Below are 57,671 nucleotides of genomic sequence, written 5' to 3'. Positions count from 1 at the left end.
ATCATACGGATTAGATTTAGATGGGAATGTTAATTTAGTTACTTTACTTGAAGAAATAGAAAAGATTGATGGAATAGAAAGAGTTAGAATAGGATCTATAGAACCAGGATTTTTCACAGATGAAGTTATAGAAAAGATTAAAAACATGAAAAAGCTTTGTCCACAATTCCATTTATCATTACAAAGTGGATGTAATGCTACATTAAAGAGAATGAATAGAAGATATACAGCAGAAGAATACGAAAGAACTGTAAATCTATTAAGAAGCACTTTAAAAGATGCATCTATAACAACTGATGTTATTGTTGGATTCCCAGGAGAAACAGATGAAGAATTCAACGAAACATATGAATTCTTAAAGAGAAATAAATTAACTAAGACTCATGTATTTAAGTTTAGTCCAAGAACTGGAACAAAAGCAGCAGACATGAAGGATCAAGTTGATGGAAATAAAAAAGATGAAAGAAGTAAAAAATTAATAGAGCTTAATGAAAAAAATGAAGCTGAATTTACTGAAAGCTTAGTAGGCAGAGAAATGGGCGTATTAATTGAGCAAGAAGTAAAGGGTCAAGAAGATATATTTGAAGGATATACTAGAAACTTTGTAAAGGTTCATGTAAGTGGATCATCTAAAGAAGATGTAGGAAATATAATAAAAGTAAAAATTTTATCATCAAAAGGTGACTACGCTGAAGGAAAAGTGGTAAAATAATAAGGTGAATATTTTCTAAAGGGGGTGAATTTATGTCAGATTGTATTTTTTGTAAAATAGTTAATGGAGAAATTCCATCAAATAAGATATATGAAGATGAGTATGTCTATGCTTTTTACGACATAAGTCCAGAAGCTCCAGTTCATTTTTTAGTTATACCTAAGGAACATATAAAAAGTGCTAATTATATAACAAAAGAAAATTCACATATAATTGCACACATATTTGAAGTTATAAATAAAATAACAAGTGAACTAGGTATTTCAGAAGATGGATATAGAATTATAAATAATTGTGGGAAATTAGGCGGTCAAACTGTAGATCATCTACATTTTCATGTTTTAGGTGGAAGAGAATTAAAATGGCCACCAGGTTAAAAAATCTTTCAGAAATTATTGACACAATCGACGCAAAAATGTATAATATAGCTTGTGTTATTAAGCCCGTAGCTGATTGAATTGATAATTTAAGCTAGCGGAGGGAGGGATAATTATGTCAGAAATAAAAGTTGGAGAAAACGAAACACTTGAAAGTGCGTTAAGAAGATTTAAAAGAAAATGTGCTAGAGCTGGAGTTCTTTCAGAAGTTAGAAAGAGAGAACATTACGAAAAGCCAAGCGTAAAGAAGAAAAAGAAATCAGAAGCTGCTAGAAAGAGAAAGTTCAAGTAGTATTTTGAAAGAAGGTATAGATATGCCAACAATTAAAGAAAGACTTCAAGAAGATTGGAAAACTGCTTTAAAGGCAAAAGACAAGTTTAAAGCTAATGTATTAAGTACAGCTAAGTCTGCTATTTTATTAATTGAAAAAACAAATAATAAGCCTGTAGATGATAGTCAAGTAATTGAAATATTAGCAAAAGAAGTCAAGCAAAGAAGAGAAGCTGTGCTTGAGTTTGAAAAAGGTAATAGACAAGATTTAGTTGATGAAGCTAATGCCGAAATTAATATCTTGCTAAGTTACCTTCCTCAGCAATTAAGCGAAGAAGAAATCTTACAAATAGTTAAGGAATCAGCTATAGAAGCGGGTGCAAGTAGCATAAAAGACATGGGAAAAGTTATGGCGTTAGTTAGACCAAAAACAGTTGGGAAGGCTGATGGCAAACTTGTAAGTCAAATAGTGAAAGATTATTTAAATAATAAATAGCAGAAGGACTCTTTATAAGAGTCCTTTTTGTTATTTTAATTTAAAAAAGAAGGTAAGCTTTATAAAGCTTACCTTCTTTTTTGGTATTAAAGCAGTTTAGGAAACATAAATTAATATGATAGAAATTATAAGGGAGAGGGGTTTATGAGAGAAAGTATAATTAATAGAAGAAATAAAGTTTTAGAAAGGATTGATCTTCCTAAAGATGTAATCTTAAATTTGCCTAAAATAACGATTGTAGGAGATAATGAAATAACAATTGAAAATCATGAGGGAATAGAGAGTTTTGAAGATGAATGTATAAGGATAAAAACTAATAATGGAATTATAAAAATAGAAGGGGAAAATTTCGAAATTTTATATATAGCTTCTGAAACAATAGTTTTAAGTGGAAAATTTAAATCAGTAGATTATGGAGAATTTATGCAATGAATTTTGAAACAAAGAAATTAACTATAATAACGGTTGAAATTACTCTTATAAATACAGAACAATTATTAAATACACTATGGAAAAATAATGTAAGAATAGATAATATAAAAAGAATTAATGCAGCCACCTTTACTATGGATATATATGGTGAAGACTATGAAGATGTAAAAACTATTGTAAGAAGATATAATGGTAAGATAAAAATACTTAAAAGAAGAGGAGTTATGGCAAGACTTTCTAGAATTAAAAAGAGAATTTCTTTTATTTTAGGGGGAATTATATTTTTACTTATACTATTTATGTTTTCAACTCGTATATGGGCAATTGATATAGAAACAGAGAAAAATGTATCACCTTTTGAAGTTAGAAAAATGCTAAGTGATTTAGGAATTAAACAAGGATTAAGTAAAGATGATATAAATGTATATGATATTGAAAAAAAGCTAGAGGATCTTAATTCTGAAATACTTTGGGTTAGAGCTAGAATGGAAGGTTCAAGTTTAAAACTTAAGATTGAAGAAAAGATTAACCCTCCACAGGTGTTAGAAGGAAAAGAAGGGGAGGTTTTAGCTAAAAAAGATGGAGAAGTAAAGAGGATATATACTGAATTTGGAACAGCAGCTGTAAATCCAGGAGATATGGTTAAAAAAGGTGATACATTAATATTACCTTACTATGGGCTTTTAGAAGAAAAATATGAAACAAGTGCATCAGGTGTAGTAATAGCTAATGTATTTTATGAAAGAAGTTTAGAAGTTCAAATAAATGGTGAAAAATTAGAAAGAACGGGAAATAAGGATAGAGATATTTATCTAGATTTATATGGAAAGAAAATTTATCTAAAAAAGTCTACAAATTCTTTTAAAAACTATGATAAAATAGAAGATAATAATGGTATATTTAAATCTATAACTTATTATGAAGTAGAAAATCAAGAAATTAATTTAAATAAAGATAAAGTTATAGAAGAATCAGTTAATAAGCTTGAAAAATTTCTCATAAAAGATTTAACCAATGAAGCAAAGGTAGTAAAGAGAAATTATGATGTAGAAGATATTGGAGATGGAAAAATAAAAATTATTGCAAGTTTTATAGTCGAAGAGGATATTGCATCATAAATATAATTGTATATTGGGTGATAAGAAGGTGATAAACTTGATAAGAAAAAATAAAGTTGAAATTAAGCCTAAAGATAAATATATAAGGTTTTTAATAAGTGGAATTTCTATTATTATAACTTATATATTACTTGTATCTGTAATTGCCCCAAAACAATATGACTTAAAAGAAGGAGATATTGCAAGGGTAGATATAAAAGCATCGAGAGATACAGTAAATGAATTAGCAACTCAAGAAAAAATAAAAGAAGCAACAGAAAAAATAGATAAAGCATACACCTTAAAAGGTGAGGTTCAAAGTGAAGTTCAAAAAAATATTAATAGGGTATTAAATAAAGTTTCAAATCTAAATACTACGCTTGAAGATGAAAAAGATAAATTAAAAGAACTTTCTAGTTTAGATAGTAATTTATCAGAAAGTGATTATAAGATTTTACTTTCTTTATCACAAGAATCATTAAATGAGATAAAATTTGATATTAATGAAATAATAAAAGAAGTATATCAAGAAAATATACAAAATGATAATGAACAAAGCTTTAAAAAGGCAACTGATTTGGTAGAGAAAAGAATTGATGAAATGGATTTTTCTCTAAGTATAAAAAAAGTTCTTAAAAAATTAGTTGTACAATATATAAAGCCAAATTTTATTTATGACAAAGAAAAGACAGATGAAGTTATAAAAGAGGTTCAAAAAAATACTCCTAAGGTTATTATTAAGAAAAATCAAACAATAGTAAGTGAAGGAGAACCAGTAACGGCAGAACAGATATCCATTTTAAAAGATTTAGGTTTATTAGATAAAAGTGGAGGAAATTCATTTTTTGCTTTATACACTGTTCTTGCTATATTTACAGTGACAGTTTTTTATATACAACATATGTATATTTTAAAAAAACATAAGAAAATTTATAAAAATACTAAGCTTATTATACTTATAAATATAATAAATGTATCTAGCTTTATTCTAGCAAGGATAATAGGAGAATTGTCACCATTTGCAATTCCACTTGCTTGTGCACCTATACTTATATCATTATTAGTAAATTATGAATTATCACTTGTTGTATGTAGCATAAATGTAATCATAATTGGAGCATTAGTTAATTTTAATCCACAGATTATGATACTTGGAATTTTAAATGCAATTTTAGGATCTACTGGTCTTAGAAAGATACAACAAAGAAATGATATATTTTATTCATCAATTTTTTTAATGATAATGAGCATGTTACTTACGTTTACAACTGGTTTATTGCTTACAAATAATTTTAAAGAAATATTTATAAATAGTGGTATTGCAGCGATAGGTGTGGTATTTTCAGCAGTTTTAGCTATTGGTATCTTACCATTTTTAGAATCAAGCTTTGATATAGTTACAACTCTAAAATTACTTGAACTTGCAAATCCAAATAATCCACTGCTTAAAAAGTTATTGATGGAGGCACCAGGAACTTATCATCATAGCATGTTAGTTGCAAATCTTGCAGAAATGGCAGCAGAGGAAATTGATGCAAATCCAGTAATAGCAAGAGTAGGGGCTTATTTTCATGATGTAGGAAAATTAAAAAGACCATTTTTCTTTGGTGAAAATCAGATAGGAAAAGAAAATCCTCATGATAAAATAAATCCTAACTTAAGTACGCTAATAATAATATCTCATGTTAAAGATGGGGTAGAACTTGCAAAAGAATATAATTTACCTGATGTTATTAAAGATATAATACAGCAACATCATGGAACAACACTTGTAAAATACTTCTATTATATTATGAAAAACAATGCAGAAAATCCAGATGAAATAAAGGAAGAAGATTTTAAGTATCAAGGTCCTATTCCAAGTAGCAAAGAGGCTGGAATAATAATGTTAGCAGATAGTGTAGAGGCTGCAGTTAGATCTATTAATGATCCAACAAAAGGCAAGATAGAAGAGATGGTAAATAATATTATTAAAGATAAGCTTCATTCAGGACAATTAGATAATTGTGATTTAACATTAAAGGATTTAGAAAAGATACGTAAATGCTTTTTAAAAGCATTATATGGAATTTATCATCAAAGAGTAGAGTATCCAACAGAGAAGAAAATTACAAGTAAATAGATTATGGGGAGATTAATACTCCCCATAATTTAATTTATAATCAAATTAAGTATTAAGGAGAATATATATATGATTTATGTAGATAATAGACAAGAAAAAATAAAAGTAACAGATGAATTTGTAGAAAAACTTGAAAATGTTATAAATTTTGCATTAAAAGAGGAAGAGGTATCTGTTGATTGTGAAATATCTATGCTTTTTGTAGATAATGAAGAGATAAGAGAAATAAATAATGAAACAAGGGGAATAGATAGAGCAACAGATGTGCTTTCATTTCCTATGTTAGATTATCAAGATAAAAAAGTATTTAAAGAAATGTATAAAGATAATAATTTTGATATAACATTTATGGATGGGGAAGAATTAGTTTTAGGAGATATAGTTTTATCACTAGAGAGAGCTTTAGAACAAAGCAGAGAATATAGTCATTCTTTTGAAAGAGAATCATGTTATTTAGTGGTTCATTCAGTATTACATTTATTAGGATATGACCATATGGAAGAAGATGATAAAAAGATAATGAGAAAAAGAGAAGAAGATATATTAGGAAAGTTATATATTACTAGATAAAAATAAGGGTTATTTTTAATAAGGGGGTTTTTATGAGATTAAAAAAAATCATTGATAGTTTTAATAATGCTATAGATGGGATAATTTATACTGTTAGAACTCAGAGAAATATGAAAATACATCTTAGTATAACTTTAGTGGTTTTGTTGTTGTGTCTTTTTTTTGATGTTTCAAAAGTTGAATTTTTAATACTTGCCATAACAATAACTATGGTAATTGCAGCAGAACTTTTAAATACTTCAATAGAAGCTGTGGTTGATATGAAAACAAATCATTATCATCCACTTGCAAAGGTTTCTAAAAATGTAGCAGCAGGTGCTGTGCTTTTAACAGCTATAAATGCTGTTGTAGTTGGATACATTATATTTTGGGATAAATTATCTAATATATCTCTTATAGTGCTTAATAAGATAAAAGAATCACAGCCATATACTATATTTATAGTATTAGTTATTGTTTGCATAGTAACTATAATAATAAAATCTATTTTTGGAGAAGGTACACCACTAAAGGGTGGAATGCCAAGTGGACATAGTGCTTTAGCTTTTTCGTTATCTACAGCTATATCTTTAATAACAGAAGAACCAATATGTATAATGCTTAGTTTTATTATGGCATTTATAACAGCACAAAGTAGAGTAGACTCTGATGTTCACTCTGCGTTTGAAGTTGTTGTGGGGTCTTTAATTGGTGTTTTGATAACACTACTTATATTTACGGTTTTCAAAATATAAACCTTTGTTTATAAAACTTTTTTTAATTAACTATTAGTGATATAATAAATAGCACACAATAAAATTGGGGTTTATATTTAGAAACGAGGGATGTAGTATTATGAACAAAGAAATAATAAAAAAAGCAATTTCAGCAAGAGAGGAAGCATATTGTCCATATTCAAACTTTAAAGTTGGTGCAGCAGCACTTTTTGAAGATGGAGAAATATATACTGGATGTAATATTGAAAATGCATCATTTGGAGCTACAAATTGTGCAGAACGTACAGCTATATTTAATGGTGTATCAAAGGGAAATAGAGTATTAAAAGAACTTGCGCTTATTGGAGATACTAATAATTACACTTATCCATGTGGTATATGTAGGCAAGTTATTACAGAATTTGCAGAAAACAAAGACATAAAGATTTATATTATAAAAAATGAAAATGATTATATAGAGAAAACTTTAGAGGAAATAATGCCTGGATCATTTACCAAAAAAGATCTAGAGTAGTAGGAGGAAAAATGTTTAAATCAGGATTTGTATCAATAGTAGGAAGACCTAATGTAGGTAAGTCTACTTTAATGAATTATATAATGGGAGAGAAGCTTTCAATAGTTTCAAATAAGCCACAGACAACAAGAAATAATATACAAACTATATTAACTACAGATGATTATCAAATGATATTTGTTGATACACCAGGAATTCACAAACCTAAACATAAATTAGGTGAATACATGGTTAATTCAGCAAAAGATTCAACAAATGATGTAGATTTAATTTTATTTTTAACTAATCCAGGAGAAGAAATAGGAAGAGGAGATAAATTTATCTTAGAATCTTTAAAGAGTAAAAAAGCTCCAGTTTTCTTAGTTTTAAATAAGATTGATGAGTTTACTCAAGATGTAGTTGCAAAGTCTTTAGCAGATTTTTCAAAAGAATTTGATTTTGATGAAATAATACCTATATCAGCTATGAAGGGTAAAAATGTAGATAAATTATTAGAATTAATGGTTGAAAAATTACCACAAGGACCAAAATATTATCCAGAAGACATGATTACAGATGTTCAAGAAAGATTTGTAGTATCAGAAATAGTAAGAGAAAAGGCACTTAGAACATTAAGAGATGAAGTTCCACATGGAATTGCAGTGGATGTAATACAAATGAAGCAAAAAGAAAATGGAACTTATCATATTGAAGTAGATTTAATCTGTGAAAAAGATTCACATAAGGGAATAATAATTGGAAAGAATGGACAGTGCTTAAAGAAGATTGGTGAAGCTTCAAGATATGAATTAGAAAGATTTTTAAGAAGTAAGGTAAATATAAAGATATGGGTAAAAGTAAGAAAAGAATGGAGAGACAATAAAATATTACTTAAAGAATTAGGATATAAAAAGCTTAAGTAGTATTTGGAGGTTGATTTAATTGTCCTTATTAAAAACTAGAGGAGTAATAATTAAAACTCAAGATTATAAGGAAAATGATAAGTTAGTCTGGTTATATACTGAAAATTTTGGGAAAGTTTCAGCTATAGCAAGAGGAGCAAAGAGAAGTAAGAGCAAATTATTTGCTGTTACTCTTCCTCTTTGTTATGCTGATTATATGTTTTTTAAAGGTAAAAATTTATCTAATTTACAAGAAGGAAAGATAATTAATTCATTTCAAGGACTTATGAGTAATTTAGATAAACTTACATATTCATCATATCTTTGTGAACTTATTGATATAGCACTTATAGATGGTGAAAGTAATAGGTTGTTATATAAGGAATTTATAACAACCTTATATCTTTTAGACACTGATGCTATAGATTATGAGCTTCTTATAAGAGCTTTTGAGTTAAAACTTTTAAAAGCCACAGGATATGGGCTTATTTTAGATAAGTGTGTAAACTGTGGGAAAAAATTAAATGTTGCAAATTATATAAGTTTATCAAATTTTGGTGGAGTTTGTGAAGAATGTAATAAAACACATGGACTTTATCTATCTAAAGGAGCATATAATGCATTAAGATTCTTAACAAATACGAATTTAGATAAGATATTTAGACTTAATTTATCAGAAGACATTAAAAAAGAAATAGAAAGAGTTACAACATTTATAATTTCATCAAACTATGCAAAAAAGCCAAAGAGCTTAGAAATGTTAAATTATTTAAAGGAGTGATAACCTATGAAAGAAATTACTTTAGAAAAAGTAGATGAAATAAGAAGAAGAACTGGTGTTAGCTATAAGATAGCAAAAGAAGCTTTAGAACTTAATGGCGGTGATGTATTAGAAGCTTTAATATATATAGAAAATAATGTGGTTGTTCCATTTGCAGAAGAAAATAATTTTAAAGATGATAATTCTAAAAAAAGCGAAAATATAGAAGAATTTAAAGCATGGTTAAAAAATATAATAGAAAAAGGAAATGTAAGTAGAATAAAAGTTAAAAAAGATGATACTACTTTAGTTGATGTTCCTGTAAATGCTGGAATTGCAGCTGCTGTTATAGGAGTTATTGTTCCACCAATACTAGCATTTGGTGTAATAGCTACAGTTGCAACTAAGCTTACTATAGAAATAACAAAATGCGATGGAAGCGTTGAAGTAGTAAATAAATATGTTGAAAAGGCAGCTGGAGAAGTAAAAGATAAGGCATATGAGTTTGCTGGAATAGTAAAAGATAAATTTAAAAATACAAAAGATAATATTAAAAATGAACAAATAAATAAAAATAAGTCATATAAGACAGATGATACTGTATATACATATACAGTAAACTTTGATGATGAAAAATAGTTTAGGGAAATTTCAAGAAAACACATGCATGATAAAGATAAAATGAACATATAAGAAATATTCATTATATTTATTAGATTTTCTAAGAAATTCGAGATAGGCAAACGAAAAACAAATGGTATAATTAGTATATAATTCAATAAATTTAAAATAATGGATATTTCTTATTTTAAGAAAGAGGGATTCGTTTGAAATTGTCAGATAGACAAGAGGAAATAATTAGACTAGTTAAGGAAGGTGAACCTATAACTAGTGAGTGTTTAGCAGAAAAGCTAGGTGTAACTAGAGCAGCACTTAGAGCAGACTTAGCAATTTTAACAATGATAGGAACACTAGATGCAAGACCTAAGGTTGGTTACGTTTATTCAAATAAGCCAAAAAGTAACCTAGTTCATGAATATATAAGTGAAATTAAGGTTAAAGATATTATGTCAAAGCCATCAATAGTCAATGAATCAATGACGGTATATGATGCAATCGTATACCTATTTTTAAATGATGTAGGTACTTTATTTGTTGAAAATTCAGGGTTTTTAATAGGTGCAGTGTCAAGAAAAGATTTCTTAAAAATTGCTATAGGAGGAACTGATATTCATAAGGTTCCAGTTGGCGTTATAATGACTAGAATGCCAAATATAGTATGTGGAGATGTAAATGATCCTGCATATGATATTGCAAAAAAGATAATAGAACATGAGATTGATAGTATTCCAATAGTAGAAAAAATTATGGTAGATGAGAAAGAACAATACAAAATAGTGGGTAAAGTATCAAAAACTAACGTTACAAAGTTATTTGTTAGGCTTGGACAAAATAAATAATTTTTTATGGGTTAACTACGGAATAAAAAATAAGTTTCCGATAGTATAGATAACATTAGTATTGAACGGAGGAGTATTGAGAATGGAGAAAAAGTACGTTTACCTTTTTAGAGAGGGAAATGCATCAATGAGAAATCTTTTAGGAGGAAAAGGAGCTAACTTAGCTGAAATGTCTAATTTAGGCGTTCCAGTTCCTCAAGGGTTTACTGTTACAACAGAAGCTTGCAATAAGTATTATGAAGATGGAAAGGTTATAGAAGATTCTATAATTAGAGAAATCGAAAATGCTATGAAAGAACTTGAAAAAGAAACAGGAAAAGAATTTGGAAGCACAACAAATCCACTACTTGTATCTGTAAGATCAGGAGCTAGGGTTTCAATGCCTGGTATGATGGATACAATTTTAAATTTAGGATTAAATGATATATCTGTTGAAGCTATGGCAAAGCTTACTAATAATCCAAGATTTGCTTATGATTCTTATAGAAGATTTATTCAAATGTTCTCAGATGTTGTTATGGGTATAGAAAAGAGATTATTTGAAGATAAAATTGATGAAATAAAAGAAGAAAAAGGTGTTTCTTTTGATACAGATTTAAATACTGAAGATTTAAAGAAGCTTGTTAGTCAATACAAAGAAATCTATAGAAAAGAAAAGGGTGAAGAATTCCCACAAAACCCAAAAGATCAATTAATCGAAGCAATTACTGCTGTATTTAGATCATGGAATAATCCAAGAGCTATAGTTTATAGAAGATTAAATGATATTCCAGGAGAATGGGGAACAGCCGTAAACGTTCAACAAATGGTATTTGGTAATAAAGGAGAAACTTCAGGAACAGGAGTAGTATTTTCAAGAAATCCTGCAAATGGAACTAGAGAGATATATGGTGAATATCTAATGAATGCACAAGGTGAAGACGTTGTTGCAGGAATAAGAACGCCACTTCCTATTAAAAAATTAGAAGAACAAAATCCTAAGATATATAAAGAATTTACTGACATCGTAAATAAATTAGAAAATCATTATAAAGATATGCAAGATATGGAAATAACTATTGAAGAAGGTAAGCTATATTTCCTTCAAACTAGAAATGGAAAAAGAACAGCTCAAGCTGCACTTAAGATAGCAGTTGATTTAGTTGAAGAAGGAATGCTTACTAAGGAAGAGGCAATACTTAAAGTTGAGCCTAAACAATTAGATACATTACTTCATCCAGCTTTCTATAATGAAGATTTAAAACGTGCAAAGGCAATAGCAAAAGGATTACCAGCTTCACCAGGAGCAGCATGTGGAAAAATTGCATTCACTGCTGAAGAAGCTAAAGAAAGAGCAGCACAAGGAGAACAAGTTGTATTAGTAAGACTTGAAACTTCACCAGAAGATATAGAAGGAATGATAGCATCACAAGGTATATTAACTGTTAGAGGTGGTATGACTTCTCATGCAGCTGTTGTTGCTAGAGGAATGGGAACTTGCTGCGTTGCTGGATGTGGAGAGCTTAAAGTAAATGAAGAAGCAAAAACAGTAGAAGTTAATGGAAAAATCTATACAGATAATGATTTTATCTCTATAGATGGAACAACAGGAAATATATATGGAGAAAAGATAAAGACTGTAACTCCAGAGATAACTGGACATTTTGCAACATTTATGGGATGGGTAGATGAAATAAGAAAATTAAAGGTTAGAACTAATGCAGATACTCCAAGAGATGCAAAACAAGCAGTTGAGTTTGGTGCAGAAGGTATAGGACTTTGCAGAACTGAACATATGTTCTTTGCAGAAGACAGAATATTAGCAGTTAGAGAAATGATAATAGCTAAGACAGAAGAAGAAAGAAGAAAAGCATTAAATAAGATTTTACCAATGCAAAGAGCAGATTTTATAGAAATATATAAAGCTCTTAAGGGAATGCCAGCAACTATAAGACTTCTAGATCCACCTCTACATGAATTCTTACCTAATGCAGAAGAAGATATGATATCTTTAGCTAAGGAATTAGATGTAGATGTAGAAGATATTAAATTAGCAGTTGATAGTAAACATGAATTTAATCCAATGATGGGTCATAGAGGATGTCGTCTTGCTGTAACTTATCCTGAAATTGCTGAAATGCAAACAAGAGCAATAATAGAAGCTGCAATAGCTGTAAATATTGAAATGGGATACCATATAGTTCCAGAAATAATGATACCTCTTGTTGGAGAAATTAAAGAATTAAAATTTGTTAAAGATATAGTTGTATCTACTGCAGAAAAGGTTATGGAAGAAAAGGGAACTAAGATTGAGTATAGTGTAGGTACTATGATTGAAATTCCAAGAGCTGCACTTACTGCAGATGAAATAGCAAAAGAAGCTGAGTTCTTCTCATTTGGTACAAATGATTTAACTCAAATGACTTTTGGATTCTCAAGAGATGATGCTGCTAAATTCTTATCATCTTATTATGATAAAGGAATTTACGAACAAGACCCATTTGCTAAGTTAGATAGAACTGGGGTAGGTCAATTAGTAAAAATGGCAGCAGAAAAAGGAAGACAAACAAGAAAAGATATTAAGCTTGGCATATGTGGAGAACATGGTGGAGATCCATCATCAGTTGAATTCTGTCATGATATAGGATTAAACTATGTTTCATGCTCACCTTTTAGAGTGCCACTTGCAAGACTTGCAGCAGCACAAGCACAAGTTAAAAATAAAAGATAATTAATAAAAAACAGTCTAGAGAAAAATCTAGGCTGTTTTTTAAAACTATAAAAAGACTATAATTTAAAGTTATATTCTAATTCTATTCTTTTTGAAATTTCTTTTATAAATTTAAGTTGAAAATATGTTTTTTTATTTGATTTTCTAAGAAGATTTATAAATAAAGATTTATCTTGTTTTTCTATATTTTTATAATAATCTCTTGATAGTTTCCAAAACTTTTGAGGGAAACATATATATGATAATATATACCTTATATCAGAAGGCGTAAGATTAGCTATATTATTGTATTCTCTTAAAATAGTAAGGGTAAGTTCTACATCAAATTTTGTGTTGTCTCGTCTTAGTAATCGTCTTAGAAAATATCCTACGTCTCTAGCAGAATAATCAAGTTTGCATTTATCTAAGTCAATAACCCATATACGTGAATTTTTATCAAAAATAATATTTTTATTTACATAATCTTCATGACATAATGATTTTGAAAGATTATCATTATTTATATGAGAAGATAAATTTAATGACCATTTAGCAAGTTCTAAATTATCCTCAAAATTTTCTAAAAACTCAATAGAATAATCATCTAATGTTTCGCATGCCAAGTTATAAAATGTCAAAATTTGATTAAAATGTTTTAAAGTTGATATGTAGTAATCAGAGAAGCCTTTTCTTTTTTTACTTCCTTCTATTGGAACAAAATTTCTTGAACATGAATGTATACCGGCTAATTGTTTTGAGGAGATTATAAGATGATCTAAATTATCAAAGTCGCATTTTATTCCATCTATCCATATTGTGAGGATAAAATACATATCATTAAACTTAACAAATTTATTTCCAGATAGAGTATTTAAAAATGTTGGAGTTTTAATTCCACTTTTAAAAAGCCATTCTAATGATGAATAAACAAATAAAAGGTTAGGTTCATCAAAATAAACTTTTTTTAGGCAATAACAATGCTTTTCATAGCATACTTTATATACAGCTCTTTGTTTTTCTGTATTTTTAAATTTCACCATACTTACCTTAGCATTTTCTAGCCCATAGTGAACTAATACATTTTTCTTCATGCTTTTTTCAGAAAAAATATTCATAAGTTTATTTTGTTTTTTTCTATCCATAAATAATAATCTCCTCCATTAATTGCTTATTACTATATTATTAGTAATAACTTTAAAATAGAATAATATAATTTTAAATAATAAATTTTAAATTTTTGCAAATAATAAGTTGAATTAATAATTAAAGGATTTTAAAGAGAATTATAGAATACTTGAGGTGAGGTGAAGTTATATGGTTATAAGAGAGAAAATTGAGAAGTTTGAAAGGTTGATATTAAGAAAAGAAGCACAAGCATCTTTTAAAAGTATGGGCAGAAATAAAAAAGAAGATAGTGATCTTGTTAGAACATGTTATATGGTTGATAGAGATAGAATAATACATTCAAAAGCATTTAGAAGATTAAAAGATAAAACTCAAGTTTATATTAGAACAAAAGGTGATCATTATAGAAATAGGCTAACGCATACACTAGAAGTTACTCAAATTGCAAGAACAATAGGTGTTGGAATTGGACTTAATGAGCATCTAATTGAAGCTATCTCTTTAGGACATGATTTAGGTCATGCTGCATTTGCACATAATGGAGAAGAGGTATTAAATAGCTTTCTTAAAGAGGGATTTAGGCATAATGAACAGAGTATAAGGGTTATAAATAGGCTTGAGAAAAATGGAGAGGGATTAAACTTAACGAAAGAAGTTATTGATGGTATTTTAAAACATAGTGGCCTTTCTAAAAATCAGAAAAATGAAGCTATGACTTTAGAAGGAAGAGTGGTTAAGTATTCAGATAAAATAGCATATATAAATCATGATATAGATGATTCTATAAGGGCTAATTTATTAGCTGAAGATGAACTTCCAAAAGAAGTTATAAAGGTTCTTGGAAATACACATTCTAAAAGAATAAAGGTATTAGTTACAGATTTTATAAATGAATCAAATAAAAACTTAGATGAAGGTGTGCTTAAAGTTGGACTTAGCAAAGAAAAAGATGAAGCTATGAGAGAACTTAGAGAATTTATGTTTAAAAATATTTACTTAGGAGAAATTTTAAAAGCAGAGAGAGAAAAAGCAAAATTTATTTTAGAATCAGTAATAGAATTTTATACTAAAAAACCAGAAAAAATGCCAAGGTTATACAGAGAGATAGTTGAGGAAGAAGGGATATATAGAGGGGTAGCGGACTATGTTTCAGGTATGAGTGATGATTATTGTCTAAATAAGTTTAATGAAATATATGTACCTAAATTAGTTGTATATTAATTTTGTGAATAAAAAATACAAAATTAGGAAATATAAAATTATCGAAAAAAAAGAAGGAATTTCATTCTTTAAGCAGAATAGATAATAATGGGTAAAAAAATATAATATTCTATAATTATATAGAAATAAAAGAAGGAATACCAAAAAAAATGTCGAATATAATATAAGTTGCATAAAGACAGCAAAGGAGGGAGAGAAGCTCCTTGCGTATTACAGAAGAAACTATTGAAAGAATTAAACAAGAAAATGATATTGTTGATGTTATTTCAGAAACAGTAAGACTAAAAAGATCAGGTCGTAATTATATGGGCCTTTGTCCATTTCATGGTGAAAAATCACCTTCTTTTAGTGTTTCTCAAGATAAGCAGATTTATAAATGCTTTGGATGTGGAGAAGCTGGTAATGTATTGACATTTGTAATGAAGCAAAAAAATCTAAACTTTATAGAAAGCTGTAAGCTTTTAGCTGAACGTGCAAATATTCCTTTAAATCTTGGAAATGGGGAAGAAAGTAAAGTAGTTAAAAAGAAAGAACTTTTGTATAAGATAAATGTAGAGGCTGCAAGATACTTTTTTTCAAATCTCCAAGAAAATGAAAATGCAAAAGAGTATTTTTTAAACAGAGGAATAAAAGAAATAACTATAAAAAGATTTGGATTAGGTTATGCTAAAGATGGATGGCAAAATCTTCGTATGTATCTTAAGAAAAAAGGATTTAGTGATTCTTTAATGCTTGAAGCAGGGCTTGTAATTAAAAGCCAAAAGGGAACAATATATGATAGATTTAGAAATAGAGTTATGTTTCCGGTATTTGATATTAAGGGAAATGTTATAGGATTTGGGGGAAGAGTTTTAGATGACTCAAAACCTAAATATTTAAATTCTCCAGAAACTTTAGTATTTCAAAAGGGAACAAATCTTTATGGATTAAATTTTGCTATTAAAAATAGAATAGAAAAAAGATATTTCATTATAGTTGAAGGATATATGGATTTAATTTCACTTCATCAGTATGGTATAACAAATGTTGTAGCATCACTAGGTACTGCACTTACAGTTAACCAAGCAAGACTTCTTAAAAGATATGCAGATAAAGTTATAATTTCTTATGATGCAGATGTTGCAGGTCAAACTGCGACCTTAAGAGGACTTGAAATTTTAAAAGAGGCAGGTTTTGATGTTAGAGTACTTAAAATTCCTCAAGGTAAAGATCCAGATGAATTTGTAAGAAGTAATGGAAAAGATGCTTTTTTAAAGTTGGTGGATAAGGCTGAAAATTTAATATCTTATAGGCTTGAAAAAGCAAAAGAAGGTATAAATTTTAAAGATAAATCTTCTCTTGTAGAGTATGGTAATAGAGTCGCTGATATATTAGCAAATCTTAATCCTGTTGAAAAAGATATTTATGTAAAGAGTATATCTGAAGACATAGGAATTAAAGAACAGTCATTATATGACTTAATAGCTATGACTAGAAATACGAAAAGTGATGATTTCATGAATAAAAAGGAAGAATATGGAACAAAATTATATGTAGAACCTGGTTATGTAAAAGCTGAAAAATCATTGATAAAATTAATGTTAGAAGATGATTATTATGAAGAGATAGTATCAAATATTTCTTCGGATGATTTTATTTCTAAACCATATGCGAAGATATTTAATTTAATCAAGGAAGCTAAGAAAAAAGAATTAAAAGATATTAATTTACATGTTGAAGCAGGTTGTGATGATGTAGATTCTTCTAAAGAATGGGTAAAAGTAAAAGAATTTGAAGTTTTAAAAGGCAAAGATGTAAATAAGTTAATATTAGATTACATAAAACAGATAAAGAACTTTAAGCTTACAAAAAAAGCTGAAGATCTTAAAGTAAAATTAAGACAATTAGAAAAAGATGGATTAATAGAAGAATCTATAAAAATTGCTTTAGAACTAAAAAAGATAAATGATGTGTTAAAAAAGGGAGAGAAGAGTTAGTTTGGTCATGACGGAAGGAGGTCACCAAAATATGGTAGTAAAAGCAAAGGCAAAAGATGAAAAGAAAGACAGAAATCAGAGGATGACTGTAGTTAAAAGCCTTATAGATAAAGGAAAGAAGAATGGTTCATTAACTTATAAAGAAATCATGGATGAGATTGATAATATTGAGTTAAGTCCAGAACAAATAGAAAAGATATATGAAGTTTTAGAGTCAATGGGTATCGAAGTTATAGGTGAACCACATGAGGCTGAAGTAGAAGAAGAGGAATTAGATTTAAGTGTACCTGAAGGTATTGCAATAGATGACCCAGTTAGAATGTATTTAAAGGAAATAGGTAAGGTTCCACTATTATCTTCAGAAGAAGAAGTAGAACTTGCAAAGAAGATAGAAGAAGGAAGCCAATATGCTAAAAAGAAATTAGCAGAAGCAAACTTAAGATTAGTTGTAAGTATAGCTAAAAGATATGTTGGAAGAGGTATGCTGTTTTTAGATCTTATTCAAGAAGGAAACTTAGGATTAATAAAAGCTGTAGAAAAATTTGATTACAGAAAAGGATATAAGTTCTCAACATATGCTACATGGTGGATTAGACAGGCAATTACAAGAGCTATAGCCGATCAAGCAAGAACTATAAGAATTCCTGTTCATATGGTTGAAACTATTAATAAATTAATAAGAGTTCAAAGACAATTATTACAAGAACTTGGAAGAGATCCTTTCCCAGAAGAAATTTCAAAGGTTATGGATTTACCAGTTGAAAAGGTAAGAGAAATTCAAAAGATTGCCCAAGAACCAGTTTCACTTGAAACTCCAATTGGAGAAGAAGAAGATAGTCATTTAGGTGATTTTATTCCAGATGATGATGCATTAGCTCCAGCAGAAGCTGCAGCATTTACAATGCTTAAAGAACAGCTTATAAATGTTTTAGATACATTAACTCCAAGAGAAGAAAAAGTATTAAGACTAAGATTTGGATTAGATGATGGAAGAGCTAGAACTCTTGAAGAAGTTGGAAAAGAGTTTAATGTAACTAGAGAAAGAATTAGACAAATAGAAGCAAAAGCTTTAAGAAAGTTAAGACATCCATCAAGAAGTAAAAAGCTTAAAGATTATTTAGATTAAGCTTAAAATAGCACCAATTAAGGTGCTATTTTATTTTTGATAGTGTGTGTTATAATTAATCTTAAAAACAAAAGAATTTAATAAAAATAATTATTAAAACAGGAGAGAACAAATGGAATTAAGTAAAAGACTAAATTTAATAGTAAATCATATAGAAAATTGCAATACATTAGTTGATATAGGAACAGATCATGGATATATTCCTATATATGCAGTTAAGAATGGAATATGTAAAAATGCTATTGCATCAGATATAAATAAAGATCCTCTTGATAAGGCTAAATTAAATTCAATATTTGAATCTGTTGATGAAAATATTGATACAAGATTAGGATCAGGACTAGAAACTATAAAAAATGGAGAAGCTCAAGTAGCTGTTATAGCTGGTATGGGTGGAAATTTAATAAAAGATATATTAGAAGCTGATAAAGATAAGGTAAAGGAATTAGATTATTTAATCCTTCAACCAGCACAAAACCCAGAAGTTTTAAGAGAATATCTTTATACTAATGGATATGAGGTTATAGCTGAAGATTTATGTATAGATGAAGATAAATATTATGAATTATTTAAAGTTAGAGCTAAAGATGGAGAAGAAACGGAATTAGATTTAATTTATTATGAAATAAGTCCAAAATTATTAAGAGATAAGCATCCTTTAATGGGAGAATATATAAAATCTAAAAAACAAAAGTACGAAAAAATATTAAATCTTATAGAAGATGATACAGAAAGTGCTTTAAAGAGAAAAAAAGAACTTGAAGAAAAGATAAGTATATTAACTAATTTAGAAAATTACTGCAATTAGTTTGGAGATGAAATTTTATGGGTATAAAGGTTAAAGATATAAGATATGCTATGAATAAAATAGCACCAGAGATTTTAAAAGAAGGTTTTGATAATGTTGGCCTTATGGTTGGAGATGAAGAACAAGATGTAAATAAGGTATTACTAGCCTTAGATTGTACAAATAAGGTCATAGAAGAAGCTAAAGAAAATAAATGTGATATGATAATAACTCATCATCCACTTATATTTAGAAAGCCTAATAGAATTGTAAAAAATGATTTATTAGGAAATAAAATAATTGAACTTATCAAAAATGATATTTCATTATACTCAAGCCACACTAATTTAGATTCAGTAGAAAATGGTATAAATCATACTATTGTTAAAATATTAGGCTTTAACTTTAGTGAAATAATTGAAAAAAATAATACTCAAGGATTTAAAGATGCAGGACTTGGTAGAATAGTTAGATTAGAAAAAGAACTTAGTATTAAAGAAGTTGTAGATTTAGTTAAGAAAAAGCTAAATATAGAGCATTTAAGAATTGTAGAGGGAAAAGATAATATCAAAAATATAGCAATAATAAATGGTAGTGGTCAGGATTTTATAAAAGAAGCAGTAAAAAGAGGTGCCAACTGTATAATAACAGGTGATACAACTTACCATTTTGCATCAGATTATAAAGAATTAGGTATAACTATAATTGATGCAGGACACTTTAATACAGAATGGCTAGTATTTTTAGAAACTATGAAGACATTAAAAGAAAGTTTTAAAGATATAGAATTTATAGATTCTAAAGTAAGTAGTGATCCATATACATTTATTTAAGTAGTAACAAAAAGAAAACTATCACATATATTAAATAATAATAATATTTTATGGATGGTTTTATGAGTAGAAGAAGAGGAAAAGGCGGATTATTTGGTTGTTTTCCGTGGTTACAGAATATAAGAAATTTTGCATGTATAAGATGGTTTACACCCGCTAAATGTTGTGTATGTTTAGCAATGTTTTTTACATTATTATTTCTAGGAGTGGGGTTTACTGGCATAGTAATAATGACGTTATTAGTTATAATATTCATATTAGTTTGCTAAATAAAAAAGTATTTGTATTCTATTAAATTATATGGTATCATAGGTATTGCGAGTAAGACGTGCAATCGCTGCTAGCCTTAGAGCTAGGAGAGGAAAGTCGGAGCTCCACAGGGCAGGGTGCTGGCTAACGGCCAGTCGAGGCGACTCGAAGGATAGTGCAACAGAAATATACCGCCTAAGTTTTTAGGTAAGGATGGAAAGGCGAGGTAAGAGCTCACCAGCATAATGGAGACATTATGGCTATGTAAACCCCACCTGGAGCAAGACCGAGAAAGAAGCATAATGGGGCTGCCCGTCCCGCTTCGTGGTGTGTCGCTTGAGTTTGCTAGCAATAGTAAACCTAGATAGATGATTGCTTAATACAGAACTCCGCTTATGTCTTGTCTCGTATATGTTTGAATACTAAGGTTGAATAAGATAAAAACAATTATCTTATTCAACCTTTTTTGTTTTATATAAAAATAAAATTTTAAAAATATTCTCTAAAAATAATTTTTATAATCACATTTAATTACAAAATATATGTAAATTGAATATTTATATAATAGTAGATAATTTACTAAAGCTAATAAAAAGGAGAGGATATAGATGAAAATAGCAATAAGGGCTGGACATAATTTTAGTGTTCCAGGGGCAAAGGGCATAATAGAAGAAACTAAAGAAGCTAGATATATAAAGAATTCTGTTATAAAATATTTAAAACTAGGTGGAGCACAAGTTATTGATGTTACTCCAGATGATTCTTATAATTCAGTAAGTAGTGATTTAATATATGGAGTTAATGAGGCTAATAGAGTTAAAGTAGACTTATTTGTAAGTTGCCATGATTATAGAAGTTTGCTTTGTTGAAGCTACAAAAGATGTTGAATTATATAAAAAACTTGGTGCTGATAAAATAGGGAAAGCTATAGCAGAAGGTATATTAAATAAGAATATAGATATAAATATAGAAGATGAAAATACAAGTAATGAATCAGATGATGGAGTTAAAGAGCATGAAAATAATAAACAAGAATTATGGGAAAAAAGCATTAGTGGTTACGAAGTAGAGTGTTTGCAAAGAGAATTAAATAAACAATTTGATGCTAGATTGAAAGTTGATGGTTATTTTGGTGAGAAGACTTTAAATGCATGCGTTATCATAAAAAATGGAGCAAGAGGAAATTTGACAAAATTAATTCAAGAAAGATTAATTAATAAAGGGTATAATTTATCACCATATGGAGCTGATGGAGTTTTTGGGATAGTTACAGTCAATGAAATTAAAAAATTACAAGAGGATGTAGGAGTAACCGTAGATGGAATAGTTACAAAAAATACGTGGAAGGCATTATATGCTAAATAAATACTAATCGTTTAAAAGGATATTCATATATTTTGAATATCCTTTTTTAAAATATGTAAAGAAAATATTAAAAACGTGATAATTATCACAGAAATATATAACATATTGTTATATATTTAACAATATAAGAGAGATAAAAAAGGAGAGAGAACGATATGTTTAAAGAAGAATTAAAAGCTGTATCAAATGCTGGTAAAAGTAAGGTTAGCTTATTAAAAGAAAATAAATTAGGGTATATGATTAGTGCTATTTTAGCTGGATTATATGTAGGTTTTGGAATCATGTTAATATTTTCAATTGGAGGAATTTTAACAAGTGCTGGATCACCTATGACTAAAATTGTTATGGGAGCTGCATTTGGTGTTGCACTTAGCTTAGTAATTTTTGCGGGAGCTGAATTATTTACAGGGAATAATTTTGTGATGACAGTTGCCTCATTAAGTGGGGAAATATCTTGGATAGATACAATAAAGGTCTGGATAGCAGCATTTATAGGAAATTTAATGGGTTCAGCAATTGGTGCTTTTGCATTTGTTATTGCAGGTCTTGCAACAGGACCAATTGGAGAATTTATTGCTAAGACAAGCCTTACTAAAATGACAATGGGAGCTCCACAATTATTTGTTAGGGGAATATTATGTAATATATTAGTATGTTTAGCTATATGGTGTTCAATTAAGCTTAAAAGTGAATCAGGAAAACTTATAATGGTATTTTGGTGCTTATTTGTATTTATAACAGCAGGATTTGAACATAGTATTGCAAATATGACACTTTTAACTATAGGATTATTATCACCACAAGGTATGGCAATTACAATTGGAGGATTTGTTTATAATATAGTAATTGTAACTTTAGGTAATTTAGTTGGAGGGGTATTATTAGCACTTTGCTATAATATAATTTCAAAAAATAAGAACAAATAATAAGAACAAATAATAAGAATAAATAATTTTAAAGTTAAAAAGAGAAATTCAAAATATTTTGAATTTCTCTTTTTTATTACCATTCTCCTGGATAAGCTAAAATTGTAACTGTAACTGGTCTTCTACCAAATTGAAGACATTCTGATTCAGAGTTCATAAATAAGTCTATTTTATTTCCTTTAATAGCACCACCTGTATCAGATGCTATTGCAACGCCATATCCTTCTACATAAACCTTACTACCTAGTGGAATTACACTACTATCTACAGCAACTGTACTTATTCCATTAGGTTCTCTAACTGGTCTAAGTCCCATTGCAGTTGTATTATGTCCAGAATATGCAGTAGCTTCCATAGTAAATGTTTTTTTACCTGAAGTATTACTGTTTGAACTATTTGTGTTATTTGAACTACTACTATTACTGCTTGAGCTATTATTGCTGCTATTTGAGTTACTATTTGAACTATTGCTGTTGTTATTTTTGTTAGAATTATTTTGAGCTTCTCTTTCAGCCTTTTCTCTAGCTTCTCTTTCAGCCTTTTCTTTAGCAACTCTTTCTTCATCTTTCTTTTTATTAATTAAGTCATTTCCTTTTGAAATATAGGAATTAGCCTTGTCCTTAACAGATGAAGTAGAAATTTGAGGTAATAATTCTTTTAATGTTGTTACAGCATTTTGTAAATCATTGATTGATGATGAAGAAGAACTAATAACATTTACAGGATAATTAATAAGTTTTTCTTCATTTTCTTTTATAACTGCTTGAACTTTTGATTTTTCTTTATCAAATTTAGCTTTAGATTTTTTTAAATCATTTTGTTTTGCGACAACGGTTTTTAAATTTTCGTTGTTTTCATCATTAAGTTTAACAATTTCTTCTTTTTTAGCAACTAAGTTTTTAGCATCATTTTTTAATGACGCTGAATTATCTTTTAATTGAGTTATCATAATATTATCTGCATCTACTATTTTGCTTATAGTATTGATTCTTTCAATTAAGTCTCCAAGACCTTCTGATTCAAATATAAAAGCAACATAAGAAGATAAAGAGTAATTACCACTTTTATAAACAGCTCTTAGTCTGTTTGATAACACAGCTTGTCCTTCATCTATTTGCTTTTCAGTTGATTTTATTTTAAGTTGAGTAGTATCAATTTCTTTTTCAACTGAGCTTATTCTATCTTTATTAGTTTTTATTTTATTATTAAGTGCATTAATTTCTGAATCTAGTTCTGATATTTTATCATCTAAATTTTTAATTTGATCACTTATTTGGTTATATTTAACCTTACTGTCAGATAGAGTATCTGCAAAAGATGGTAATGTCGTACTAGACATTAACGTAAAAGCAGTTAAAAAACATATCAAAATTTTTTTCATATAAAGACCTCCTTTTTTAGAAGAAAATATTGATAGTGGTCATTTAGCGTTTATTATAGTATATCATAACAAACAGAATACAGGAAAGAAAAGTGTGGATTTATAAAAAAATATCAATAAATTATTAAAAAAAGTTATAAATTATAAATAAATCATAGAAAAAATTAATAGGGTTACACAAATGTAAGGAAAAGGAAAAATAAATTTTAAGAATAATTCCATAAAAATATAAAAACAATTATATAATTTTAATAAAAAAATAATATAAATATGTAGATTAACAAAAATATATATTTAGAAATATATTTTAGATTTTAATGATAAAAATTTAACAAATATTAGGTAAAATAAATATTTTACTAAAAAGTATGAAAATTCAAATAATATATATTTTTAATGAATATATAAACATTTTGTGATTTTCTGGATGAAAATATTAAAAATTAAAGCTAGATAAAATATAGAAAAAAGTTGCAATAAATATAAATTCATTATAAAAAGTTCATAAAATATTAAAATTTATGAAAAATCTCCTAAACTCAAGAAGTGTGATTTTTATCACAGTAATTACTATATTACTATGATAAAAATCAAAAACTGACAAAAAATTAACGAAACAAAGAAAATGGAGTGAAGTTTATGGAGAAAAAGCAAACAACTTGTAATTTCTGTGGTCTTGCTTGTAATATGGATTTTTATGTTGAAGATAATAAAATTATAAAAGTAATGCCTACAGCTGATTATCCAGTTAATAAAGGATTCTCATGTATAAAAGGGGTAAATTTAGATAAACAAAATACAAAATTTAAAAGACCTAACCTTCCATTATTAAGAGATAAAAATGGAGAGATGAAGCAAATAAAGTGGGATGAAGCTTTTAAAACATTTGCTGATAAAATAAAAGAATCTCAAGAAAAGTATGGAAAAGAAAGTGTAGCTTTCATAAGTACAGGACAATTAGTTACAGAAGAAATGGCACTTTTAGCACATATAGTAAGAGATTACTTGCAAGCTAATGGGGATGGAAATACAAGACTTTGCATGGCAAGTGCAGTAGTTGCTCATAAGCAAGCTTTTGGTTTTGATGCGCCACCATATACATTAAAGGATGCAGAACTTTCAGATACAATAATTTTGATTGGTTCAAATGCAGTAGTAGCTCATCCTATTTTCTGGGGAAAAGTAAAAGAAAATAAAAATGCTAAAAAGATAGTAATAGATCCAAAAAGAACAGAAACTGCATTAAATGCTGATGAGTGGATAGATATAAAGCCTAAATCTGATTTAACACTTCTTTATACATTAGCAAATGTTCTTATAGAGAAAAATTGGATAAATCAAGAATATATAGATAATTACACTGATAATTTCGATGAATTTAAAGAACATGTTAAAAAGTTTACTTTAGAAGATGTTGAAGAAAAGACAGGAATATCAAAACAAAGAGTGATAGACCTTGCAACTACAATCCATAGTGGAAAGAGAGTATCTTTCTGGTGGACAATGGGAGTTAACCAAGGTTATGAAGCAGTTAGAACAGCTCAAGCTATCATAAACTTAGCTCTTATGACAGGAAATATAGGAAGACCAGGTACAGGTGCTAATTCATTAACAGGACAATGTAATGCTATGGGTTCTAGAGTATTTAGTAATCAAACAGCACTTTATGGTGGTGCAGATTATGCTGATATGGATCAAAGAGAAAGAGTTGCTAAGATTATGGGAATGGATCAGTCAATGCTTCCTCAAAAACCAACTATTCCATATAATGAAATAATAGAAAAATGTATATCAGGAGAAATAAAGGTTTTATGGATTCTTTGCACTAACCCAAGACATTCATGGGTAAACAATGAACAATTTAAAAAAGCTGCTGAATGTGTTGATTTTCTAGTAGTTCAAGATATATATAGCGATACAGATACTGCACAAATTTGTGATTTAATGTTACCAGCAGTTCCTGCAATTAAAAAAGAAGGATTTATAATAAATACAGAAAGAAGAATATCAGCTGTTAAGCCAATACTACAAAAAGAAGAAAATGAATTAACTGATTTTGAAATTCTTTTAGGAATTGGTGAAGCTTTAGGCATGGGAAGTCAACTTGACAATTGGAGAACTCCAAGACAAGTCTTTGAAATGCTTAAACAATGTACAGAAGGAATGCCTTGTGATATAACAGGAGTAGATTTTGAAATGTTAGAATCTTCAAAAGGAGTTCAATGGCCATTAAAGAAAGGCGAAAGATTAGTTGAAGATGAAAGAAGACTATATGAAGATGGAAAATATTTTACTAAAAATGGAAGAGCTAAGTTTGTGTTTGCAGATATAAGTAAAAATGAAAATGAACCTACTGAAGAATTCCCTTACATATTTAATAGTGGTAGAGGAACAGTTGGACAATGGCATACTCAAACAAGAACAAGAGAATTTAGTGTATCAACTTCAATATATCCAAAAGAATCTTATGTTGAAATAAATTCTAAGTTAGCTAAAAAGCTTAATATAAAAAATGGTGAAAGAATTTTAATTACAAATCAATATGGAAAATCAAGCGAATTTAATGCTGTTATAACAGATAATGTTAAGGAAAATCAATTATATGCTCCAATACATTATATAGAAACAAATGCTTTAACACCATCAATATATGATCCATATTCAAAAGAGCCTTCATTTAAAACTGTAATTGTAAAAATAGATAAGCTAAATTAAGAGGTGTAGAATTAAATGAAAAGAATAAAAATTGATAGAGAAAAATGTGTTGGTTGTCTAACATGTACTACAGCTTGTATAGTAAGTCATGATGGGGAAGAAACTAGAAGCAGAATAACTGTAACAAGTGAAGGAAAGTATACTCCTATTTTCTGTAGGCATTGTACACAACCTGAATGTGTATATACATGTATGACAGGTGCTATGCATAAAGATGAAGAGACTGGCTATGTACTTTATGATAAGGACAGATGTGCTAGCTGTTATATGTGCGTAATGGCATGCCCTTATGGAGTCTTAAAAGAGGATTCAAGAAAACACAAAGAAATAATGAAATGTGATATGTGTGTATCTACTAAAGAAGGTACACCTCAATGTGTTGCTAAATGTCCAATGGGTGCAATTACATTAGAGGAGGTAGATGAGTAATGAGATATATAGTAATAGGTGCTTCAGCGGCTGGGATAAGTGGAGCAAAAACTTTAAGAGAATTAGATAAAGATGCTGAAATAATATTAGTTTCAAAAGATACTCATGTTTATTCAAGATGTATATTACATCACTATATAAGTGGACATAGAACAGTAGAAAAGTTAGACTTTACTACAGAAAATTTCTTTGAAACAAATAATATAAAGTGGCTTAAAGGATTAGAAGTTGTAGAAGTTAATTCTAGAGAACATACAATAAAATTATCAAATGAAGAAACTTTAAATTATGATAAACTTTTAATCTGTAGTGGAGCATCATCATTTATACCACCAGTAGAAAATTTAAGAGCAGCTAATAATGTAATAGGTCTTAGAAACTTAGATGATGCGGAAAAGATAAAAGAACTTTCTAAAACTATAAAAAGTGCTGTAGTTTTAGGTGCTGGTTTAGTTGGAATTGATGCTATATCAGGACTTTTAGGTAAAGGAATAGATGTAAGTTTAGTTGAAATGGGAACTAGAGTTTTACCAATTCAATTAGATGAATATGCATCAGATGTTTATAAGAAAAAATTTAGCGAACATGGTGTTAACTTAAAGCTAGGAGTTGCTGCACAAAAGATAATAGTTGATGAAAATAATAATCCAAAATCTCTAGTTTTAAATACAGGAGAAGAGGTTCCATGTGAACTTGTAATTGTAGCAACAGGTGTTAGATCAAATGTTTCATTCTTAAAAGATAGTGGAGTTGAAACTGATAGATTTGGCCTTATAATAAACGAAAAAGGCGAAACTAATGCTAGAGATGTATATGGTGCTGGAGATGTAACAGGAAGAAATCCTATATGGCCAACTGCTGTAAAAGAAGGTATTATAGCAGCAAATAATATGACTGGCAATGAAATATTTATGGAAGATTTCTTTGCAAGTAAAAACACTATGAACTTTGTTGGAGTTCCAACTATGTCATTAGGAAATGCAAATCTTTCAGGTGATGATTATATAGTAGAAGTCCAAAAAGATGAAAATAATTATAAAAAGATAATCCATAAAAACGGAAAAATATATGGTGCAATAATACAAGGTGATTTATCTTATGTAGGAGTTTTAACTCAACTTATAAAAGAAAAGATAGATGTATCAAGAGTTAAAAAGCCATTATTTGATATAGATTATGCAGACTTCTTTAATATAAAAGAAAATTTAGAGTTTACTTATTAAATTTAAAGTAAAAAGAAAAGAGGATTTTTAAAATCCTCTTTTTTATTAATTAAATATAGCAGTGCACCATTCATTTGTTTGATGTTTTTCAATCATTTTAAAACCATAAGATTCAACCATATTTTTTACAGAATCAAAACTCCATTCAACTAAACCAGATATTAAAAGTTTACCATCTTTTTTTAGATGTTTTTTGATAAGTGGCATAAACATTTCTGTTTCTTCTCCACCTATATTTATATATATCCAGTCAAATTCTCCACTTATACTAACATCATTAGATAAAGCATCACCAACTAAAACATCGATATTATTAATATTATTTAATGATGCATTAAGTAATACTTCATCTTTAACATCTCTAATATCAAGTGCTATGACGTTAGATGCATTTTTAATAGAAGTAGCTAAAGATAAAATACCAGAACCAGTTCCAATATCTAATACTCTCTTATTGGTGAAATCTTTTGAAAGTATTATTGATAACAAATCTTTAGTTGTTTCATGTAGTCCAGTACCAAAGGCCCCTTGAGATATAAAGTTTATTTTTTTCTTTCCTTCTACTTCTTCATCAGGAGATGCTAATACCCATTCATCATTTATATGTATAGCTGGAATTGAAAATTCTTCATATTCATAATTTACTTCTTCAATATTATCCTCTTTTTTACCTACTATGTCTGAAACTAATTTCTTAAAGTCTTCAAAATTATTAAGATCTTCATCATAAGTAACTTTAAGGATTATTTCTTCATCTTCTTTTTCAATATAACCATAACCAAATTCATCAGTGGTTATTTCAAGTGGATTTTCATAGAAGACATTAAATATATCGTTTATTTGCAAATTAGTTATTATGTTATCAACTTCTTTATAATCAACTTTATATGATAAAATATACATTTTTTCACCTCTTTATATTATATATTTAGATATTATTACAAAAGGCTTTTAATGTAAAGTTTAAAGAGGTATAATTTATTAATATAAAAGTTAGAACTAAGGAGGAATAATGGATAGATTTAAATTAAAAATATTAATGATTTTATTTATGCTACTTGATCACATTGCTGTATTTTTTAATGGCGCACCATTTTGGTTTCATTATGTTGGTAGAGTAGTAATGCCTGTATTTTTTTATCTTTTAGTTGAGGGATATTTTAAAACATCATCAAAGGCTAATTATTTAAAGAGATTATTAGTTGCATCAGAGATTATGTTTTTAGGAAATATAATTATTTCTCTAGCATTGTTAAGAGGGGTAGATGGAAGTCATTTAGCTTATAGTGATTTTAAATTTACATCTTATCTATGTGTTATAGGAATAATAATAGTTGGAATAATAATCATGTATTTATCACTTAAAGATAAGTTTATATCAGATAAGAAAGCATGTATATATATTTTCCTTATGATAGCATCAAGGGGGATATTAATGCATGTATTTGATTCAAAGCTAAATATGCTACAAAATAATATATTTATATCATTAGTAGCTGGATTTATAATGTTAAATGGAATGAGTAAGTTTAGAACAAAAGATTATAAGTCAGCTTTTGTTAAAACTATAGTAGCTGTTTCCTTAGGGATAGCAAGTGAATCTTTAATAATAGGTCCTGTATTTGTGTTTATATTTTATAAGTGCTTTAACAATAGAAGAGATATGTATATTGCAATCATTGTTTTTTCAGCATTATTTTTACCAGGATTTAATATACATGCGATGTTAACTTATCCTTTATGGATGATGGTATTTTCAATACCGTTTATTTATATATATAATGGAAAAAAAGGCAGGGATTTAAGATGGTTATTTTATGTCTTCTATCCTGTGCACTTATGGATAATTTTCATTGTTTCTAATTATATAAGATAAATTTATAAAATAAAAAATCCAGTAATAAAAGCGTAGCTCTTTTATACTGGATTTTTTTGTGATAAATCTTAGATTATTAGAAGTGAATCTTCTATCTCTAGAGAGGTATTGTTATTACATTATACGTTTGTAGTAAGAAAAGTATTACAAAAATTTATATATTTTTTGAAAAAATTTTATGATGAAACTTCTACGCTTTTAGTTGCTATTATATTGATGCCTGTATTACATATATTTTCTTTTATTATGTCACCTGTATTAATTGGTGCATTTACTCTTAAGTCTTTAAGCTCCTTTAATATATTGCAAATGAGTGATTTCGGAACGTCAATTTCGCTTTTTACAGGCACTGTTTTACTAGTTCCATTATCAACACATATTACAGTTGTAATTACTCTAGATGGGACTATACATTCTTTTTTAGCATAATAGATACCGTTTTTGCATTTATTTCCGCTTACTGATACGATTTTAGAATTGTCAATATTTATAGTAAGGTTACAAGAATGATCACAAGCTAAACATACTAAATTCATGTCATTCATATATAAAACTCCTTTCATTTTTAGTATCTATTATTATTTTTGTCAAATATTTTAAATAATACACATTGTTATCATAAAATACAAAAAATTATTAGATATATATGATAAAATAAATTTAGGTAAATATGAAGGAGTGATACTATTATGAAAAAACTAGTTGTTTTAGATGGCAAAACATTAGGTGATGTAAATTATGATTTATTAAAAGAATTTGGAGAATGCATAGTTTATGATATGACTAACAAAGAAGAGGTAGTAGATAGAATAAAAGATGCTAATATAGTTTTAACTAATAAAGTTATATTAAATGAAGATAATTTAAAACATGCTAAAAACTTAGAATTAATATGTGAAATGGCAACAGGATTTAATAATATTGATATCGAATATGCAAAGAAAAATGGTATAGCAGTTACAAATGTTGCAGGATATTCAACTAACACTGTAGTTCAACATACTTTTGCTACGTTATTACACTTATATGATAAGATAAGTTATTATGATAATTTTGTTAAATCAGGAGAATATTCAAATTCTCATATGTTTACTAATTTAGATAGACCATTTAATGAGCTTATGGGTAAAACTTGGGGTATTGTAGGTCTTGGATCTATAGGAAGAGGAGTTGCAAAGGTATGTGAAGCATTTGGTGTAAATGTAATCTACTATTCAACTTCAGGAAAAAACAATAATTCAGATTATAGAAGAGTTAATCTAGAAGAATTATTAAAAGAATCAGATATAATATCAATACATGCACCATTAAATGATAATACAAAAGGCTTAATTAATTATGAAACTTTATGCCAAATGAAAAAAGAAGCTGTAATAGTAAATATGGGAAGAGGTCCAATTATTGTAGACGAAGATTTAGCAAAGGCAATAGATGAAGAAAAAATATCAGGTGCAGCACTTGATGTATTTTCAGTAGAGCCTATACAAAAGGAAAACCCATTATTATCAGTTAAAAATAAAGATAGATTAGTTTTAACACCACATATAGCTTGGGCAAGTATTGAAGCTAGAAATAGATTGTTTAATGATTTATTAGAAAACATAAGAGCATATAATAAAGGCGAAAAAAGAAATAGAGTAGAATAATTACAAAGAAAAGCTTAATACTATTTTAAAATAGTATTAAGCTTTTTTTAATCAAAAACTATTCTACCAAGACCAAATCTACTTATTTTAAAATTGACATTAACATTAATAGTTGATTTTAAAATTTCTTCATCCCAATCTGTTATTTTATGACGTCCATATTTAGAAGCTGCTATATACCCAAGATTTAAAAGGTCCATTTTATAATCTGTTTTCATGATATTTATAAAATCTATAAGGCTAGATTGCATATAGCTTGCGATTTTTTCTTCTAACTCTTTTTTTCTATATGGAAAATCACCTATTTTAATAGTTGAAGTATTATTATTTGATAAAGAGCCTTTAACATCTAAATCTATATCAAAGTTAAATGTGTTATTTTCATTTTTAGTGCATTTAACCTTCCTTTTTGAAGTTACATTAAATGTTAGTAAATTATTATCATCTAAAGAAAATGTAGCAATTCCAGAGCCACTAGGATTTCTAAGTATATTTACATATTTCATTAGTGTTATAGGTATAGAAGAAACCATCTTACCTTTATCAAATACAGATAGAGAGGTAAAATATATTTTATCATTTACTATATCTAAATTTGGTGCTAAGAATTTACAACCTTCTGTACTATTTTGAATATATGCAGTAGAGAGGGTTTGTTTATTTAAAAAATATGAATATGATTGCAAAGATTTTATTAACCCTAGCATATAATCTGGTGCTGTTGGATAGCCAGGTATCTTAAGAGTAAGTATATCTCTTGGATCATTAGATGTTGTAACAACTACAGCAGAGTTTGAAACTTGATTTATTTTCATAAGTCCATCTAAGACAAAGCTTATACCTTCTTCTGCAAATTTTTTAGAAAAAACATATACTTTCTCTGTACCTAAAGAGAACTTTTTACCAGTATGTAATTGACGGTTTACTCTAGCTTCAACAGGGGTTGAACCTTTAGTTTCTATTAATATACTACTAGGTTGATTAATATCACTAAAATCATAGGTTAGTACAGGGATTGAATATATTTTTTTCTCCATACTTGTATCTATATCGCAACCTAAACCAGCAACAAAATCTATATCTTCAATTTGAGAAAATTGATAACTTTGAAATAGTTGCGTTGATATAAGAAGAAATAAAATTATTGAAATTGGAGGGGCATATCTTTTAAGGGTTTTTAATGGTATTATTTTTTTTTCTTTCATATGTTTTCCTCCTTAAAACAACAATAAATAATATAAATATATTAAAAAGTACTAATAACATTATGTTTATAAGAATTTTATTTATAAAGAAAATTATGTTACTTATATTAATTAATGAACTTACTGAAAAATATAGAAATGGAAGTATAATAATTAGCCAAAGTTTTTTGTAATTTGAATCTTTATTTGGAGGTAATATATATAATAAATTACTTATTGATAAAGTTGAGTTTTTAAATTCATGTATTGACCATAGTGTAACAAAAATTATAATAAAGTTATTTACAACTGGTATATTTATAAAAGCAGTTAAATTAAGCAATGGAAAATAAAAAAGATTTAGTGTATCTGGACCAAAATAAAAAATAGCAAGGAATACCAACCAAGAAACTATTAGTATTAATAATAAGCAAGTTGAAATTGCTATCTTTTTATAATCTCTTTTATTTTTAAGGTAAGGAAAGTATAAAAGCATTATTTCAAAGCCAGAGTATGCATAAATTCCATGGTAAGTTGATTTAATAATATCTTTAGGTTCTATAGAAAAGATAGGCATGATATTTAGTATGCTACCATCTTTTAATGTAATCCCTAAAATTAGAATAAGTAATACAGTAAGATAAAGAGATAATTGACTAAGTTTAAGTGCAGATCTAAAAGAAAAAAATGTTGCAATAGATGATACAATTAAAATAATAAGTGTTATTTGGGCATTAGTATAATAAGCAAGGAGTGTATTCATAAGTAGTATTACAAATCCAGAAAATTCAATTATTGAGTATCCAAGTAGTGAAATAGCAAATATTATATTAAATATAGTTCCAATAAATTTTCCAAGTAAAGTCTTATTTACTTCTATAATATTTTTATCAGGATATTCTTTATAAACTACGCTATATAAATAAAAAAATAAAATTGGATAAATACCAGATAGTATTGTTATTATCCATCCATCTTGTGCTGCATAGCTATTCATTACAGATGGATATTTAAGTTGCGAAGCAACTATTGAATAACCAACTATCATACATATAAATTGATTGGTTGTTATTTCAAGATTTCTTTTAATCATAATTTTCACCATTCTTTTTGGAAAGATTATCATTATAACGAATTTTATCAAGTGTTTTTAGTATTATTGGCCTTTTCTTTAACCTTTTTAAGTTTCCTCTTATGAATTGGTCTTTCATATCATCAGAATAAAAGCAAACATAGTCTATTCCATATATATTTAAATTAAATAAATACATTAAAGTTAAGTAAACACAAATAACATATCCTATAAGTCCAAATGCATTTGAAAAAATAAGAAATGGGAATTTAATAAATCTTACACATAAAGCCATTCTATAATTTGGAATTAAAAATGTACCAACTACACTTATGCCAACTACAAAAAGAGCTGGAGGAGAAACTATCTTTGATTGAAGAGCAGCATCTCCAATTATGATACCACTTACTATGCTAAGTGTTTGCCCGACCTTACTTGGCAAACTTACGCCACCTTCTCTTAAAAGTTCTACTATAAACTCCATAATAAAGACCTCTAAAAATGGTGAAAGAGCTATACCTTGTCTAGAGTAAACTATTGGTTGAACAAATTTATTAACAAGTATTTCAACATTAAATTTAGTTAAGATAATATAAAATGAAGGCAAAGTTAAAACAATAATTGTAGATATAAATCTAATAAGTCTTGCAAAAGATGCAACTATAGTTCTATGGCTATAATCATCAGGACTATGAAAAAATTCAATCAGTAAAGCAGGAAGACAAAGAGCAAATGGACTTCCTTCCATAAGAACAATAACCTTACCTTCAGCTAATTTATTTACTGCATTTTCAGCAGAATCAGTTATATATCCTTGAGGTGCTATAGAATAATTAAATTCTTCTATATATTGTTGAAGTTCACCTAAAGATTGTATATTATCTATATCTATTTCGGATATTTTTTTAGTTACGTTTTTTACGACATTTGGGTTAGCTATATCTTTTACGTAAAGAATATCTATATTAGTTTTACTTCTTCTACCTAGCGTGTTTGTTTTTATAACTAAATTTTTATCTTTAAATCTACGTTTAAAAATAGATATATTAGTTTCTAAAGACTCATTTAAATCCTCTTTAGCTGATGAAATAGATGAAGTTAATGTAGGCTCAGATACGCTTCTATATATAAAAGATGTAGTATCTATAATTATACTTTTTCTATATCCATCAAAAATTATAAGGGTTTTTCCTAAAGATAAAGCATTAGATATATCAGAAATTGAAGTTTCAATTTTAGCATTACATACTGGCAAAGCAACTTTAATTAAAAATTCGTATTTATCCATATTTTCTGGAAATAAGACATTAAAATTATTCATAATAGGATTTAATATATCTCTATTTATTATATCTTTATCAACAGTTGATTCTAAATACATAAGAATTATAGGTGTTGATTTATCTTTATCTATAAGAATTTCCTTTTTTATAATGTTTGAGGATACGGAAGTAGTAGATTGTAAAATTTCATCAACAAAATTATTATCCATAAGTTTTCCTCCAATTTATAAATATTAATAAAAATATTTTTCTCATAAAAATTAGATTTATTCTTATATATTGTTTTTTTACTATTCTCATTAAAGTAAAATTGTTTAAATTTATTGAAAAATTAATACAGTAAATTTATATAATTTAAAAACATATATTATATAAATTATAAAAACTTGACTTATATTAATTTTATATAATATAATACAATCACAATTTGATATGTTCGGATGAAGGTAGTGGGAGAGAGATTAATTTTAATTAATCCACCGAAGAGGGAAATCTTTCAGGTATTAGGACCGCTACTGGACGAGCCTCTGGAGAGCCTCAATATGTATATTTTGAGCACCGAAGGAGCAAGGTAGATAATATATTTTTTCTACTCAAACTCTCAGGTAAAAGGACAGGGGATTTTTAAAGCTAAATAATTTAGCTTTATTTAATCTCCTCCATAATTTTAAATTTAGGAGGATTTTTTATGCAAAAAATTTTAACACAAATCGATTCTTTTTTATGGGGTCCACCACTTCTAATTTTATTAGTAGGAACTGGTATTTATTTAACTATTAAGCTTAAATTCTTACAAATAACAAAACTAAAAATGGCTTTAAAATTTATATTTGAAAAGGAAGATGGGGCTAAAGGTGATGTATCAAGTTTTGGAGCTTTATGTACAGCACTTTCAGCTACTATAGGTACAGGAAATATAGTTGGGGTTGCAACAGCAATTAAAGCAGGTGGCCCAGGAGCTTTATTTTGGATGTGGATTGCAGCATTTTTTGGAATGGCTACTAAATATGCAGAAGGTGTCCTTGCTATAAAGTATAGGGAATTTGATGAAAATGGAGTTGTAAAAGGAGGGCCAATGTATTACATACAAAATGGTATGGGTACAAAATGGCTTGCTAAGTTATTTGCATTATTTGGAGTTTTAGTTGCGTTATTTGGAATTGGAACATTTGCACAAGTTAATTCTATTTCAGAAGCATTAAACACAAGCTTTAATTTTCCTGTAATTATAACTGCAATTGTTATTACTATATTAGTTGCATTAGTAACTTTAGGTGGCATACAAAGAATATCTAAAGTGTCAGAAGCTATAGTTCCATTTATGGCAGCAATTTATATAATTGGAGTAATAATTGTAATAGTTTTTAATATAAAGCATATACCAGAAGCTATTAAAATAATAATATATAGTGCTTTTAATCCTAAGGCAGCATTTGGAGGTGTAACTGGTGTTTCTATAATAGCAGTTATACAAAAGGGAGTAAGTAGGGGAGTATTTTCAAATGAAGCTGGACTTGGTAGTGCACCAATAGCAGCAGCTGCTGCAAAGACTAATTCACCAGCAAGACAAGGTTTAATTTCTATGACTGGTACTTTCTTTGATACAATAATAATTTGTACAATGACAGGGATAGTAATAGTTATTACAGGTATGTTTAATTCACCATTAGATGGCTCAAACTTAACAACAGCAGCTTTTGAAGCAGGTTTTCCTATTATGATAGTTGGAAAATATATTGTTAATATTGGACTTATATTCTTTGCATTTACAACTATCTTAGGATGGAATTATTATGGTGAAAAATGTGTAGAATACTTAATTGGTGAAAAGGCAATAATTCCATTTAAGATACTTTATATAGCATTAGTTGCAATTGGTGCTTTTATATCATTAGATGTAATATTTATTTCAGCTGATATAGTAAATGGGCTTATGGCGATACCAAACCTTATAGCAATAATTGCATTAAGAAAAGTAATAGTTGATGAAACAAACAAATTTTTAAATGATATAGATTAATAAAAAAGCCAATCAATAATATTATTGATTGGCTTTTTTTCTAAGAACGTACTTTAATCCATGCATCATTATATTCTAATAATGTTTTACGATCTAAATTTTTAAGTACTTCAGCATTTTTAAGTTCTTTTTCTGTTGGATATTCATCCTTTACACTTTGTGGCAACATTTCAAAAGCTTTAGTATTAGGTGTTTGATAACCTATATACTCAACATTTTGAAGTGCATTTTCAGGGTCGCATAAGAAGTTTATAAATTGTTCAGCTTCTGTTTTGTTTTTTGCTCCCTTAGGAATAACTAATGAGTCAAACCATTTATTAGTCCCTTCTTTAGGGATTACAAATTTTATATCAGGATTTTCATCCATTATATATTTAGCATCACCTGACCAAACAGGAGCAATTGCAGCTTCACCACTTATCATAGCATCTTTTACTTCATCAACCATATATGCTTGAACTAAAGGCTTTTCTTCCCTTAAAGCATCAGCAGCTTCATCTATTTGCTTTGGATCTGTTGAATTAAAAGAATATCCAAGTCTTTTAAGTGAAACTCCCATAGCATCTCTTATAGAATCAAACATTACGATTTGGCCTTTATAATCCTTATCCCAAAGTATATTCCAACTATCTACAGGCTTTTTAACCATTTTAGTATTATATACTATACCTATAGTACCCCACATATAAGGAACAGAGTATTCATCTTTAGGATCAAAAGGAAGATGCTTAAACTCACTTCCTATATATTTGTAGTTTGGAATATTTTTAAAGTCTATCTTTTCTAAAAGATTTTCTTTAATCATTCTTTCAATCATGTAGTCAGATGGTACTGCTATATCATAACTACTAGATCCATCTTTTAATTTTGAATACATAGTTTCATTAGTATCATAAGTATTATAATTTACTTTAATACCAGTTTCTTTTTCAAATTTAGTTACTAATTCAGGGTCTATGTAATCTCCACAGTTATAAACATTAAGCTGTTTTGTATTAGATGTATCTACTTTATTTCCGCAACCTGTAAATAATCCTACAACAAGTGCTGCACTTAAGCCTAATACACTAAGAAGTTTAAATTTTTTCATTTAATTCACCTCTACTTTTTTCTTTCTATTAGCTATTAATAATAGTATTAGTACTGTTAAAAACATTAATGTAGAAAGTGCATTGATTTCAGGTTTAATACCTCTTCTTGCCATTGAGTAGATTTCAATTGAAAGATTTGTAACACCAGGTCCTGTAGTAAAGAAACTAATTACAAAATCATCAATTGACATAGTAAATGCCATTAAAAATCCTGCAAAAATTCCAGGCTTTATTTGAGGAATTATAACTTTTCTAAGTGCATACAAAGGAGTAGCACCAAGGTCCATAGCAGCTTCTATAGTATTGTCTGGAAGTTGTCTTAATTTTGGAAGCACAGATAATATTACATATGGAATATCAAAAGATATATGAGCAAGTAACATTGTTTTAAATCCAAAATTAAATCTTAAGAATATAAATAAACTCATTAAAGCAACACCAGTTACTATATCTGGATTTATTATAGGTAAATTATTTACACTTAATAAAAGTGATTTTCTTTTGCCTCTCATGTTATTTATACCAATAGCTGTAAGTGTACCTACAATAGTTGCTATTATAGAAGCTATAAGTGCAATTAAGATAGTGTAGTATAGTGCTTCTATTAAAGAATCATTATGAAGTAATTCTGCATACCATTTAAAAGTAAATCCGTTCCATCTTCCCATTGACTTTGAATCGTTAAAAGAATATACCATCAAAGTAACAATAGGTGCGTATAAAAATATAAAAATTATGATTAAATAAAATCTTTTTATGAATCTTTCAAATTTATTTACCATAAACGGCCACCACCTTCGCTTTGTTCACCATCAAATCTTGACATTAATGCCATTGATATTAATATTAAGATCATTAATATAATAGCTAGTGCTGATCCAAAGTGCCAGTCACTCATAGTTGTAAATTGTTGTTCTATAACATTACCAATTAACATTTCTTTTCCGCCACCTAAAAGTCTTGAAATAACAAATGTTGAAACGGCAGGCATAAACACCATTGTTATACCTGATATTACTCCAGGAATACTAAGTGGAAATATAACTTTTACAAATGTTTGTCTTCTAGTTGCACCAAGATCATATGCTGCATTTACTAGGTTTTGATCTAATTTAGATAATACTGTATATATAGGTAATATCATAAATGGTAAGAAATTATATACCATACCAAGTAAGATAGCTCCATTTGTATAAAGGAATTGAATTGGCTCTATACCAAAAAGTCCTAAAAAGTTATTTATAATACCGTTTTTACCTAATATAGGTAGCCATGCATATGTTCTAAGTAAGAAATTCATCCACATTGGCAATATAAATAGCATAATAAGTAAATTACGTCTATGTTCTGGTAATTTTGAAATAATATAAGCTACTGGATAGCCTATAAGTAGACAAATTATAGTTGAAATTATAGCCAAAACAAGCGAACGACTAAATATTGCAATATATTGTGGATTCATAAGTCTTTGGAAATTTTCTGTTGAAAATCTATAACCTGAACCAGAATCAATTGTAAAACTAAAAAATAATATCATTAGTAAAGGAATCACTATAAATAAAGCACTCCATACTATGTATGGATAAGCTATAAAATTTTTTTTATTATTCATTTTCTGTCACCTTTTTCATTACATGAATATCTTCTGGGAATATATCTATTCCTATAATTGAATTTACTTCTGCAGACTTAGTATTGTGTATAATCCACTTTTTATCACAATGTTCAAGTTCTATTTCTATTTCATAGTGAACTCCCTTAAATATAACAGATATAACCTTTGCTTTAAGCATACCTTCTTCAGCTTTAACGATTTTTATATCTTCAGGTCTAACAACTATATCAACTACTTCATTTTTATCAAAACCTTTATCTACGCTATCGAATATTCTTCCACAAAATTCAGTTTTAAAATCATCATGCATTATTCCATCTACTATATTACTTTCTCCAATAAAGTCAGCAACAAAAGCATTAGCAGGTTCATTGTATATATCTTGAGGAGATCCCATTTGTTGAATAACTCCCTTATTCATTACAACTATTGTATCTGACATTGTTAAGGCTTCTTCTTGATCGTGAGTTACAAATATGAAAGTTATACCTAATCTTTGTTGGATTTTTTTAAGTTCAATTTGCATCTCTTTTCTAAGCTTTAAGTCTAATGCACCTAAAGGCTCATCAAGAAGTAAAACTTCAGGTTCATTAACTAGTGCTCTTGCAATTGCAACTCTTTGTTGTTGCCCACCACTTAATGATTCTATTCTTCTTTTTTCAAAACCACTAAGTGCAACTAATTTAAGCATTTCAGTTACCTTTTTTTTAATTTCTTCTTTAGGTGTTTTTTTAAGTTTTAATCCAAATGCTATATTGTCATATACATTCATATGAGGAAATAGAGCATACTTTTGGAATACTGTATTTACAGGTCTTTTATTAGGTGGAAAACTTGCCATATCTTTATCATCAAATATAACCTTTCCACTATCTGCAGTTTCAAAACCTGCTATTATTTTTAATGTAGTTGTTTTACCACAACCGCTTGGACCTAATAAAGTTAAAAATTCGTTTTTCTTTATATTAAGGTCAAGTGTTTTTAAAACTTCATTATCTTCATATTTTTTGCTTACACCTTTTAACATTAGAATGTTATCATTAATCATAACAAACACCTCTTTCTAGAATTTAAATTAAAACTTATTAAAAGGATGGGGGAGTAGTTATCCAAATTACTTTTGCAATTGTTTTTCCTGGATTTGAAAGGTAATGATTTGCTTTAGGTTTAAAGTAAAAACTTTCTCCTTTTTTTACTTTATAAGTTTTATCACCTAAATGAAGAATAATACTTCCATTTAGAACAAATCCAAATTCTTCTCCCTCATGAGGTTCTTCCTCTATATATCTACCATTAGGTTCTAAGGTTAACATAATGGGTTCCATATCATTTTTTTGAGAACTTGGAACTAACCATTTTAAACTATATTTTAAATCTTTATCTTCAGTTTCAAACATATCATCATTTTTATAAGTAATTCTTTCTTCAGAATTTTCACTGAAAAATTCATTTAAATTAGTTCCTAAAATTTCTAAAATATCTACTAAAGTAGCAATAGATGGGGAAGTTAAATCATTCTCAACTTGAGAAATAAAGCCTTTAGATAATTCGCATCTATTAGCTAGTTCTTCTTGAGTAAGTCCTTTAGCAATTCTAAGACTTCTAATTTTATCTCCAATTTCCACTTCTTCACACCACCTTTTTTGTTTTAAATATCACCGATACTAAACATAAAGTTTAAGATTACTAAACAAACAAATCTAATTATAATTATTATATTAAAAAAAATCAATATGTTTAATAAAAAAATAAGAAAAATTTTTAATTAGATTCCTTATTATTAAAGGGATATAGAGGATTTTTAAAAATCTGGGTTTAAAAAAGTAGTAAAAAAAGTTTAGTAATACTAAGAGAAAAAGAATATAATTAAATTTTTGAAAAAGTTGGTAAAAATATATTCCATAATTTACTTAAATATAAAATTCGTATAGAACAATAAAAAGTAAATGAATATATATGAAATTGTCAAAAATTTGTTATAATAAGAAGAGATAAATATTTACAATATAGAAGGGTAAATTATTAATAAGGTGATTATATGGATCTAAGAGAAACACTGTATAGAAGAAATGGCAAGAATGTATATATAAAACAACCCGAATATGAAGAGTTAGAATTTGTTAGGGAACTTTGGGCAGATAGAGATACTATGAAAGATATCGGAGGAGTATTTGATTTTTCGGAAAATAAATGGGAGATGTTTTATAAAAAGATGGTTCTTCCAACAGATGGTAATAATTTTTATTGTCTTATATATAATAATGAAGATAAACCTGTAGGTGAAGTTAGTTTTCATGGATATGATTCTGTAACTAAAATAGCACGCTTTAATATAAAGGTTTATTCAAAATATAGAAACAGAGGGTATGGAGAAGAGGCAATTAGATTACTTCTTGAATACTATTTTATAGAGTTTGGTGGAGAAATAATTATGGATAACATAATAACTCCAGAAGGCGAAAGAATGGCAACAAAATTAGGCTTTGAAGAATTAAGAAAGTCTAATGGCAAAATAACAATAAGACTTACAAAAGATGAGTTTTTAAACTTTGATAAAGGTACAATTACTAACATAGGAATTATTATGATGGATAATATGGACATGTTAGATTATAGTATGGCAAAAGAGTTATTTGAAAAATCTAATTCTATAATTGGAAAAAAGAGATTTAATATCTATGAAATAAGTACAAGTAATGAGCTAAATATTGCAGAAAATATTAGGGTATCTGTAAATAAAAATCAAGATAAAAGAAAACTTAATGTATTAATAATTCCAGGTAGCAATTGTGTACTTTCAAAAGAGAATAACCAAAAGATAATCAAAAATATATTAAATCACTATAATGAATGTGATTTTATTTGTGCTCTTAATGAAGGGATTTATTATTTAGCAAGTTCTAAAGAGTTAAAGGGAGTTTTGGTTCCAGTAGGAGAGTGGACTAATAATCTAGATATAGAAAATAAAAATTTTAGATTAGTAGATACAAATTACATAGATAACGGAAAGTTAATGTTAAGTACAAATATGATGGGAACTTTAGAATTATATCTTAATCTTATAAAAAAAATTGGTGGAAATGATTTAGAAGAAAAGTTAAAAGCTGAAATAGGGCTAAAAAAATAAGTGGAATAAAATTATTCCACTTATTTTTTAGCTAAAAACACATTTGTAGCTATGCTTGCAATATCTTTTATTGTGTTAAGATGATTTGTTAAATTTTCTTTTGCAACTATTGCATCAGCTGTAGCTTCTGTAGCAACATCGCTGATATCTTTAATACTATCTGAAATGTCTTTAACATTAGTTAAGGTAGTATCAAGATTTTTTTTGTTTTCATCTAAAATTATATCTACTTTTTTTAGAATGTTGAAAAGCTTTAATAAAGCTAATATTAAAATTACTAATGCTACAACTCCTAATATGGCGACAAGAATCCAGAACAAATCAACTATATTTATATACATTAATTATTGTCCTTTAAAGATTCATTATTTTCTTCATTTTCTTCAGAATTATTTTTATCTATATCTTTTATATAATGAATTTCTTCATTTATTTTTGCTTCTTTATTATTTAAATATTGTTTTATTTTTGCCTTAGCTTCTGAAATGTCATTTTTAGCTGTGTTAGCTTTAGATTTTACTTTACTATTTACATCTTTAGCTACACCTTTTATATCACTTATAGTTTCTTTACCAGATTTAGGAGCAAGTAAAACACCACCTAAAGTTCCAGCAAGAGCACCAACAGTTACACCAGCGGCTAATGTTTTAGCAGTTTTCTTGTATTCTTTTTTCATTTGTTCTTTTCTTTTTTCATTTCTTTTTTCTTCTATTAATCTTGATAAACTCATAAAATAACCTCCCCTAAGCAACAAATCCATTGCTTAAGGTTATTATACTATAATAATTTTATGAAATATACTGATGTTGTGGTTAATTATAACAATGTTAATATATAATGCAACTAGTTAAAAAAGTACATAAAATGTTTTCTTTACAATTATAACAAAATATAATAAAAAGCAGGTATTTAAATACCTGCTTTTTTTAATCCCATTCAGAAACATTTTTAAGTCCTGGTATTGAAGATGCCTTAAATAAAGGTTCTTTGATACCTGATCTTTTTTGTTCTGCATAATCTTGTAATGCTAAAAAAGCTTGTTTACTAAGTAATGTTATAGCAACTAAGTTTATTATAGCCATAAGTCCCATGAATACATCAGCTAAGTTCCAAACTACTTCAACTTCTGCGATTGATCCAAAGAATACCATAAATACAACGAAAATTCTATATACAAATAAATAAGATTTTTTTTCTGTTAAGAATTCTATATTAGATTCTCCATAGTAATAGTTACCAACTATTGAACTAAATGCGAATAAAAGTATGCATATAGCTATAAAATAATTTCCCCATGATCCAACTTGAGCACTTAAAGCTTTTTGAGTAATTTGAATTCCAGAAATTGATGTATCTGTAAAATCAATACCAGATAAAAGAATTATAAATGCAGTACAGCTACAAATAAGTATTGTATCTGTAAATACTCCAAGAGTTTGAATAAGTCCTTGCTTAACAGGGTGAGTTACATCAGCAGTTGCAGCCGCATTTGGAGAACTACCCATACCAGCTTCATTAGAGAAAAGACCTCTCTTAATTCCCATAAGCATAGTAGCACCTAATGTACCACCTGCAAATTCTTTTATACCAAAAGCATTTTCAAATATTAATTTTATAACTGAAGGTATTTCAGTTATATTTATTATTAATGTAAAGATTGCAACAGCAATATAAGCTAATGCCATTATTGGAACTAAAACTTCAGAAATTTTTGCTATTCTATGAACTCCACCAAATATTGCGAACATAGTGATTAAAGTTAAAACAATACCTACAATTAATCTACCAGTACCAAATGCATTATTAAATGCTAAAGTTATAGTATTTGATTGAACAGAGTTAAATATTAATCCAAAAGTAATAGTTATAAGAATTGAGAATAATATTCCCATCCATTTTTTGTTTAGTCCTTTTTCAATATAATAAGAAGGACCCCCTCTAAATGAACCATCATCATTTTTTTGTTTATATATTTGAGCTAAAGTTGATTCAACAAAACTTGAAGCAGAACCTATAAATGCTATAAGCCACATCCAAAATATTGCGCCAGGACCGCCAATTGATATTGCAATGGCTATACCTGCTAAATTTCCAGTACCAACTCTTGAAGCTGTACTAATACAAAATGCTTGGAAAGAAGAAACACTACCATCTTTTTTAGAAGAAATTCCATCTCCAAGTAATCTAAACATTTCCTTTATGTACCTAAATTGTACAAATTTAGTTTTAAACGAAAAGTAAATCCCTAAGATTAATAAAAGTGCTATTAGAATATAAGTCCATAAGAAATCATTAATCTGTAAAATAATATTATTTAATAACTCCATTTTTATCCCTCCTAAATTATTATAAATATTACGATGTATTTATTTTACAGTAACATTCAAAAAAATGCAAGAATACAAATTAAAAAATTCATATTTATTTTATAAAACTGATAAAATAATGAAAAATATTTAAAAAAAATATTTTATTGCAAGAATACATTCGCAAAAAATCATAGGTGAAATAAAAATAACCATTACAATTGTAATGGTTATTTTAAAATTAATTATTTTTGTTTTCATGAGAATCATTTTGTGTTTTATTCTCTGAATTATTAGTAGTATTTTTATTAGAATTATCTTTGCTTGGTTTGTCATTTAAACTTCTAAGTGTATTAGTTATACTATCTTTGATATTAGTTCTAGCATTATTAGCATGAGAATCATTAGTATTAGCATTGCTAACATGAGAATTATCAGTATTAGTAGTATTATTAGTATGAGAATTGCTATTATTAGTTGCTCCTGTTGATACATTATTATCATATGAAGATGGCAACACATAATTATAATCTGCAGTTACACTATTTGGATGTTCTTTTTTTATGAAAATTTTACTGTATTTTAAATATGCTGGTGTGTTATCTGTAGCAAGTGAGCCATTAATACGATTAACTTCAGCATTTACATGAGTTTCACAATAACTTTTTGGCTCAGTACCAGCTATAAACATTTCAGTATGAGTTCTATCACCTCTAGGATCATTTTTGCAAAGATCTGTTGCAAGTAATCCTGAGTCTTTACATACCTCAACTTCAACTATACCAGAAGGTTTTTTAATGTCGTCTGTAGTTAATCCTTCATTAGCTTTTCTCATTATTAATCCCCAAAGGTTAGAAGCAGTTTTACCAGAACCTCCGCCTTTAATTGATGTTTGATTATCATAACCTACCCAAACAGCTCCGCTTAAGTGAGGTGTTAAACCAACAAACCAATAATCTTTGCTTTGAGAAGAAGTACCTGTTTTACCTGCAGCTGGCATATAACCTAAATTAGCTCTTTGTGCATTATAAGTTAAAGGCCCTTTAAGCATATCATATACTATATAAGCAGCTTGAGGTGAGAATACTCTTTCTTCTTGCTTTTTATTTTCTAATATTACATTTCCATTTTGATCTTCAACTCTAGTATATAGCATAGGTTTAACATAAATACCGTTATTACCAAATGTTCCTATAGCTGATGACATGATATAAGTATTAGCTCCATCAGGATCACTTGGTGAATTATCGAATTGACCTAATGCATAAGTAGATGCATTTTTAGAATTATTGTTAAATTTAATTCCAAACTTTTCACCATAAGCTAATGAAGTAGAATCACCAACCATAAGTTGAGTTTGAACAGAACCTACATTACTAGATAATCTTAAAGATTCTCTAATTGGAATTAATCCTTGATAAGTATCTGGTGAATTTTTAGGGCTATATGATGATACTGATTTTGGAATTGGAGCATCATCGATTACAGTTGCTGCAGTTGCTTTTTTAGTATCTATAGCTGGACCATAAACAGTAAGTGGTTTTATTGAAGACCCTACTGATCTAAGGGAACTATAAGCTCTGTTAAGAGATCTTGCTCCTTGTTTTCCTCTACCTCCAACCATAGCAATAACTTTACCAGTTTTATAATCTGTAACTGTTGCTGATGCTTGCAGTAAAGGTATACCATTTGAATCAAGTATATCATAGCCATTAATTCCATAATTATAATAATTATTTAATATGTTTTGAGTATAGTCTTGTAAATTTCTATCCATTGTTGTATATACTTTAAGTCCACCTGTTTGTATAAGTGTTTGTACTTGCTCATCAGTATATTTATACTTTTCTTTTAAATCCTTTTCTACTTGATCTACAGCAGGATATATAAAATCTTCATATGGAAGTTCGTAATCTTTTGTAGTTTTCTTAAAATCAAGTTTTCCAGCATTTAAATCTTTAATTGCTTTATCATATTCTTTTTGAGTAATGTAATTATGTTCTAGCATTTTAGATAAAACTGTTTTTGTTCTATTTATATAAGTGCTAGGATTTTTTTCATTTGCAGGAGTAAAGGCATTATAAGATGTAGGTGCTTGAGTTACACCTGCAAGATATGCACATTGTATTAAACTTAAATCTTCTACATTTTTATCAAAATACATCTGAGCACCAGCTTGAGCACCATAAGCAATTCCACCTACTGGGAAATGATTTAAGTAAGCTGTTAAAATCTCGTCTTTTGTAAGCATTTTTTCAAGTTTTAATGAAAGATATATTTCGCTTATTTTTCTTTCAATGGTTTGCTGATTAGTTAAGATTGTGTTTTTAACTAATTGTTGAGTTAAGGTAGATGCCCCTTGAAGTCCGCCTTTACCAGTTACAACATAAATTGCATCATTAGCTACTGCGCCAAGTATTCTTTTAACATCAACGCCTTTATGCTCGTAAAATCTTTCGTCTTCTACTGCAACTATTGCATTTTTTAAATTTTTTGGTATTTGACTTGAAGTCGTTTTTTGATAATCTTGTTTGCCGTGAAGTGATGCTATAAATTCTCCATTACTATCATAAGCTTGAAGAGTTTGATTAACGTTAACAACTTTATTTATATCTATAGGAGATGTATTTTTTACTACTGCAACTACATATCCTACACTTATTACCGCTAAGGCTAAAAATCCAAATAAAATACTAAGTCCTACCCATTTAAAAATCTTTCTAGATTTTTTTTTGTCTGAATTTGGATTATTTACTTCCGAAGCTTGGCTATTTTTATTATTTTTATCTTTACTTGTATCTTGTTTTTTTGCCATCTCTTCCTCCCAATAATTTGAAATTAATGAATAATATTATTATCCACTATAGCATAATTATAATATGAGTAAATCAATAACTCAATAAAAAAGGTGCAGTATGAAGTATTATACAAGAACTAGGAAAAAAACATATAAATCTTTTATAATTATTATTCTCACCATTTTTGTAGTTTTTAATCTATTATTAGTTATTTTTGACAGAAAAGTTATGCCTGAAGTTTTGGAAATTTCAAAAACTATGATGAAGGCAGAAGTTGTTAAGATGATTAATAAAGTTAGTATAGAGACATTTGATGAAAATGTTGTAGGAGAAGATATAGTAATAATAAGTAAAGATAAAGATAATAATATAAATTTAATTCAGGCTAATACTGTATTACTTAATAAGATAACTGGAGAGATATGTATAAAATGTAATGAAAGATTAGAAGAGTTTGGAGCAAGAGGAATAGAAGTGCCATTTGGTTGGATGATTGATAAAAGCATATATTATAATTTAGGACCTAAAATTACAGTTGAGATGGAACCGCTTGGAGATGTAGAGGCAAGTTATGACTCAGTATTTGAAAGTGCTGGAATAAATCAAACTAGGCATAAAATATATCTTAATCTAAAGGCAAGAATAAAAATAGTTATACCTATGTATAATACTGAGATGGAGGTTAAGACGCAAATACCACTTTCAGAAACAATAATAGTTGGAGAAATACCAGATACAGCTATAGATTTAAAAAAATAAAAGTGACAAGCAATAAACACACTTGTCACTTTTATTTTACTAATTATTTAGTTTCCCAATTGAAAACATAAGGAACATTTCTATAGTAATCACCATAGTTTAATCCATAACCTACCACGAATAAATCTTCAATTTCGAAGCAACAATAATCAGGAGTTATTTCAACTTTTCTTCTTGAAGGTTTGTCTAATAATACACAAGTTTTTATTGATTTAGCACCAAGTTTTTTTACATGATCAACAACAAAGTTCATAGTGATACCGCTATCAACTATATCGTCAACTATTAAAACATCATATCCTTCTATATTGTCTGGAATATCATTTACAACTTTTACATTTCCAGAAGTAGTTTCACTGTCTCCGTAGCTTGATGTTGTCATGAAACCAATTTTTGCCTTAGTATCTATATATCTAACTAAATCAGCTGCATATATAAAGCTTCCTCTTAATAATGATAATACATAAAGATTTTTATCTTTATAATCTTCAGTTATTATTTTTCCAAGTTCAGCTATTCTTGTTTGAATTTGTTCTTCTGAGAATAAAATATTACGTTTTTTATCATCCATAAATAAAACCTCCAAGTATGTATATTAAAATTTCTTTTAATAATAAGGGTACTGTATTATTAATAAAAAATCAAGTGTAAATTTATTGTCATAGTTTACAATTAAGTTTTATTAGTATAGAATTAAGTCAAATTAAATAATAGACATTTGAAAAGGGTGATTAAATGATACAAGGAAATACAGAAGGAATCAGAAATTCAGTTCTTGCAGAATTAGATACCTTATATAGTATAAAAACTCAAAAACAAGAAGCTTGTAATATAGAAATAATTGATATAATAACTAGACTTTCTTCTCAAATAGAAAGAGAAATAAGTGTAGCTATAGATAGAAAAGGAAAAGTTACATCAGTTGCTATAGGAGATTCAACATCAGTTGAACTACCAATTTTAGATATTCATGAAAAAAGACTTTCAGGAGCAAGAGTTATACATACTCATCCAAATGGTCTTAGTAATCTTTCAGCACTTGATTTAACTGCACTTATAAAGCTTAAATTAGATGCAATTATTGCAGTTGGAATATATGAAGGAAAGATTATAGATTTTTCATTAGCTAATTTAACTTTATTTGATAATAAATTAGTATATGAAGAATCAAATAACTTATCACTTGAAAAATTAATGTCAATAGATATGATAGATAAGATTAGATACTCTGAAAGTCTTATAAAAGAAAATGATGTAATAGAAGATGAAGGAGAAAAAGCTATATTAGTAGGTTCAGATACAAGAGAGAGCTTAGAAGAACTTGAAGAACTTACTAAAGCTTGTGATATACCAGTTTTAACTAAGGTATATCAAGGTAGAAATAAGATAGATCCAGCGTTTTATATAGGTAGAGGAAAGGTTTTAGAAATAGCACATTTAAGACAAACAGAAAGAGCAAATGTAATTATATTTGATGATGAACTTTCAGGATCACAAGTTAGAAACCTTGAAAATGCAATAGGAGCTAAGGTAATAGATAGAACTACATTAATATTAGAAATATTTGCAAGAAGAGCAAAGAGTAAAGAAGCTAAGATACAGGTTGAACTTGCTCAATTAAAATATAGATTAAGTAGACTTCAAGGGCTTGGAACAGTACTTTCAAGAACAGGTGGAGGTATTGGAACTAGAGGACCTGGGGAAAAGAAATTAGAAACAGATAGAAGACATATAAGAGAAACTATTTATGATTTAAATCAAGATCTTAAAAAGATTAAAAAGACAAGAGAAGTTCAAAGAGAAAAAAGAAATAAAGAAAGCATTCCTAAGGTATCATTAGTTGGATATACAAATGCAGGTAAATCAACTTTAAGAAATGCATTATGTAGTATTGCAGCATCAAAAGATAATAGAAATAAAGAAGAAGTATTTGAAGCAGATATGCTATTTGCTACATTAGATATTACAACAAGAGCTATAATCCTTAAAAATAAAGGACTTATAACTTTAACAGATACTGTTGGATTTGTTAGAAAGCTTCCTCATGATTTAGTAGAAGCATTTAAGTCTACATTAGAAGAGGTTATATATTCAGATCTTTTATGTCATGTAGTTGATGCATCAAGTGATGATGCATTAGAACAAATAAAAGCTGTTGAAGAGGTTTTATCAGAACTTGGAGCAATTGATAAAGAAACGATTTTAGTTTTAAATAAAATTGATAAAGCTACAAAAGAACAAATAGATAATATAGAAGAAAATGTTTCTTATTATGATGATATAGTTAAAATATCAGCAAAAGAAGAACTAAATTTAGATGAATTATTAGAAAAAATAGAAATAAAGCTTCCTTACAACTTAAAAAAGGTAGAATATATAATACCTTATGATAAAGGTGATGTTGTTTCATTCCTTCATAGAAATGGAAGAATATTAAATGAAGAGTATGTAAATGAAGGAACAGCACTTACTGTTGAAGTAGATGATGAAGCATACAATAGAACTAAAGAATATATAGTAAATGTATTAAATTAATTATATTTTATTAAGAAAATTCCTGATATAAAAATTTATATCAGGAATTTTTAATTTTAAATAATATTTTAATAATTTAAACAGTTTTGTTATAATATATTAAAATAACTTAAGTATAATTTTTGAGGGGGGCAAATTAAAAAAATGAAAAATATAATAATCGAATATCAAAAAGCATTTAATGATACAATGGAAAAATTAAATGAAAATGAAAACATAAGTGCAGTATTTACATTTGGAAGTATTATTTCAGGGGATATGTGGGAAGAGTCAGATATAGATTTTTTTGTTGTACATAAGGACAAGTTTGATGATATAAGAGATATATACTCGGAAGTTAATGGGATTCCAGTACATATTAAATTAATTAGTAAAGAGAAATTTATTAATTCTTATGAAAATAAAGGAAGTAAAGGAATATCAAAGAGCATTTTAAAATTTTCTAAGATGATTTTTTCAAAAGATGAAAATATAAGTATTATATATAATAGGGCTATTTATGGGGAGTATGGATGTACTCATGAAGAAAATTTAGAATATTTAAGTAAGCTTATAAAGCAAATTAATATATGCAAAAAGTATATACAAAATGATAGAATGTATACAGCTTATGAAATGATGATAAAGAGTTTAGATAGTTTTTCAAAATTATATTTAAGTTTAAATGGATATACAGTAATAAAAGATTCTATTGGTATGGTAGTAAATTTAGATAACTCATTTAAAAGTTTAATAGATAATAGATTATTAAATGGAATAAGCAAAGAAGATATAATAGAAGTTATAAATTATATAGATAGATATGTTGAAAAAAATATATTAATAGCTTCAAAGGCTATAATTGATGTTTTACAAAATAGCAATGAATATCTAAGTTCTGCTGAAATAATCAAAAACTTCAATTCTTTAGGAAGAAAAATAAAAATAGAGAGAGTTCTTAAAAAGCTTTTAGCAAAAGGTATAATCAAAAAAATGAGTAAAGAGGTTATAGATGAAGATAACAAATTTATAATTGATGAGAATATCTATGGAATAGAATAAGGAATGATATAATTTGAATAGTATAAAGAATATTACATTTAAAGAAGAGATACCTAAATATATTCAAATTGCTGATAAATTTAAAGAATTAATAGAAAATGGAAGCATAATAGATGGAGAAAAGCTTCCTACTATTAGAGAGCTTAGTGAAAAACTTAATGTAAATAAAATAACCGTTATAAATTGTTATAAAAAGCTTAAAAATGAGGGATTTGCTTATCAAAAAGTAGGAAGTGGAACCTTTGCAAAGAAAAAAGAAACAATATCTCCTTTTAGAAAAGAATACTCAAAAACATTTAAGCTTCTTAAAAATGATAATACTTTTGACTATGTTGATTTTACAGGTGAAATAACAAAAGAAGTATTTTTCCCAATAAAAGATTTTAAAGAAATAATAAATACTGTTTTAGAAAGAGATGGTGAAGAAATATTACTTTCTCAAAATACTTTAGGATATGAAAATTTAAGACAAACTATAAATGATGTGTTTTGGAATGGTAATATAAATACAGAAGATATAATTATTGTATCAGGTGCTCAGCAAGGTATAGATATAGCTTCTAAGGCATTAATTAATATAAATGATAATGTAGTAGTAGAAAAACCAACTTATGGTGGTGCTTTATCGGTTTTTAAATGGAGAAGGGCAAATATATTTGAAGTTCCAATCGAAAGTGATGGGATTAATATAGAAAAATTTGAAGAGATATTAAAAAAGAATAAAATAACACTTTTCTATGCTATGAGTTATTTTCAAAATCCCACGGGAGTTTCTTATAGCTTAGAAAAAAAGAAAAAGATATTAGAACTTGCAAAACAATATGATTTTTATGTGGTAGAAGATGATTATTTATCAGAACTTATTTATGAAGATGAGTTTAATTATATGCCATTTAAATATTTAGATAAAGAAAACAGAGTTATATATATTAAAAGTTTCTCAAAAATTTTCATACCAGGAATAAGACTTGGGTATATGGTAGTACCTGAAAAGTTTAGAGAAAATTTTTTAAGAGCTAAGTTTAATACAGATATAACTACTTCAACACTTATGCAAAGAGCATTAGAATACTATATTGCAAATAAAGATTGGAGGAAAAATATCCGTAACTTATCTATTGAATATAAGAAACGCTATGATTTGATGGGAAAGATAATAAAAGAAGAGCTTTCAGAATATGTAAGTTATACAAAAGCAAATGGAGGCTTAAATTACTATTTAGAAATCAAAGATAACAATATATCTTCAAGAGAATTATTTTATAGATTAAGAAAAAGACATGTTTATATAACACCTGGGGTATTATTTTTTAGAATAAATGAAGAGGGAGATAGGTCTTTTAGGATAGGATTTTCACAAACAGATTGTGATAGTATAATTAAAGGACTTAGAATAATTAAGGAGGAATTTAAGTCATGGCATATATAACTATTAGAGATCGTGGAGAAGATCGCTTTGAAGAGAAAAAATCAGAGTTTATTGGATATGCAAAGAGAGTTGAAAGTGAAGAAGAGGCTAAAGAGTTTGTTAATGAAATAAAGAGTATGCACAAACAAGCTAGACATAATTGTTGGGCTTATGTTATAGGGCAAAATTATGGAATTCAAAGATATTCTGATGATGGAGAACCACAAGGAACAGCTGGTATTCCAATATTAGAAGTTATGAAAAAACAAGGAATAACGGATTGTGCAATTGTTGTAACAAGATACTTTGGAGGAATACTTCTAGGGGCTGGTGGTCTTACTAGAGCATATATAAAAGGGGCAAGTATAGCACTTAAAGCAGCTGGAGTTGTAGAAAAGGTTGAAGGCATTAAACTTTCAATAGAAATAGACTATGATCTTATTGGAAAAATACAATATCTTTGTGGACAAAATAATTGGCATATAGAAGATTCAGAATATGCAGATAAAGTTAAGCTTTATATATATGCAGAAAAGACAGTTGCACCTATTATTGAAAAAGAAGTAACAGAAGCTACAAACGGAAAAGCTGTTATATCTAAAGCTGAAGAGGGGATATATTTTAAAGAAGAAAATAGACTTTTTAAAGGGATTTAATTTAATTAAAGTATACGAATAATAGGTATATTGAATAAAGATAATTTTTTATGATATAATTTTATGGTATAATTTTTATTATTTAAACAAATGTAAGGAGGAATAGACATGTCAGGACATTCAAAATGGCATAACATCCAAGCCAAAAAAGGTAAAATGGATGCAAAAAGAGGAAAGATTTTCACAAAAATCGGTAAAGAAATAATTGTTGCAGTAAAGAACGGTGGTTCAAGTCCTGAGTCTAATGCAAAACTTAGAGACGTAATAGCAAAAGCTAAGGCAGCTAATATGCCTAATGATACTATACAAAGATCAATCAAAAAAGCAGCTGGAGAATTATCAGCAGTAAACTATGAAAAAATTGTTTACGAAGGATATGGTCCATCAGGAGTTGCAGTAATAGTTGAAGTATTAACAGATAATAAAAATAGATCAGCAGGTAATGTAAGAAGTGCTTTCACTAAAGGTGGTGGAAACATGGGTACAACAGGTTGCGTTGGATTCATGTTCCAAGAAAAAGGAGAAATCGTTATAGAAAAAGGCGATTTAGATGAAGAAGAAGTAATGATGATGGCATTAGATGCTGGAGCAGAAGATTTCCAAGCTGAAGATGAAGTATTCGTTGTTTATACTGAACCAGATAGCTTTGGTGAAGTTAGAGAAGCATTAGAATCACAAGGAATAGAATTCTTAGAAGCTGGAGTTAAGATGGTTCCAGATACAACTTCAGAATTAAATGAAGAAGATGCTAAGAAGTTCCAAAAAATGCTTGACTTACTTGAAGATGATGATGATGTTCAAGAAGTTTACCACAATGCAGAATTCCCAGAAGGATGGGAAGGCTAATACTATAAATATAGTAATGTAGCTAGAAGCTACTTTTCAAAGCAGATTAAAATAGGTTTGCTTTGAAAGGTGGCTTTTTTTATTTAAATAAAGATCCAAAAGAAGGTAAAGTTGCAGATAAGCCTGTAGCTAAATTTTTTTCAAATAATCCTACAGAGTGAATATCTAAATAAAGTTTACCAACCTTTGGACTGAGGTTTTCTTTATACTTAAATTTATAAAGAGCTAGTAGTCGCAAATTTTCAGCTAGATTCATCACTTGAGTCTCAAAATCTTTTCCACTTTCAACTGCATTTTTAAATTCGATTAATTTAGCACGTTCATCTTCAGGAGTTTGTGTATCTAAGATTAAATCATAAATTCTTATTAATAAATCATTTTGTTTTTCTTTTATTTTTTCTTTAGTATTCAATTTTATTACCTACTTTCTATGAAAATAATTTTTTATTAATATTAAAACTAATTATACAATTAAGTTTATATTATAATCTTACTAAAAAACTTATTATTTAACAAATAAACATAAAAATGATTGGTGTATTAGAATTTATAAATTTAAGTAAATATTCTTATTATTAAGATTTTTGTTATAATTTTGAATAATTTAATTATAGAATTAAGTTTATGTTATAATATCTATAAAGTAAGTAAAAATAAGGGATTAGGGGATTTGACATGAAGAGTAGAGATAGTAACAAATATTATGTTTATATTTATAAAGATATTAAAGGAAATATTTTTTATGTTGGAAAGGGTAAAAATAATAGAGCTTATAATGGAGAAAGAAATTATCAATGTGAATTATATAAGAAATTAAATGATTGGAAAGTTGAGATAATTAGTTATTTTAAAGATGAAAAAGAAGCATTAGAAAATGAGTTGAAATTAATAAAAAAATATAAAGAAGAAGGTCATCCGATAACTAATATTATTGGAGTAAATGAAAATACAACAATTAATATTTTTTCAGAAGAAAAGATATCTCATATTAAATATATTCTTTTTTTAAGAGAAAATAATGTTATTAAAATTTCTGATAATGATATATTTAAAGAATTTCAAACTCACTTTAAAATGCTACAGGATTGTAAAAATAATATTTATAAAAATATAAGAATGACTATACCAGACGATATTGAAGAAATTATAAAAAAGTATCATATAGATGTACTTAATGATGATGAAATAAAAATTGCAAATATAAAATATTTATGTGAACTAAATAAAAAAGGTGTAATAAAAGCTACGTTAAAAGAAATTGGCGATGAGTTTGGGATAAGTAATACATTAGTGTCTAATTATGAAAAAGAGCAAGTGAGAGCAGATATTGCACCTAAGAAGCCTATTGATTTACATAAATATCTTTGTAAATACAAACCTGATAGATTGACTAAAGAACAGTTAAAGTGGTCTATGGCAAAGTGGGTTTATGATAAAAAGGAAAATGGGTTTTTAAATATGACAAATAGAGATATTGCAGATATATTTGAAATATCACATGGAACAATTGGTGATGTAAATAGAAAAAATATTGAACCGATTAAACCAACACAGGAAATCTTGATAAAGCTACATCAGTTTATGTAAAAAATTTATTCTCAATTAAAGAAAGGGGTTAGTGGGGTTGAAGAAGAAACTAAAGTTTATAATTATATTTGGAATTATTATAATTTTATTAGGATATAATTTCTATCAGATAAATAAAATAAATTGTTATAAAGAAAGTTTATCAAATGGAGTAAAAGAAAATATACAAACTTTTGCTGGATATAGTGGTAACTTAGATAGTGATATTTTCTTAGAACAATATGCGAATATAACTGTAGCTCATAAGTTATATTGTCAGTTGATTGATAACAAAGGTATTTTAGTAGATGAGTGGAAATCAAACTTAGCAGGATTACTTACTCAAATAAAATATGCTATGTTAAATGATAAAGAAAAATTTAAAGAAG

The 57,671-nt window shown here is 27.6% G+C and carries 57 protein-coding genes, 1 other RNA gene and 1 riboswitch (1 of these 59 running past the window's edge); of the genes, 40 read left to right on the top strand and 18 right to left on the bottom strand.

Annotated elements, in window-relative coordinates:
* The 15 genes from mtaB to ppdK form a co-directional block, all read left to right on the top strand.
* Nucleotides 1–712, top strand: the 3' portion of a protein-coding gene (gene mtaB, locus SPJ33_RS05060; RefSeq protein ID WP_321116881.1) for a tRNA (N(6)-L-threonylcarbamoyladenosine(37)-C(2))-methylthiotransferase MtaB. It extends 596 nt beyond the left edge of the window; only the last 712 of its 1,308 coding nucleotides appear in the window; its start codon lies off the left edge, out of view; the stop codon is at nucleotides 710–712.
* 32 nt (nucleotides 713–744) lie between these two features.
* Nucleotides 745–1,089, top strand: coding sequence for a histidine triad nucleotide-binding protein (locus tag SPJ33_RS05055; protein ID WP_321116880.1), 345 nt, complete (start codon nucleotides 745–747; stop codon nucleotides 1,087–1,089).
* A 115-nt stretch (nucleotides 1,090–1,204) separates the two neighbouring features.
* Entirely contained in the window at nucleotides 1,205–1,381 is a 177-nt protein-coding gene (gene rpsU, locus SPJ33_RS05050) for a 30S ribosomal protein S21 (protein WP_008429643.1), read from the top strand.
* Between the two features lie 22 nt (nucleotides 1,382–1,403).
* Nucleotides 1,404–1,856, top strand: coding sequence for a GatB/YqeY domain-containing protein (locus SPJ33_RS05045; protein WP_321116962.1), 453 nt, complete (start codon nucleotides 1,404–1,406; stop codon nucleotides 1,854–1,856).
* A gap of 144 nt (nucleotides 1,857–2,000) precedes the next feature.
* Complete coding sequence (gene yqfC / locus SPJ33_RS05040) at nucleotides 2,001–2,288, top strand: sporulation protein YqfC (protein ID WP_321116879.1); 288 nt, start codon at nucleotides 2,001–2,003, stop codon at nucleotides 2,286–2,288.
* Complete coding sequence (gene yqfD, locus SPJ33_RS05035; RefSeq protein WP_321116878.1) at nucleotides 2,285–3,406, top strand: sporulation protein YqfD; 1,122 nt, start codon at nucleotides 2,285–2,287, stop codon at nucleotides 3,404–3,406. The genes yqfC and yqfD overlap by 4 nt, the downstream gene beginning before the upstream one ends.
* A 37-nt stretch (nucleotides 3,407–3,443) precedes the next feature.
* Nucleotides 3,444–5,507 carry an HD family phosphohydrolase gene (locus SPJ33_RS05030; RefSeq protein WP_414627206.1) on the top strand — a complete coding sequence of 688 codons (2,064 nt, stop codon included), beginning with the start codon at nucleotides 3,444–3,446 and terminating at the stop codon, nucleotides 5,505–5,507.
* Between the two features lie 69 nt (nucleotides 5,508–5,576).
* Entirely contained in the window at nucleotides 5,577–6,077 is a 501-nt protein-coding gene (gene ybeY / locus SPJ33_RS05025; protein WP_321116876.1) for an rRNA maturation RNase YbeY, read from the top strand.
* Between the two features lie 32 nt (nucleotides 6,078–6,109).
* Nucleotides 6,110–6,811 (top strand): diacylglycerol kinase, encoded by a 702-nt coding sequence (locus SPJ33_RS05020; protein ID WP_321116875.1) that lies wholly within the window; start codon nucleotides 6,110–6,112, stop codon nucleotides 6,809–6,811.
* Nucleotides 6,812–6,911: 100 nt separating this feature from the next.
* Nucleotides 6,912–7,307, top strand: coding sequence for a cytidine deaminase (locus SPJ33_RS05015; RefSeq protein WP_321116874.1), 396 nt, complete (start codon nucleotides 6,912–6,914; stop codon nucleotides 7,305–7,307).
* Between the two features lie 11 nt (nucleotides 7,308–7,318).
* Nucleotides 7,319–8,209, top strand: coding sequence for a GTPase Era (gene era, locus SPJ33_RS05010; RefSeq protein ID WP_321116873.1), 891 nt, complete (start codon nucleotides 7,319–7,321; stop codon nucleotides 8,207–8,209).
* A gap of 19 nt (nucleotides 8,210–8,228) precedes the next feature.
* Nucleotides 8,229–8,969 carry a DNA repair protein RecO gene (gene recO, locus SPJ33_RS05005; protein WP_321116872.1) on the top strand — a complete coding sequence of 247 codons (741 nt, stop codon included), beginning with the start codon at nucleotides 8,229–8,231 and terminating at the stop codon, nucleotides 8,967–8,969.
* A gap of 6 nt (nucleotides 8,970–8,975) precedes the next feature.
* The gene (locus SPJ33_RS05000; RefSeq protein WP_321116871.1) at nucleotides 8,976–9,587 is read left to right on the top strand and encodes a DUF4342 domain-containing protein; all 612 of its coding nucleotides are present in this window, start codon (nucleotides 8,976–8,978) and stop codon (nucleotides 9,585–9,587) included.
* Between the two features lie 188 nt (nucleotides 9,588–9,775).
* Nucleotides 9,776–10,408, top strand: a complete 633-nt coding sequence (locus SPJ33_RS04995) for a helix-turn-helix transcriptional regulator (RefSeq protein ID WP_321116870.1) — start codon at nucleotides 9,776–9,778, stop codon at nucleotides 10,406–10,408.
* Between the two features lie 82 nt (nucleotides 10,409–10,490).
* A complete protein-coding gene (gene ppdK / locus SPJ33_RS04990; RefSeq protein ID WP_321116869.1) occupies nucleotides 10,491–13,118 on the top strand; it encodes a pyruvate, phosphate dikinase in 2,628 nt (875 codons plus the stop codon).
* Between the two features lie 56 nt (nucleotides 13,119–13,174).
* Here the strand turns inward: ppdK and SPJ33_RS04985 are convergent, their stop codons facing one another.
* The gene (locus SPJ33_RS04985) at nucleotides 13,175–14,239 is read right to left on the bottom strand and encodes a CotS family spore coat protein (protein ID WP_321116868.1); all 1,065 of its coding nucleotides are present in this window, start codon (nucleotides 14,237–14,239) and stop codon (nucleotides 13,175–13,177) included.
* A 172-nt stretch (nucleotides 14,240–14,411) separates the two neighbouring features.
* On the opposite strand from SPJ33_RS04985, the gene SPJ33_RS04980 reads away from it, so the two are divergent.
* The 10 genes from SPJ33_RS04980 (at nucleotide 14,412) to SPJ33_RS04935 (ending at nucleotide 22,705) form a co-directional block, all read left to right on the top strand.
* A complete protein-coding gene (locus SPJ33_RS04980) occupies nucleotides 14,412–15,443 on the top strand; it encodes a deoxyguanosinetriphosphate triphosphohydrolase (RefSeq protein ID WP_321116867.1) in 1,032 nt (343 codons plus the stop codon).
* Between the two features lie 203 nt (nucleotides 15,444–15,646).
* A complete protein-coding gene (gene dnaG, locus SPJ33_RS04975; protein ID WP_321116866.1) occupies nucleotides 15,647–17,419 on the top strand; it encodes a DNA primase in 1,773 nt (590 codons plus the stop codon).
* Nucleotides 17,420–17,426: 7 nt separating this feature from the next.
* Nucleotides 17,427–18,545, top strand: coding sequence for an RNA polymerase sigma factor RpoD (rpoD, locus tag SPJ33_RS04970; protein ID WP_321116865.1), 1,119 nt, complete (start codon nucleotides 17,427–17,429; stop codon nucleotides 18,543–18,545).
* A 112-nt stretch (nucleotides 18,546–18,657) separates the two neighbouring features.
* Nucleotides 18,658–19,353, top strand: coding sequence for a class I SAM-dependent methyltransferase (locus SPJ33_RS04965; RefSeq protein WP_321116864.1), 696 nt, complete (start codon nucleotides 18,658–18,660; stop codon nucleotides 19,351–19,353).
* A gap of 17 nt (nucleotides 19,354–19,370) precedes the next feature.
* Nucleotides 19,371–20,165 (top strand): Nif3-like dinuclear metal center hexameric protein, encoded by a 795-nt coding sequence (locus SPJ33_RS04960; protein WP_321116863.1) that lies wholly within the window; start codon nucleotides 19,371–19,373, stop codon nucleotides 20,163–20,165.
* Nucleotides 20,166–20,227: 62 nt separating this feature from the next.
* Nucleotides 20,228–20,434 (top strand): hypothetical protein, encoded by a 207-nt coding sequence (locus SPJ33_RS04955; RefSeq protein WP_321116862.1) that lies wholly within the window; start codon nucleotides 20,228–20,230, stop codon nucleotides 20,432–20,434.
* 49 nt (nucleotides 20,435–20,483) lie between these two features.
* An RNA gene (gene rnpB / locus SPJ33_RS04950) (RNase P RNA component class A) lies at nucleotides 20,484–20,826 on the top strand.
* A gap of 196 nt (nucleotides 20,827–21,022) precedes the next feature.
* On the top strand, nucleotides 21,023–21,283 hold the full coding sequence (locus SPJ33_RS04945; protein WP_321116861.1) for an N-acetylmuramoyl-L-alanine amidase: 261 nt from the start codon (nucleotides 21,023–21,025) through the stop codon (nucleotides 21,281–21,283).
* Nucleotides 21,258–21,779, top strand: a complete 522-nt coding sequence (locus SPJ33_RS04940) for a peptidoglycan-binding domain-containing protein (protein ID WP_321116860.1) — start codon at nucleotides 21,258–21,260, stop codon at nucleotides 21,777–21,779. Before SPJ33_RS04945 ends, SPJ33_RS04940 begins: the two co-directional genes overlap by 26 nt.
* 155 nt (nucleotides 21,780–21,934) lie before the next feature.
* Nucleotides 21,935–22,705, top strand: a complete 771-nt coding sequence (locus SPJ33_RS04935) for a formate/nitrite transporter family protein (RefSeq protein ID WP_321116859.1) — start codon at nucleotides 21,935–21,937, stop codon at nucleotides 22,703–22,705.
* 76 nt (nucleotides 22,706–22,781) lie between these two features.
* On the opposite strand, the gene SPJ33_RS04930 is transcribed toward SPJ33_RS04935, so the two are convergent.
* Complete coding sequence (locus SPJ33_RS04930; RefSeq protein ID WP_321116858.1) at nucleotides 22,782–24,086, bottom strand: 3D domain-containing protein; 1,305 nt, start codon at nucleotides 24,084–24,086, stop codon at nucleotides 22,782–22,784.
* Nucleotides 24,087–24,725: 639 nt separating this feature from the next.
* Between SPJ33_RS04930 and SPJ33_RS04925 the strand changes: the two genes are divergently transcribed.
* From SPJ33_RS04925 to SPJ33_RS04915, 3 genes are read left to right on the top strand one after another with little or no spacing between them, the layout of a single operon-like run.
* Nucleotides 24,726–26,801: a molybdopterin oxidoreductase family protein gene (locus SPJ33_RS04925; RefSeq protein ID WP_321116857.1), complete on the top strand. Its 2,076-nt coding sequence runs from the start codon at nucleotides 24,726–24,728 to the stop codon at nucleotides 26,799–26,801.
* A gap of 15 nt (nucleotides 26,802–26,816) precedes the next feature.
* The gene (locus tag SPJ33_RS04920; protein WP_321116856.1) at nucleotides 26,817–27,230 is read left to right on the top strand and encodes a 4Fe-4S dicluster domain-containing protein; all 414 of its coding nucleotides are present in this window, start codon (nucleotides 26,817–26,819) and stop codon (nucleotides 27,228–27,230) included.
* A complete protein-coding gene (locus tag SPJ33_RS04915; protein WP_321116855.1) occupies nucleotides 27,230–28,453 on the top strand; it encodes an NAD(P)/FAD-dependent oxidoreductase in 1,224 nt (407 codons plus the stop codon). The genes SPJ33_RS04920 and SPJ33_RS04915 overlap by 1 nt, the downstream gene beginning before the upstream one ends.
* Before the next feature lie 45 nt (nucleotides 28,454–28,498).
* On the opposite strand, the gene SPJ33_RS04910 is transcribed toward SPJ33_RS04915, so the two are convergent.
* Complete coding sequence (locus SPJ33_RS04910; RefSeq protein WP_321116854.1) at nucleotides 28,499–29,356, bottom strand: 50S ribosomal protein L11 methyltransferase; 858 nt, start codon at nucleotides 29,354–29,356, stop codon at nucleotides 28,499–28,501.
* A gap of 109 nt (nucleotides 29,357–29,465) precedes the next feature.
* Here SPJ33_RS04910 and SPJ33_RS04905 point away from each other — a divergent pair, with 109 nt between their 5' ends.
* Nucleotides 29,466–30,329 carry a TraX family protein gene (locus tag SPJ33_RS04905; protein WP_321116853.1) on the top strand — a complete coding sequence of 288 codons (864 nt, stop codon included), beginning with the start codon at nucleotides 29,466–29,468 and terminating at the stop codon, nucleotides 30,327–30,329.
* Nucleotides 30,330–30,505: 176 nt separating this feature from the next.
* On the opposite strand, the gene SPJ33_RS04900 is transcribed toward SPJ33_RS04905, so the two are convergent.
* Nucleotides 30,506–30,874 carry a DUF1667 domain-containing protein gene (locus SPJ33_RS04900; RefSeq protein WP_321116852.1) on the bottom strand — a complete coding sequence of 123 codons (369 nt, stop codon included), beginning with the start codon at nucleotides 30,872–30,874 and terminating at the stop codon, nucleotides 30,506–30,508.
* Nucleotides 30,875–31,018: 144 nt separating this feature from the next.
* Here SPJ33_RS04900 and SPJ33_RS04895 point away from each other — a divergent pair, with 144 nt between their 5' ends.
* On the top strand, nucleotides 31,019–31,975 hold the full coding sequence (locus tag SPJ33_RS04895) for a D-2-hydroxyacid dehydrogenase (RefSeq protein WP_321116851.1): 957 nt from the start codon (nucleotides 31,019–31,021) through the stop codon (nucleotides 31,973–31,975).
* Between the two features lie 47 nt (nucleotides 31,976–32,022).
* On the opposite strand, the gene SPJ33_RS04890 is transcribed toward SPJ33_RS04895, so the two are convergent.
* The 3 genes from SPJ33_RS04890 to SPJ33_RS04880 are packed head-to-tail and all read right to left on the bottom strand — an operon-like array spanning nucleotide 32,023 to nucleotide 35,723.
* On the bottom strand, nucleotides 32,023–33,180 hold the full coding sequence (locus SPJ33_RS04890) for a Ger(x)C family spore germination C-terminal domain-containing protein (RefSeq protein ID WP_321116850.1): 1,158 nt from the start codon (nucleotides 33,178–33,180) through the stop codon (nucleotides 32,023–32,025).
* Nucleotides 33,143–34,252: an endospore germination permease gene (locus SPJ33_RS04885; RefSeq protein WP_321116849.1), complete on the bottom strand. Its 1,110-nt coding sequence runs from the start codon at nucleotides 34,250–34,252 to the stop codon at nucleotides 33,143–33,145. The genes SPJ33_RS04890 and SPJ33_RS04885 overlap by 38 nt, the downstream gene beginning before the upstream one ends.
* Entirely contained in the window at nucleotides 34,245–35,723 is a 1,479-nt protein-coding gene (locus SPJ33_RS04880; protein WP_321116848.1) for a spore germination protein, read from the bottom strand. The genes SPJ33_RS04885 and SPJ33_RS04880 overlap by 8 nt, the downstream gene beginning before the upstream one ends.
* A gap of 308 nt (nucleotides 35,724–36,031) precedes the next feature.
* Nucleotides 36,032–36,141, top strand: a riboswitch (glycine riboswitch).
* A gap of 61 nt (nucleotides 36,142–36,202) precedes the next feature.
* Here SPJ33_RS04880 and SPJ33_RS04875 point away from each other — a divergent pair.
* A complete protein-coding gene (locus SPJ33_RS04875) occupies nucleotides 36,203–37,534 on the top strand; it encodes a sodium:alanine symporter family protein (RefSeq protein WP_321116847.1) in 1,332 nt (443 codons plus the stop codon).
* A 40-nt stretch (nucleotides 37,535–37,574) separates the two neighbouring features.
* Here SPJ33_RS04875 and SPJ33_RS04870 read toward each other — a convergent pair whose 3' ends face one another.
* From SPJ33_RS04870 to SPJ33_RS04850, 5 genes are read right to left on the bottom strand one after another with little or no spacing between them, the layout of a single operon-like run.
* Nucleotides 37,575–38,624 (bottom strand): spermidine/putrescine ABC transporter substrate-binding protein, encoded by a 1,050-nt coding sequence (locus SPJ33_RS04870; protein WP_321116846.1) that lies wholly within the window; start codon nucleotides 38,622–38,624, stop codon nucleotides 37,575–37,577.
* Nucleotides 38,625–39,407 (bottom strand): ABC transporter permease, encoded by a 783-nt coding sequence (locus tag SPJ33_RS04865; RefSeq protein ID WP_321116845.1) that lies wholly within the window; start codon nucleotides 39,405–39,407, stop codon nucleotides 38,625–38,627.
* Nucleotides 39,401–40,237, bottom strand: coding sequence for an ABC transporter permease (locus SPJ33_RS04860; protein WP_321116844.1), 837 nt, complete (start codon nucleotides 40,235–40,237; stop codon nucleotides 39,401–39,403). The genes SPJ33_RS04865 and SPJ33_RS04860 overlap by 7 nt, the downstream gene beginning before the upstream one ends.
* Nucleotides 40,230–41,288 carry a spermidine/putrescine ABC transporter ATP-binding protein gene (gene potA, locus SPJ33_RS04855; RefSeq protein WP_321116843.1) on the bottom strand — a complete coding sequence of 353 codons (1,059 nt, stop codon included), beginning with the start codon at nucleotides 41,286–41,288 and terminating at the stop codon, nucleotides 40,230–40,232. Before potA ends, SPJ33_RS04860 begins: the two co-directional genes overlap by 8 nt.
* A 37-nt stretch (nucleotides 41,289–41,325) precedes the next feature.
* Nucleotides 41,326–41,865, bottom strand: a complete 540-nt coding sequence (locus tag SPJ33_RS04850) for an XRE family transcriptional regulator (RefSeq protein ID WP_321116842.1) — start codon at nucleotides 41,863–41,865, stop codon at nucleotides 41,326–41,328.
* A gap of 413 nt (nucleotides 41,866–42,278) precedes the next feature.
* Between SPJ33_RS04850 and SPJ33_RS04845 the strand changes: the two genes are divergently transcribed.
* Nucleotides 42,279–43,367, top strand: coding sequence for a GNAT family N-acetyltransferase (locus tag SPJ33_RS04845; protein ID WP_321116841.1), 1,089 nt, complete (start codon nucleotides 42,279–42,281; stop codon nucleotides 43,365–43,367).
* 20 nt (nucleotides 43,368–43,387) lie between these two features.
* On the opposite strand, the gene SPJ33_RS04840 is transcribed toward SPJ33_RS04845, so the two are convergent.
* The 4 genes from SPJ33_RS04840 to SPJ33_RS04825 form a co-directional block, all read right to left on the bottom strand.
* On the bottom strand, nucleotides 43,388–43,687 hold the full coding sequence (locus SPJ33_RS04840) for a hypothetical protein (protein ID WP_321116840.1): 300 nt from the start codon (nucleotides 43,685–43,687) through the stop codon (nucleotides 43,388–43,390).
* 20 nt (nucleotides 43,688–43,707) lie between these two features.
* Nucleotides 43,708–44,097, bottom strand: a complete 390-nt coding sequence (locus SPJ33_RS04835) for a YtxH domain-containing protein (RefSeq protein ID WP_321116839.1) — start codon at nucleotides 44,095–44,097, stop codon at nucleotides 43,708–43,710.
* 196 nt (nucleotides 44,098–44,293) lie between these two features.
* Complete coding sequence (locus tag SPJ33_RS04830) at nucleotides 44,294–45,694, bottom strand: alanine/glycine:cation symporter family protein (protein WP_321116838.1); 1,401 nt, start codon at nucleotides 45,692–45,694, stop codon at nucleotides 44,294–44,296.
* Nucleotides 45,695–45,914: 220 nt separating this feature from the next.
* Nucleotides 45,915–48,488, bottom strand: a complete 2,574-nt coding sequence (locus SPJ33_RS04825) for a PBP1A family penicillin-binding protein (protein ID WP_321116837.1) — start codon at nucleotides 48,486–48,488, stop codon at nucleotides 45,915–45,917.
* A 100-nt stretch (nucleotides 48,489–48,588) separates the two neighbouring features.
* Between SPJ33_RS04825 and yunB the strand changes: the two genes are divergently transcribed.
* Nucleotides 48,589–49,230 carry a sporulation protein YunB gene (yunB, locus tag SPJ33_RS04820; protein WP_321116836.1) on the top strand — a complete coding sequence of 214 codons (642 nt, stop codon included), beginning with the start codon at nucleotides 48,589–48,591 and terminating at the stop codon, nucleotides 49,228–49,230.
* A gap of 43 nt (nucleotides 49,231–49,273) precedes the next feature.
* On the opposite strand, the gene hpt is transcribed toward yunB, so the two are convergent.
* On the bottom strand, nucleotides 49,274–49,801 hold the full coding sequence (gene hpt, locus SPJ33_RS04815) for a hypoxanthine phosphoribosyltransferase (protein WP_321116835.1): 528 nt from the start codon (nucleotides 49,799–49,801) through the stop codon (nucleotides 49,274–49,276).
* Nucleotides 49,802–49,965: 164 nt separating this feature from the next.
* On the opposite strand from hpt, the gene hflX reads away from it, so the two are divergent.
* The 5 genes from hflX (at nucleotide 49,966) to SPJ33_RS04790 (ending at nucleotide 55,716) form a co-directional block, all read left to right on the top strand.
* A complete protein-coding gene (gene hflX / locus SPJ33_RS04810; RefSeq protein WP_321116834.1) occupies nucleotides 49,966–51,765 on the top strand; it encodes a GTPase HflX in 1,800 nt (599 codons plus the stop codon).
* 144 nt (nucleotides 51,766–51,909) lie between these two features.
* Nucleotides 51,910–52,806, top strand: a complete 897-nt coding sequence (locus SPJ33_RS04805; protein ID WP_321116833.1) for a nucleotidyltransferase domain-containing protein — start codon at nucleotides 51,910–51,912, stop codon at nucleotides 52,804–52,806.
* Nucleotides 52,807–52,819: 13 nt separating this feature from the next.
* The gene (locus SPJ33_RS04800) at nucleotides 52,820–54,235 is read left to right on the top strand and encodes a PLP-dependent aminotransferase family protein (RefSeq protein WP_321116832.1); all 1,416 of its coding nucleotides are present in this window, start codon (nucleotides 52,820–52,822) and stop codon (nucleotides 54,233–54,235) included.
* Nucleotides 54,223–54,870: a YigZ family protein gene (locus tag SPJ33_RS04795; RefSeq protein WP_321116831.1), complete on the top strand. Its 648-nt coding sequence runs from the start codon at nucleotides 54,223–54,225 to the stop codon at nucleotides 54,868–54,870. Before SPJ33_RS04800 ends, SPJ33_RS04795 begins: the two co-directional genes overlap by 13 nt.
* 108 nt (nucleotides 54,871–54,978) lie before the next feature.
* The gene (locus tag SPJ33_RS04790; protein WP_321116830.1) at nucleotides 54,979–55,716 is read left to right on the top strand and encodes a YebC/PmpR family DNA-binding transcriptional regulator; all 738 of its coding nucleotides are present in this window, start codon (nucleotides 54,979–54,981) and stop codon (nucleotides 55,714–55,716) included.
* Nucleotides 55,717–55,795: 79 nt separating this feature from the next.
* On the opposite strand, the gene SPJ33_RS04785 is transcribed toward SPJ33_RS04790, so the two are convergent.
* Complete coding sequence (locus tag SPJ33_RS04785; RefSeq protein ID WP_321116829.1) at nucleotides 55,796–56,128, bottom strand: bacteriocin immunity protein; 333 nt, start codon at nucleotides 56,126–56,128, stop codon at nucleotides 55,796–55,798.
* A 263-nt stretch (nucleotides 56,129–56,391) separates the two neighbouring features.
* Between SPJ33_RS04785 and SPJ33_RS04780 the strand changes: the two genes are divergently transcribed.
* Together SPJ33_RS04780 and SPJ33_RS04775 are read left to right on the top strand one after the other, a co-directional pair.
* Complete coding sequence (locus tag SPJ33_RS04780) at nucleotides 56,392–57,303, top strand: GIY-YIG nuclease family protein (RefSeq protein ID WP_321116828.1); 912 nt, start codon at nucleotides 56,392–56,394, stop codon at nucleotides 57,301–57,303.
* Nucleotides 57,304–57,340: 37 nt separating this feature from the next.
* On the top strand, nucleotides 57,341–57,671 hold a 331-nt coding region (locus SPJ33_RS04775), incomplete at its 3' end, for a hypothetical protein (RefSeq protein WP_321116827.1).

Origin of the sequence: Clostridium sp. (genome assembly GCF_034179595.1) — a bacterium.
GTDB lineage: Bacteria > Bacillota > Clostridia > Clostridiales > Clostridiaceae > Clostridium.
The sequence above is the reverse complement of the archived record's forward strand: the minus strand, read 5'-3'. Positions and strand labels throughout refer to the sequence as shown.

Bases quoted from the DNA above. Each gene is read 5' to 3' on its own strand.
- SPJ33_RS04935 (WP_321116859.1), top strand. From the start codon at position 21,935: ATGTTTAAAGAAGAATTAAAAGCTGTATCAAATGCTGGTAAAAGTAAG.
- SPJ33_RS04930 (WP_321116858.1), bottom strand. From the start codon at position 24,086: ATGAAAAAAATTTTGATATGTTTTTTAACTGCTTTTACGTTAATGTCT.
- SPJ33_RS04795 (WP_321116831.1), top strand. From the start codon at position 54,223: ATGGCATATATAACTATTAGAGATCGTGGAGAAGATCGCTTTGAAGAG.
- SPJ33_RS04825 (WP_321116837.1), bottom strand. From the start codon at position 48,488: ATGGCAAAAAAACAAGATACAAGTAAAGATAAAAATAATAAAAATAGC.
- SPJ33_RS04965 (WP_321116864.1), top strand. From the start codon at position 18,658: ATGGAATTAAGTAAAAGACTAAATTTAATAGTAAATCATATAGAAAAT.
- SPJ33_RS04940 (WP_321116860.1), top strand. From the start codon at position 21,258: ATGATTATAGAAGTTTGCTTTGTTGAAGCTACAAAAGATGTTGAATTA.
- SPJ33_RS04910 (WP_321116854.1), bottom strand. From the start codon at position 29,356: ATGTATATTTTATCATATAAAGTTGATTATAAAGAAGTTGATAACATA.
- SPJ33_RS04870 (WP_321116846.1), bottom strand. From the start codon at position 38,624: ATGAAAAAATTTAAACTTCTTAGTGTATTAGGCTTAAGTGCAGCACTT.
- hflX (WP_321116834.1), top strand. From the start codon at position 49,966: ATGATACAAGGAAATACAGAAGGAATCAGAAATTCAGTTCTTGCAGAA.
- SPJ33_RS04945 (WP_321116861.1), top strand. From the start codon at position 21,023: ATGAAAATAGCAATAAGGGCTGGACATAATTTTAGTGTTCCAGGGGCA.
- SPJ33_RS05055 (WP_321116880.1), top strand. From the start codon at position 745: ATGTCAGATTGTATTTTTTGTAAAATAGTTAATGGAGAAATTCCATCA.
- SPJ33_RS04915 (WP_321116855.1), top strand. From the start codon at position 27,230: ATGAGATATATAGTAATAGGTGCTTCAGCGGCTGGGATAAGTGGAGCA.
- SPJ33_RS04880 (WP_321116848.1), bottom strand. From the start codon at position 35,723: ATGGATAATAATTTTGTTGATGAAATTTTACAATCTACTACTTCCGTA.
- yqfD (WP_321116878.1), top strand. From the start codon at position 2,285: ATGAATTTTGAAACAAAGAAATTAACTATAATAACGGTTGAAATTACT.
- SPJ33_RS04835 (WP_321116839.1), bottom strand. From the start codon at position 44,097: ATGAGTTTATCAAGATTAATAGAAGAAAAAAGAAATGAAAAAAGAAAA.
- rpoD (WP_321116865.1), top strand. From the start codon at position 17,427: ATGACGGAAGGAGGTCACCAAAATATGGTAGTAAAAGCAAAGGCAAAA.
- SPJ33_RS05015 (WP_321116874.1), top strand. From the start codon at position 6,912: ATGAACAAAGAAATAATAAAAAAAGCAATTTCAGCAAGAGAGGAAGCA.
- SPJ33_RS04845 (WP_321116841.1), top strand. From the start codon at position 42,279: ATGGATCTAAGAGAAACACTGTATAGAAGAAATGGCAAGAATGTATAT.
- yunB (WP_321116836.1), top strand. From the start codon at position 48,589: ATGAAGTATTATACAAGAACTAGGAAAAAAACATATAAATCTTTTATA.
- SPJ33_RS04865 (WP_321116845.1), bottom strand. From the start codon at position 39,407: ATGGTAAATAAATTTGAAAGATTCATAAAAAGATTTTATTTAATCATA.
- SPJ33_RS04955 (WP_321116862.1), top strand. From the start codon at position 20,228: ATGAGTAGAAGAAGAGGAAAAGGCGGATTATTTGGTTGTTTTCCGTGG.
- hpt (WP_321116835.1), bottom strand. From the start codon at position 49,801: ATGGATGATAAAAAACGTAATATTTTATTCTCAGAAGAACAAATTCAA.
- ybeY (WP_321116876.1), top strand. From the start codon at position 5,577: ATGATTTATGTAGATAATAGACAAGAAAAAATAAAAGTAACAGATGAA.
- SPJ33_RS04985 (WP_321116868.1), bottom strand. From the start codon at position 14,239: ATGGATAGAAAAAAACAAAATAAACTTATGAATATTTTTTCTGAAAAA.
- SPJ33_RS04890 (WP_321116850.1), bottom strand. From the start codon at position 33,180: ATGAAAGAAAAAAAAATAATACCATTAAAAACCCTTAAAAGATATGCC.
- potA (WP_321116843.1), bottom strand. From the start codon at position 41,288: ATGATTAATGATAACATTCTAATGTTAAAAGGTGTAAGCAAAAAATAT.
- SPJ33_RS04900 (WP_321116852.1), bottom strand. From the start codon at position 30,874: ATGAATGACATGAATTTAGTATGTTTAGCTTGTGATCATTCTTGTAAC.
- ppdK (WP_321116869.1), top strand. From the start codon at position 10,491: ATGGAGAAAAAGTACGTTTACCTTTTTAGAGAGGGAAATGCATCAATG.
- SPJ33_RS05045 (WP_321116962.1), top strand. From the start codon at position 1,404: ATGCCAACAATTAAAGAAAGACTTCAAGAAGATTGGAAAACTGCTTTA.
- yqfC (WP_321116879.1), top strand. From the start codon at position 2,001: ATGAGAGAAAGTATAATTAATAGAAGAAATAAAGTTTTAGAAAGGATT.
- SPJ33_RS04860 (WP_321116844.1), bottom strand. From the start codon at position 40,237: ATGAATAATAAAAAAAATTTTATAGCTTATCCATACATAGTATGGAGT.
- SPJ33_RS04780 (WP_321116828.1), top strand. From the start codon at position 56,392: ATGAAGAGTAGAGATAGTAACAAATATTATGTTTATATTTATAAAGAT.
- era (WP_321116873.1), top strand. From the start codon at position 7,319: ATGTTTAAATCAGGATTTGTATCAATAGTAGGAAGACCTAATGTAGGT.
- SPJ33_RS04960 (WP_321116863.1), top strand. From the start codon at position 19,371: ATGGGTATAAAGGTTAAAGATATAAGATATGCTATGAATAAAATAGCA.
- SPJ33_RS04830 (WP_321116838.1), bottom strand. From the start codon at position 45,694: ATGGAGTTATTAAATAATATTATTTTACAGATTAATGATTTCTTATGG.
- SPJ33_RS04875 (WP_321116847.1), top strand. From the start codon at position 36,203: ATGCAAAAAATTTTAACACAAATCGATTCTTTTTTATGGGGTCCACCA.
- SPJ33_RS04885 (WP_321116849.1), bottom strand. From the start codon at position 34,252: ATGATTAAAAGAAATCTTGAAATAACAACCAATCAATTTATATGTATG.
- SPJ33_RS05020 (WP_321116875.1), top strand. From the start codon at position 6,110: ATGAGATTAAAAAAAATCATTGATAGTTTTAATAATGCTATAGATGGG.
- SPJ33_RS04905 (WP_321116853.1), top strand. From the start codon at position 29,466: ATGGATAGATTTAAATTAAAAATATTAATGATTTTATTTATGCTACTT.
- SPJ33_RS04790 (WP_321116830.1), top strand. From the start codon at position 54,979: ATGTCAGGACATTCAAAATGGCATAACATCCAAGCCAAAAAAGGTAAA.
- SPJ33_RS04895 (WP_321116851.1), top strand. From the start codon at position 31,019: ATGAAAAAACTAGTTGTTTTAGATGGCAAAACATTAGGTGATGTAAAT.
- rpsU (WP_008429643.1), top strand. From the start codon at position 1,205: ATGTCAGAAATAAAAGTTGGAGAAAACGAAACACTTGAAAGTGCGTTA.
- SPJ33_RS04920 (WP_321116856.1), top strand. From the start codon at position 26,817: ATGAAAAGAATAAAAATTGATAGAGAAAAATGTGTTGGTTGTCTAACA.
- SPJ33_RS05000 (WP_321116871.1), top strand. From the start codon at position 8,976: ATGAAAGAAATTACTTTAGAAAAAGTAGATGAAATAAGAAGAAGAACT.
- SPJ33_RS04925 (WP_321116857.1), top strand. From the start codon at position 24,726: ATGGAGAAAAAGCAAACAACTTGTAATTTCTGTGGTCTTGCTTGTAAT.
- SPJ33_RS04805 (WP_321116833.1), top strand. From the start codon at position 51,910: ATGAAAAATATAATAATCGAATATCAAAAAGCATTTAATGATACAATG.
- SPJ33_RS04980 (WP_321116867.1), top strand. From the start codon at position 14,412: ATGGTTATAAGAGAGAAAATTGAGAAGTTTGAAAGGTTGATATTAAGA.